Source organism: Pseudaeromonas sharmana (assembly GCF_042649925.1).
GTDB classification, from domain to species: Bacteria; Pseudomonadota; Gammaproteobacteria; order Enterobacterales; family Aeromonadaceae; genus Pseudaeromonas; species Pseudaeromonas sharmana.
Genome location: NZ_JBHSAF010000014.1, coordinates 778,874 through 836,544, shown reverse-complemented (window position 1 = coordinate 836,544; position 57,671 = coordinate 778,874). Strand labels below are relative to the sequence as shown.

Below are 57,671 nucleotides of genomic sequence, written 5' to 3'. Positions count from 1 at the left end.
AGGCGCTGAGGCGACAGGGTATCCGGTCGGACAACGTCAAAAACCTGGTTTTGTGGTGCTGGCAGGCTCTCGCGTCAATGGTGAACAGGCCGGTTCCCTGCGCGAGCCAGTCATTGAATTGCGTGAGCAGTTATTGGGCAAAGGCGTATTACAGGCTGACGCGTCCGGTTATGTGTTCTTGCAGGACCAGTTGTTCAACAGCCCCAGCCTGGCCGCCAGTCTCATTGCTGGCAACAATCGCAGTGGCCTGGATGCCTGGCGCAATCAGGATGGTTTTACGCTCAAAGAGTCCGGGTTCGGAAAGAAGATTTGATTCTGCCAGAGGCTAGGCGAGGAACGGTTGGCATGACATGACGCTGGTGCAGACGATGGCAACCGTGTCGGGTGTCATTCTGACACGTCAGGCGAGCGATCGCCTGCAGGATCCTGCGACAACCAAAGCCAGTCTCGAGCTCTGGTTAGCGACAGCGCAGGGGCCTGTGCGGTTGATATATGATGCTGTTGCGCCTTCATTTTTTTTGCTTAAACAGGATCAAGCCACGGCCGCAGCCCTGTTTAAGCAACATCATCTGCATGGCTGGTGGCGCGCGACCCGCCTTTCTTCCTTTGACAGTGAGCCCTTAGTTGCATGTTGCTTCGAGTCATTGACTCGTCGTCAGCAGGCTTTGGAGTTACTGCAACAGCATCGGCTTGAAGTCTTGGAAGGCGATATCCGGCATGTCGATGCCGTGTTGATGCAACACGGCATTACCTTCGGTGTGGCGGCGAGCGGGCGTTTGGTGCGTCACAGTGGATATTCCGAGTTGCGCGCGGAACAGCTGATGCCCTGTGACGACATACCTGCGTTGCGCTGGGTCTCCCTGGATCTTGAGTGCGCGGCTGATGGCTCTTTGTATTCGATTGCCATCAAGGAAAATTCGGGGGCGCGGGCGTGTGTCCTGATGATCGGCTCCCAGCGTGATGTCATGACGGATGTGCCCATCGAATGGGTGGCTGATGAAAAACAGCTGTTGCTACAGCTGACCACCACGCTGCAACGGTGGGATCCGGACCTCATACTAGGATGGAATGTCGTCAATTTTGATTTTCGTCTGCTATTGCAACGAGCCGAGCGTCATCGGATCAAACCTTATTGGGGGCGAGGGGGCGCGCAGGCCCGCTGGCGCGAGGGCAAGATCGCCGGTAATGGCCAGGTTCTGATCCCCGGCCGCGTGGTGGTGGATGGCATCAGCAGCCTGAAATCGGCGAGTTGGCAGTTTGACAGTTACAGTCTGCAAGCCGTTGCCCAGCAGTTGTTACAACGCGGCAAACTTATCGATGGCGACCTGGATCGCCAGGCTGAAATTACCCGTCTGTATCATCAGGATCCCGTCGCACTGGCTCGCTATAACCTTGAGGATTGCCAGTTGGTGCTGGAGATTTTTGCGCACTGCAATCTGATTGATTTTGTCTGCCTTCGAGCCCAGCTCACCGGGTTGGAGTTAGATCGTTATGGTGGCTCGGTTGCGGCATTTGGCAACCTGTACATACCGCGGCTACACCAACGAGGTTATGTGGCGCCGAAGCTGGGACGTATCCAGGGGGCTCCATCTCCTGGTGGTTACGTCATGGACTCGTGTCCAGGCTTTTACCGACATGTCCTGGTGTTGGACTTTAAAAGCTTGTACCCCTCGATAATTCGCACTTTTTTGATAGATCCATTGGGTTTGGTGCTCGGGTTACAACAGCCTGCCGAGCTGCATGGCAAGAGTACGGTTCCGGGAATGCTGGGGGCTCAATTCTTGCGAGACGATCCGATTTTGCCCAGCTTGATCGCCCGACTATGGCAACAGCGTGATCTGGCCAAACAGCAGCGTGACAGTGCACGCTCCCAGGCCCTGAAGATCCTGATGAACTCGTTTTACGGGGTACTCGGCTCTACGGGATGTCGCTTTTTTGATCCTCGGCTGGCTTCCAGTATCACCTTGCGTGGGCAATGGATTATGCAAGAGTCAGGGCGCTGGATCGAACAACAGGGCAGGCAACTGATTTATGGTGATACCGATTCGCTGTTTGTCTGGCTGGGTGATGACATTGATACCTCTCAGGCCGAGACGATAGGCCAGGGTCTGGCCGCAGGAGTGACGGCCTGGTGGCAACAACGTCTGGCAGAGGAGTTTGCGTTGCAGTCTTGCCTGGAGTTGCAGTTTGAGCGTCATTATCAGCGTTTTTTAATGCCGACCATCCGTGGTACCGAATTGGGTAGCAAAAAACGCTACGCGGGACTAGTGCAGCAAGAGGGGGCTGAACGTATGGTGTTCAAGGGATTGGAGACGGTACGTTCTGATTGGACCGAATTGGCGAAGCAATTTCAGCAGGGGCTGTATTGGCGCATCTTTCATGACGAGGATCCAGCGGAGTTTATTCGCCGTTTTGTTTGCGATACCCGCGAAGGCAAACTGGATCACTGGTTAGTCTATCGTAAACGGTTGCGACGGCGTCTGGATGAATATCAAAAGACGATGCCACCGCATGTCAAAGCGGCACGGCTGGCTGATGAGGCCGAACAGGAGCGTAGCGGCCCCCTGACGGCACGGCGTCATGAGATCCGTTATCTCATCACGACGCAGGGGGCTGAACCACTGGAGTATCGTCAGCACCCTATTGATTATGAACATTACATCGATAAACAGTTACGGCCCGTAGCGGAAGCGATCCTGCCATTTATCGGTCGTCGTTTTGACGAGTGGGCGGATGAACAGCTATCACTGTTTTGATTAAACGCTGTGTTGCGATAAAACCCGTCCGGTATTGAACTAGCCGCCGATTTTTTTCACCTGATAGCCACTGGCCTGTAGTAATGCCATGACTTGTTCGAGTTTCTCGCCCTGTATTTCGATGATCCCCTGCTTGATAGCCCCCCCGCTGCCACATTTTTTCTTCAGCTGGCTGGCTAAGGCTTTTTGCTCAGTTTCGGCGACGCCCTGGATCGTGATGACGGCAGCCCCTTTGCGCCCCTGGGTTTCCCGGCGCACTCTCAGGATGCCGTCTGCGCTGCCTGCGTTGGAGGGCTGAGTCGTGGGCGGTTTGCCATTGGTCCATTCAGTGGAGTAAACCAGCTTGCTGTCTGACATCTTATATTTTGCTCCAAATCAACTATGCCGATTATACCGCGACGCAGGTCAAATAATCTGCTTCCTTTTACGAGGGTTTTTCCTATAATCACCATCAGTGATAACTATTATCAGTTAAGGTTGTGAGGTGCCCATGTATCTGAATGAGCTTAAACCCGGACAAGCCGTGCGGATTGTCAGCATGGGATCGTTGGAAGGTCCAGTGCGTAGACGTCTGATGGCGATGGGGTTGCTGCCCCATAGTGAGGTCCGTTTTTTGCGGCAGGCTCCGTTAGGTGATCCGTTGCAGATCACCACCGGCAACATCACGTTGTCGATTCAGAAACAACTGGCAATGCAGATTGAGGTAGTCGCCGTATGAAATGGAATTTGATGACGGTTGGGAATCCTAACAGTGGCAAAACCTCGCTTTTCAATGCCCTGACTGGTGCCAATCAGCAAGTAGGGAACTGGAGCGGTGTCACCGTTGATAAAAAGAGCGGTTCATTCAGTGTCCAGGACCAGCATTACCAACTGATCGACCTGCCAGGGATCTATGCACTGGAAAGTCGAGACAGTTCGATTGATGAACAGATTGCCTATCGCTATGTACTGACGCACCAACCCGATCTGGTGGTCAATGTCATCGATGCCTCCGCTCTGGAGCGCTCCTTGCTGCTGACATTACAGTTGCGCGAGTTGGGACTGCCGCTGCTGGTGATTCTAAATAAATATGATGTCGTCAAGAAGCGGCGTCAGTCCGTCGATGTTGATGCGCTGGCACGAATTCTCGGTTGCCCGGTTGTGGCATTGTCGGCTTACAACCGCAAGGAAGTGCAGGCGCTGAAGACCAAGTTGCCGGATTACATCGCAGCAGCCCGTCAGCCGGCGTTGAGTCTGGATTATGGTGCCGAATTTGAGGCGTTGATCGCCCAGCTGCAGCCCCTTGTCACGCATGAGCACTTCTCGACACGCGGCAGCGCGGTTCGGCTGCTGGAGCAGGATCAACTGTTGCTGGAGCAGCAGGATGAGCGGGTTAAGAGTCTGCTGCCATCACTGCAGGTGCAGGCTACCGGAATGGATGCCGAACTCACTTTGGCTGATGTGCGTTTTGGTTTCATCCATAATCAGGCCCGCAGTTGTTTGCAGCAACATGGCAAACTCAGCGTCAAAGCCAGTGAGCGCATCGACAATCTGTTACTCAATCGTTGGATTGGCATCCCGGTGTTTTTGCTGGTGATGTATCTGATGTTTCTTTTCTCTATCAATGTCGGCAGTGCGTTTATTGATTTCTTTGATATTTTTGCCGGCGCCTTGTTTGTTGATGGTATTCGGCACTGGCTCTCCGCATGGGGGACGCCCGAGTGGCTGGTTTCCGTGCTTTCTGATGGTGTGGGCAGCGGTATCCAGACGGTTGCGACCTTCATCCCGGTTGTCGGTTTCTTGTATCTGTTTCTTGCTGTGCTTGAAGCATCAGGTTATCTGGCGCGTGCTGCATTCGTCGTCGATCGGGTAATGCGCAAACTCGGGTTACCTGGGAAAGCATTCGTACCCATGTTGATGGGCTTCGGCTGTTCCGTGCCGGCATTCATGGCTGCTCGGACCTTGAATGCCGAACGTGAGCGTCTGATGACGTCAGCCATGGCGCCGTTTATGTCCTGTGGTGCGCGTCTGCCTGTGTATGCATTGTTTGCCGTGGCTTTTTTCCCGGAGTCCGGGCAGAACCTGGTGTTCCTGCTGTATCTGATTGGTATCGCGGTGGCGATTGTAACGGGCCTGGTTTTGCGTAAAACCTTGCTGCCGGGTACCAGTGAATCGATGCTGATGGAGATGCCGGATTACGAAATCCCGCGTCCAACTTATGTACTGATCAAAACATGGCACAAGCTGCGTAGCTTTATCTTCGGGGCGGGCAAGACCATTGTGTTGATGGTCACCGCGCTGAGCATGCTGAATTCGTTGGGCACGGATGGGAGCTTCGGTAACCAGGATAGCGAGAAATCAGTTCTTAGCCATGTGGCCATGGCCGTTACGCCTGTGCTTTCGCCTTTGGGTATTCGCGAAGATAACTGGCAAGCGACGGTGGGCATCGCCACCGGGATCTTTGCCAAAGAGGCCGTGGTCGGGACGTTAAACAGCCTGTATCAGAGCCCTGTTGGTGAAGAAGAGGGTGAGTTCAGCCTGCTGGATAGCTTCTACGAAGCACTGGCATCGATTCATGAGAATCTGCAAGCCATCAATCCGTGGGATCCTGCGGGGTTGGAACTCGGCGATCTGGAAGATAAGAACGCCATGGCCGAGGAGCAGGAGGTCAGCCTGTCGACCTATGCCAATATGCAAACGCACTTTGATGGTCAGGTAGGGGCTTTTGCTTACTTGCTGTTTATTTTGCTGTATATGCCTTGTGCCGCGGCGATGGGCTCCCTCGTTCGTGAGACGGGTCGAAATTGGGCGATTTTTACTGCGCTGTGGTGCAACGTGATGGCGTTCATGATCTCGACCCTCTATTACCAGTTAGCAACGTTTGCCGCGCATCCGCTGCAGAGCCTGGCTTGGGTGGCCTTCTATATGGTCAGTGCCGTCCTGATTTGGTGGGGTATGCATCGTAAGGGCAACATTCTGGCTCGCAAGGTGGTGCTGGTATGATAGTGCGTGAACTCGGAGCCTTATTGGAACAGCGGCAACGCATGTCGTTACAGGAGCTGTCTCGGCATTTTGCTGCCGATGAACAGGCGATTGATGCCATGCTGGGTATCTGGATGCGGAAAGGACGGATCCGCAAGCTGCAATCAGGTGGTTGCAGCGGACGATGCTGTGGGGAACGCGAAACAGTGATGTATGAATGGTTACCCCAGGGGCAGATTGGTTTGATTCAGCATTGAATCTGCTTCATATGTCTGGAGCCCGCGCAAGCGGGCTCTGTTGTTTGCGGCCCATGGCAGGCGGTCGTCGACTTGTTCCGCTCGCGAGTTAGAGGATAATGGCAAGCAGTCAAAAGTTACCAACGAGATGAGAATGCCGACTCTTGCTGTGATTGCGGATATTCATGGATGTGCGCCGGCCTTGGAGCAGTGTTTGCAACAGCTGGAGCGCTATCAGCCTGATTACTATTTATTACTGGGTGACTTGTTGAACCATGGACCGCGCAACCCTGTCCCCGAGGGCTATGCGCCGGCGCGGGTTGCCGAGATGCTCAATGCCCGCAGGCATAGCATTATTGCCGTGCGCGGTAATTGCGATAGTGAAGTAGACCAGATGTTGCTGGCGTTTCCCTGCCTCTCTCCCTGCAACTATCTGCTGCTGGGCACGACGAAAATATGCATGACCCATGGTCATCTTTATCAGCAGGAGCAATTAGCGCTGCAGGAGGGGGATACCTTGCTGACCGGCCACACGCACATTCCGATGTTGCGCAGTGAGCAGGGCGTTACGCTGTTGAATCCGGGATCCATTACCTTCCCGCGACAAGGTTATATGCCCAGTTATGGGCTATGGCATCAAGCGCATTGGCAAGTCATGGGATTACAGGATGGTTTACCGTTATTGACGCTCAGTTGAATCAAGGCTGCTGCTGAGGCCGTACCGCGGCTTTGGCTCCGGGCTGCCACTGGGTGCGCAGCAACCCGCTGATCTCTTCATCGGCCAAGACATCGTTGCGACAGGCCAGATAGAGTGGGCGGCTCATGTTGGGCGCGCCCTCTACCAGATGCAGTTGACCTTGACGGATGTAGCTGGCCACTGCTGGATGCGGCAGGTAGGCCATGCCACCATGGCGCAACAGATGTTTTATCGCCTGTTGCAGTGACGAGGTGAGCAGTACCGTGGTCCGCGACTGTAACTCGCTGGGGAACAGGGCTCCTGGTAGCAGCCCGTCCACCTGAACGTAGGATTTTGCCATCTGGGTGAAATGCTGGCCTGGCTGACGACAAACCAGTGTCAGCGGGTAGTCGCAAAAAGGGCGTACCGTGATTTCGTCAATTTTGCTTGGTTCAACCAGGATCGCCAGATCGAGTGTCCGTTCCAGCAACTGGCGGCACAGTTGCTCCCGCTGCCCGGTTTCGGTACGTAGACAAAGAGTCGATTCTCGGTTGGCAAACCAGGGGTCCAGCCACTCCTGCAGGCCCAGCTCCCAGCAGAAGGCAGGAGCGCCGATCGCCAGTTGTTGCTGCATGACCGCCTGTTGCGCGATCACCTGCTTGGCCTGGCCCAGGGTCTGCAGAATGGTTTCGGCGTAGGGCAGCAGGCGTTCGCCAGCGGCTGTGAGTTGAATGTTGTTGCGATGACGCGTGAACAAAGATACGCCTAGCTGTTGCTCCAGTTGGCGAATACGAAAGCTGACTGCAGACTGGGTGAGATAAAGGGTTTCTGCTGCACGACCAAAATGGCGGCTCTTGCTAACCGCAATAAAGGTGCGCAGCAGATCGGTATCCATCAGTCCAGTGACTCGTCGGCTGTATCGAAGCTGGCTTCATCACTGACATTCCCGCCAGAGGTGCAGAGGCGGTGAACACGGCGTGGGCCAATAACCTTCAGATATTTGAACCATACCTTAGCGTGGGGGTTGCCTGCGGGCTCACCCGCCGCGACGCGGTCGAGGAACGCCTTTTCCACATCGTCACTCGGGACACGTTTGTTCTGGTATAGCTCCAGCATCGCCTGGCCACACAGTTCCAGCATGTCGGCTTCAGCAACGGTAAACTGACCGCTACGGCGCAGACCACGCGGGAAATGTTGAAAATCATTGAAACGCTTGTCGGATGTAAAACTCATAGTGATCGTTTCTATTGTTGTTGTCCTGTCGCGGGGAAGTATGTTCAGCAGCCATCAGATGTAAAACTCGAAATTTTTATTAATACGATTAAAATATTTCATCGTTCGATACATCAGCGCAGCAATGGCGTGAAACTGCTGTCCAATGCTGGAGAAACCCGCGTAAATAGCTGAATAATCGTACAAAGTCCGAATGCTTTTGTCGGTAAGGATTCGTCTTGTCCTCGTGCCGGATCTGCCGAGAAATTCACATTTCCATGATGCGTTGCAACAGGTCTCCCTCCAGCAGCGCGCGTTTAATCAAGGCAACGCCTCCCATGGTGGGCTGGCTTTGAAAGTGCGCTCGCTCTATTGGAAGATGCTGATGGAAACTGGGCAAGGATTGATGTTCCACACATTGCCGTATCGCAGGCAGCAGCAGGTTGAACGCCGCAACAATTTCACCTGCCAGCAAGACCTTCTGCGGATTGAACAGATTGACCATGATGGCGATGGTTTGGCCCAGGTATTCCCCCGTCTGGCGAATGACTTCAACGGCGAGGGCGTCACCTTGTTGTGCAGCAATGCACAGGCTGGTCATCGACAACTGCTCCGCATCCAGGCTCGAAGCGTGTCCACGGGATAACAACTCCCGGCTGCGCTCCAGGATTGCCGGGTTGGAGACAATGGTTTCCAGACAGCCAAAATTACCGCATTGGCAGCGCTTGCCAAAGCGCTCAACCTGGATATGACCAATTTCGCCGACGTTTCGATTCTGCCCCAACAGCACCTTACCTTTGCTGATAATACCGGCCCCGGTGCCATTGTGGACCGAGACCAGTATTGAATCCTGGCAGTCACGGGAGGCACCGAAAAAGTGTTCTGCAAGCGCCAAAGAGCGGGTGTCATTGCCAATGAAGGTGGGTAACCCGAAGTGTTGTTCCATCTCATGGGCCAGCGGAGAGCCCGCCAGCGCGAGGCTGGGCATGTAGAGCACCTCTCCAGATTCAGGATTTACCAGGCCGGGAAGGGTGATTGCCAAACCAATCAGTTTATCGATCTGCTTGCTGCGTTTGGCAATAAACGAGGTCAATTCAGATTTCAATCGGGCTATGACCGGCTCCCGTTCGCGTTCCGTGAACGGCAATTCGACGCGATCCAGCTCCGCTGCAGCCAGGTTATACAGCCCGATATGCAGGCTCTTGCGCCCCAGACGACAGGAGATGAATTGAAACTGCTGCTGTTCGGCGACGAGGGCGATCGCTCGCCGCCCGCCGGTCGACTCCAGCAAGGCCTCCTCGCGGATCAAGCCATGCTCCAGCATCTGCCGTGTGATCTTGGTGATGCTGGCCGGAGCCAGCTGGCAGATCTCGGCAATCTGGATCCGCGAGACGGGGCCTTGCTGATCGATGATGCGATAGACAGCAGCGGCATTAACCTGTTTTACAAGGTCGATATTGGCGATTTGTCCTTCAGTCATTGTCCCTGTTCTGCGTAGTGACCCTGATCCACGGTGGCGAGGACGTTGAAGTCGTCATCAAAGATGGCCAGGTTGGCAATAAAACCGGGCGCTATGCGTCCGAGCCGGTCGGCACAGTTGATCGCCTTCGCCGGATAGAGACTGGCCATGCGTAACGCTTCATCAAGCGTGAGTCCGACCATCTTTACCAGGTTGGCAACCCCTTCGATCATCGTCAGTGCCGAGCCGCCGAGTGTACCATGGCGATCGACGCATTGTCCGTCACGGTAATAGACGGTACTGCCGCAAAAATCGAACTGGGTAAAGCCATCCGGCGCCCCGGCAGGTGCAGTCGCGTCGGTCACCAAACACAACCGTTCTCCCAATACCCTGTGTGCAAGCCGGACATTTGCCGGGTGCACATGGTGTCCATCCACTATGATGCCGGCATAGATGTCGTCCCGATCATAGATGGCGCCGACAATCCCCGGCTCGCGGCCATTCAAGGTGGGGGTCATCGCATTGTAGAGATGGGTGGCAAAGCGAATGCCATTATCAAATCCGGCCATGGCTTCGGCATAGGACGCGGCACTGTGACCAATCGAGAGCAGGATTCCGGCATCGCGCAATTGTCGCAGGTGTTCGGGGCGGTTTTTCTCGGGCGCCAGCGTAATTTTGGCAATGCAATCGGCGTGTTCGCATAAAAACGCGATCATCGCGTCGCTTGGACGGCGTATTTGCTCGACCGGGTGAATCCCCTTGCGCAATTTATTGGTGTAGGGCCCTTCGAGATGAACACCGGGGACACGATGCGCATGGCACTGCATATAGTGACGCACCGTCAGCACTGCACTTTGTATATCCTGATCCGGGCTGGTAATCAGCGTCGGCAGAAAGCTGGTGGTGCCGGATTTGAGGTTGGCGGTGTGCATGGCATCGAGTGTCAGCGAATTTGGGGCATCGTTGAACATGACACCACCACAACCGTTCAACTGCAGATCGATAAAGCCGGCCGTGATATGCCGGCCGTGCAAGTCCATACGCGGACAGTCCGCAGGGAGGTCAGTCTGCGGCAACAGGGCCGTGATAGTGTCGGCCTCGATCACAATCGCATGATCAACGAGCGTGTCTGATCCGGTGTGGATCAGACCGTTGCAGAGTGCAAACATGGTGTTATTACCTCAGATCCGCTTGATGTTCTCGGCTTCCAGTTCCTGGAAATAGCGCACCGTCTTGACCTTGAGCTCCATGGTTGACGGCTCGTCACAGACCATGATGCTGCGGGGGTGCAGCTGTAATGCCGAAATGGTCCACAAATGATTGACGCTGCCTTCCACTGCGGCTTGCAGTGCTTGCGCCTTGGCGTGGCCGGTCACCAGTATCATGATCTCTTCGGCATCAAGCAAGGTACCAACACCCACGGTCAGTGCCAGTTTGGGTACCTGCTGCAGGTCGCCATCGAAGAACCGGGCATTTGCCAGCCGGGTATCTTCCGTCAGCGTCTTGATACGGGTCCGCGAGCTCAACGAAGACGCCGGCTCATTAAAGGCGATATGCCCATCATTGCCAACCCCTCCGAGAAACAGATGGATACGGCCGTAGTGGCGGATCTGTTCTTCGTAGCGGTTGCATTCCGCGATCAGGTCTGCGGCATTGCCGTTGAGGATATGGATGTTCTCACGACGAATGTCGATGTGATTGAAGAAATTATTGTACATGAAGCTGTGGTAGCTCTGCGGATGGGCCTCGGGTAAGCCGACATACTCGTCCATGTTGAAGGTGACGACGTTGGCAAAACTGACTTCTCCCCGCTGATGCAGCGCGATCAGCTGTTGATAGGTGGCCAGCGGTGTGCCACCCGTCGGCAGCCCAAGAATGAAAGGGCGCTCAACGGTAGGCGCAAATTCATTAATGCGATCAACGATATAGCGTGCAGCCCACATGCCGACCTGTTCGGCTTGCTTTAATGGAATGAGTCTCATCTTGTTCTCCAGCACCAAAAAGGGTTGAGGTGACAGCGTGTCTGTCATCTTATTTTACATGCTAAATGAAGTTCGGTTTCAATGCGAGTTTGAAACCAGTCCAATCGCGGAATGAGTGATTTTTATCACGATATCAACCAATGTTATTTTATATCGAAAAATAACTAACCTACACTGGTTTTATCACCAGCCTGAACAGCAGGTGCAGCAGGTTCGACGCATGCCGGGGTGTCATGGCTGTCGGAGTCTGGCGTAAAACGGCTACAACCTTGTGTCGAAGAGGGGAACACATCATCGGATGGGATGCGGTTCTCGACAGAATACTAAAGGAGTACTCAGTGAACATTCTCGGTTACATGCAAAAAGTAGGTCGGGCCTTGATGGTGCCGGTCGCTACGCTGCCTGCCGCAGCAATTCTGATGGGGATTGGCTATTGGATTGATCCGGTTGGCTGGGGCGGGAACAGTGCTGTTGCCGCATTTTTCATCAAGTCCGGCGCAGCCATCATCGATAACATGTCGGTATTGTTTGCCGTCGGTGTGGCCTATGGCATGTCCAAGGACAAGGATGGTGCCGCCGCGCTGGCTGGCTTCGTTGGCTTCTTGGTCCTGACCACGTTGTGCTCGCCAGATGCGGTATCGCAGATCCTCGGACTGGTTCCTGCCGAAGTGCCGGCCGCGTTCGGCAAGGTGAAAAACCAGTTTGTCGGTATCATGGTGGGGATCATCTCGGCTGAACTGTATAACCGCTATAGCAACGTCGAGCTGCACAAGGCGCTGGCGTTCTTCAGCGGCCGCCGCCTGGTGCCGATCCTGACCTCATTCGCCATGATTCCGTTGGCCTTTGTCCTGATGTATGTCTGGCCAATGATCTTTAATGGATTGGTCTCTTTCGGGGAACATATTCAGAGCCTGGGAGCGACCGGTGCGGGGATCTATGCGTTCTTTAACCGCCTGCTGATCCCGGTCGGATTACACCATGCACTGAATTCTGTGTTCTGGTTCGACGTCGCCGGTATCAATGACATTCCTAACTTCCTTGCCGGTGGCAAGGCGCTGGCAGAAGGCAAGGCTGTCGTCGGTGTGACCGGTATGTATCAGGCTGGCTTCTTTCCCATCATGATGTTCGGACTGCCGGGGGCCGCACTGGCCATCTATCATACGGCCAAGCCTCAGAATCGCGAGAAAGTCGCCTCCATCATGATCGCAGCGGCGTTCGCGGCCTTCTTTACCGGTGTGACAGAACCGCTGGAGTTTGCGTTCATGTTCGTCGCGCCCTTGCTGTATGTACTGCATGCCGTGCTGACGGGGATCTCGGTGTTCATCGCTGCATCCATGCAGTGGATTGCCGGGTTCGGTTTTAGTGCCGGTCTGGTGGATATGGTGTTGTCCTCTCGCAACCCGCTGGCCGTGAACTGGTATATGTTGCTGTTGCAAGGGCTGGTGTTCTTCTTTGTCTACTATGGCGTGTTCCGCTTTGTCATCGTTCGTTTCAATCTGAAGACGCCGGGCCGGGAAACGGAAGAGGCGGGCCCGATGCTGGCGACGAACACCAAAAGTTCAGATCGCGCGGTATTGGCCAGACAGTATCTCAAGGCATTGGGGGGGCATGACAATCTGGTCAGCATTGATGCGTGTATTACCCGCCTGCGCCTGACCCTTAAGAATCGCCAATCTGTCGATGAGCGGACACTCAAGGCGCTCGGTGCCTCCGGTGTCGTCAAGCTGGGGGAGAACAATCTGCAAGTGGTGCTGGGCCCATTGGCCGAGATCATCGCCGGCGAGATGCGCAACATTCCTGCATCGGAAGATCTGACTGGCATAGCGTTGCCAGCCTGATGCCGGGAGCAAAGCCCGGCCATTACAAAACTGCATAAAAAACTACATAAAAAAGAGGCGCCACAGTGGTGGCGCCTAAATCCAAAAGTCGCTCAACACCCCACAACACTCAACAAAGGAAGGTCAAGGTTATGAAATGCAAGCACTCCATTATAGCCATGGCGTTACTCGGAACGCTATCTTGGAACGCGTATGCCAACCCGTCACAGCAGCTTGTCGACAATATCGCCAACAATGTGGTGATCAAGTATGAACTGGTGACGAATGACGGTGCTGGCGCCGGAGTCGATTGTCAGGCACTGGGGGCGGACTGGGCCAGTTGTAACCTCAGCAAACTGCATCTGACTAACAACGGTGCGGCAATACCGGCTGGTGGATGGGAGATATACCTGCACTCCATCCGCCGCATCCTGCGCGTGGATAACGATCACTTCCGTATCACGCATCTGACCGGTGATCTGTATCGTCTCGAACCCAGCAACGGCTTCAAGGGCTTGGCGAGCGGAGGCAAGCTGGAAATACCCTTAGTCGTTGAATATTGGCAACTGTTTGAAACCGATGTCATGCCCAATTGGTATGTCGTGGCACCAGGCGCCGCACCGCGGGTCCTGGCCAGCATGAGTGATGTGGATAACCCGCGTACCTACACCTTGCCGTTTGACGGCGACAAATGGAAGCGAACCAAGGATGACGCCAATATCCTGATGACCAGTCAAACGCGGTTTGAGGCCAATGCGGCTACCGCAACCTTGCCCGCAGCTGATTTGGCCGCCCGCATTATTCCGGCGCCGCTGCAGCAAGAAGTGATGCCGGGTTTGGCGGATTTGTCCAGGGTACAACTGCAGGTCACTGGTCTGCCCAAGGAGCAAATTGCGGCAGTGCGTCAAGCGCTGGCGCGTCTGGGTGTAAAAGAGGCCGCGGATGGCTATCCGGTGCGGGTCAGTGTGGGGCACAGCCAGCAGCAACAAGCCGAAGGCTATGAGCTGCATATCGCTGCCGATGGCGCCACGATCAAGGGCCACGATGCGGCCGGTGCCCTGTGGGGCATGCAGTCGCTGCTTTCGCTGTTGGGGGTGAATCAGCATCAGGTACCGTTAATGCAGGTCAGCGATGCCCCGCGTTTTGAATATCGCGGCATGCAGACCGATGTGGCACGCCATTTCCGCAGCAAGCAGACTTTAATGAAACTGATTGATCAGATGTCGGCGATGAAGTTGAACAAACTGCATCTGGGGCTGACCAACGACGAAGGCTGGCGGCTGGAGATCCCGGGATTGCCGGAGCTGACCGATGTGGGCGGCAAGCGTTGTCATGACTTGACGGAAACCCGTTGTCTGCTGCCGCAACTTGGGTCTGGTCCGGATAGTGACAATCAGGGCTCCGGTTTCTACAGCCGGCAGGACTACATCGAACTGGTGCGTTATGCCGCGGCAAGAGGTGTCACCGTGATTCCGGAAATCAACATGCCGGCTCATGCCCGGGCGGCTGTGATGTCGATGGAAGCTCGTTACCAGCGCCTGAAGGGGCAGGGCAAGCTCAAGGCCGCCGAGGAGTACCGGCTGTTTGACTCGCAGGATGCCTCGAACAGCACCTCGGTGCAGTTTTATGATAAGCACTCCTATATCAATCCCTGTTTACCGTCGACTGTCCGGTTTGTCGATAAGGTGATGTCGGAGGTGGCCAAGATGCATCAGCAGGCGGGGCAACCGCTGACAGCCTGGCATTATGGCGGGGATGAAACCAAGAACATCTTCCTGGGGGCAGGCTTCCAGGACACCCATACCGCAGCAAAAGACAAGGTGGCCTGGAAGGGGAACGTTGACCTGAGCAAGCAGGATTACGCTTTCGCCAAGTCACCGGCCTGCCAGCGTTTTGTCGCCGAGGGCAAAGTCAAGGCGGTGCAGGAGCTGCCGTCCTGGTTTGCCCGCGAGGTTAGCCAGCAGGTCAAGCAGCATGGCATGACGGCGCTGCAGGCCTGGCAAGATGGGCTCAAGTACGCCAACAGTGCCGCTGACTTCGCAACGCCACAAACCGTGGTCAACTTCTGGGACACCCTGTACTGGGGCGGTTTCAACGAGGCCAGTGCGTGGGCCGAGAAAGGCTATCAAGTGGTGCTGTCCAATCCGGATTACCTTTACTTCGATTTCCCGTGGGAAGTGAATCCGCAAGAGCGCGGTTACTATTGGGCGACACGCTTTAACGATACGCGCAAGGTGTTTGCGTTTGCGCCGGAGAACCTGCCGCAAAATGCCGAGACCTCGGTCGACCGTGATGGCAAGCCGTTCGTGGCCAAGGGTGAGCACGCAGCCGTCAAGTTCAAGGGGATGTCCGGTCAGCAGTGGAGCGAGACAGTCCAGACCGATGAGCAGTATGAGTACATGGTCTATCCGCGCATCTTCTCGTTGGCGGAGCGGGCCTGGCATCAGGCTGGCTGGGAGCTGCCCTATGTGAAGGGGCGTGAGTTCTCCGACAAGAGCCAGTTTGTCGACAAGGTGGCGCTGGCGAAAGACTGGCAGTTGTTTGCCAATGTGCTGGGCCAGCGCGAGATGGCCAAGCTCGAGGCGGCTGGGGTGCACTATCGCTTATCTGTGCCGGGCGGCAAGATTGTCGGTGGCAAGCTGGAAGCCAATACCGATCTGCCGGGGTTGCGCATCGAGTTCAGTACCGATGGCCAGCAGTGGCAAGCCTATGATGCCAGCAACCAACCGGCCGTGACGGCCGGCAAGGTGTGGCTGCGCTCGGTCAGCTTCGACGGCCAGCGTCATAGCCGGGTCACCACGCTGTAATAAGCAAGGCGGGTCGTGCTGACCCGCCTTGCTGCTGGGGACCAGCGCCATGGTGCCCAGTGTCAAGGCGTGAGCCTTGCGCGGTGACGGCGGCTGCTGCCTGTCACCCGTTCCTGTTGGAAAGTCCTTTTGTCCCCGCTCTGGCGGGGTTTTTTCATCTAAATCCATGCCGCCACTACAGATAAATACCTTGAGTGGCACTCCCGATTCATGGATCATTAGCGGTTATCACGCTGTCGTAGCTAATATCTCTTGAGGTGAGTGAATGACTCAGGCGGAACATCGCCCCACCAATTTTATTCGTCAGATCATTGATGAGGATCTGGCCAGCGGCAAACACACCACTGTGGCTACCCGTTTCCCGCCGGAGCCCAACGGTTATCTGCATATCGGCCATGCCAAATCCATCTGCCTGAATTTCGGTATTGCCCAGGATTATCAGGGCACCTGTAATCTGCGCTTCGATGATACCAACCCGGCTAAAGAAGAAGTTGAGTATGTCGAGTCCATTCAGCGCGATGTGCAATGGCTGGGTTTCCAGTGGCATGGTGCCGTGCGTTACTCTTCGGATTATTTTGACAAGCTGTATGGCTACGCCATTGAGTTGATCAACAAGGGCCTGGCTTATGTTGATGAGCTGTCGGCTGACGAGATCCGCGAATACCGCGGCACCTTGACCTCCCCAGGCAAGCACAGCCCGTATCGCGATCGCAGTGTCGAAGAGAACCTGGCACTGTTCGAGAAGATGCGAGCTGGCGGCTTCAAGGAAGGCGAAGCCTGCCTGCGCGCCAAGATCGACATGGCGTCCTCTTTCATCGTCATGCGTGATCCGGTGATTTACCGTGTGAAGTTCGCCGAGCATCACCAGACCGGTGACAAGTGGTGCATCTACCCGATGTATGATTTTACCCACTGCATCTCGGACGCCCTCGAAGGTATCACCCACTCCATTTGTACTCTGGAGTTTCAGGACAATCGCCGTCTGTATGACTGGGTGCTGGATAACATCAGCATCGACTGCCATCCACGTCAATACGAGTTCAGCCGTCTGAACCTCGAATACAGCATCATGTCCAAGCGCAAACTGAATCAACTGGTCACCGAACAGATCGTCGAAGGGTGGGATGATCCGCGTATGCCGACCGTTTCCGGTCTGCGTCGTCGTGGTTATACACCGGCGGCGATCCGCGAGTTCTGCCGTCGCATCGGTGTGACCAAGCAGGACAACACGGTTGAGATGAGCGCGCTGGAGTCCTGTATTCGTGAGGATCTGAACGAAAATGCTCCGCGTGCCATGGCGGTGCTGCGCCCGTTGCGTATCGTGATCGAGAACTTCGATGCCGCTCAGACCGAGATGCTGACAGTGCCGAATCACCCGAACAAGCCGGAAATGGGGACTCATACCATTCCGTTCGCCCGCGAAATCCTGATTGATGAAACCGACTTCCGTGAAGAGGCCAACAAGCAGTTCAAGCGTCTGGTGCTGGGCAAAGAGGTGCGTCTGCGCCATGCCTATGTCATCAAGGCCGAACGCGTCGAGAAGGATGCCGATGGCCGTGTGACCACCGTCTACTGCAGTTACGATGCCGAGACCCTGGGCAAGGATCCTGCCGATGGCCGCAAGGTAAAAGGCGTCATCCACTGGGTGACGGCGGCGCACTCGCTGCCAGCACAGATCCGCTTGTATGACCGCTTGTTTGCGGTCGCCAATCCCGGCGCTGCCGAGGACTTCCTGGCGACCATCAACCCGAACTCGCTGACCATTCTCGAAGGTGCCCGGGTTGAACCGAGTCTGAAAGACGCGCCAGCCGAGAAGGCGTTCCAGTTTGAGCGCGAAGGCTATTTCTGTGCCGACAGCAAGTTGTCGACGCCGGACCATCTGGTGTTCAACCTGACGGTGGCACTGCGCGATACCTGGCAGGAGTAATCTGCTCAGAAATATAAAAAACCGCCTACGGGCGGTTTTTTATTGACCAAGGTTGGGGATAATAGGCCAATATCCGTTTTAAATATAATTAAGCATGCTTAAGGCATTGAAAAGGAATGTGTTTTTTTGGGTGAACTATTTCTTTAACCGGCAAAAATAAAATGACCGCAGGTGAACGGGCCCGAATAAAAATAGTCACCACGAGCGGTCATTAATAAAATATGGCACCTGTCATCGTTGACAGATGATTACCCTTTCTTGCGTTTGGCCACACACTCCGGATGGTCGCAGTGCCCATACAGATAGAGGCTGTGATGCGTCAGCTCCATGCCATAACGCTGGGCCACTTCATTCTGGCGCTGCTCAATCACATCATCGTGAAACTCGACCACGCGACCACAGTCCAGACAGACCAGATGATCATGGTGTTCCTGATGGGAGAGTTCGAATACCGATTTGCCGCCTTCAAAGTGGTGGCGGGTGACAATCCCAGCATCATCAAACTGGTTAAGGACCCGGTACACAGTTGCCAGACCGATCTCTTCTCCCTGATCGAGCAGCTTCTTGTACAACTCTTCGGCACTGATGTGCTGGCATTCCGGTGTCTTAAGGTACTCAAGGATCTTGATGCGCGGGGAGGTGACCTTCAGGCCGGCGTCTTTAAGCTGCTGATTATTTGAAGTCATGGGCTCTATTCTGGTGACGCGGTCGCGACCGCAAGCTTGGATGTGCGAACCATTATATGTTCCAAAAGTGTAAAAATGAAACCAGGACGCAGCAATCACCCCTGACGCCGCTCACATGATGGGCCGGCGATTGCTACATGCCGCTCAATGCCTGCCATTGTTCTCGTGTCGGGAATCCCTCGGCAGCACCGATGGCCCCAATCTTCCAACCGGCAAACCAGGTGGCCTCATCCAGCGCACGCCGAGGGTCGCGGTGACGAAGCCAGCCATCAATAAAGGCCGAGAACAGGGCGTCACCGGCGCCCACCGTGCTGTGTATGCCGCGAGGGACATGTGCCTGGGCATGATGAAACGTACCGGAGGCGCGTTCGTAGAGTAGGGCACCCCGGCTACCACAGCCCATCACCAGCAGGGCATTGCCGTAGCGCGATGCCAGTTCACGCAACATGTCGGCCGGCTCACGGCCGTTGAGCCCTTCATCGCTACAGAACAGAATGTCTGCCTGCGCCATGAAATCGCGGTTGTAATCATCATCCACATTCCACAACACGTGCACATCACAGGCGACGGGGACACAGTAGCGCTTGGCTTCGCTCAGCAAAGGCCGCGAAAAATTGATATTGCACAGTAATGCCAGTTCCGCGTGACGAAGCGCGGCCGCTGCACGCTCCGGCAGTGACTGCTGTTGACACTCTTTGAGATCGACGTGGATCTGGCGGCGGCCCTCCGGGTCATAGAGGATCACGCTCTGGGCTGTGGCACTAAGGCTGGCGTGTATGCCGTCTACGGATAAGCCCGCGGCTTGTAATGTGGCGATGACGTGTTCGCCCGCCAGATCCGCTCCGGTCAAGGTATGCAACGAAACCTGATGCCCCAGTTGATGAAGGGCCAACGCCAGATTGATGCCGACACCGGAGACTGTGCTGTGGATACCATGGAATGGGTAATGCACCGGTGAGTAGGCCAATGGAAATTGAGGTATGGCCAATGTCGTTTCAATATTGGTCAGACCGGAGATAAACAGACGGGACATGGCAACCTCCTTCAACAGGCCGGAAGCCAGAATAAAACAGGCCCGCATGAGCGGGCCAGTCTGTTATGCCAATTCGGCGAGGCACATCTCTTCGTACAACTGTTTGCACCAGGCTTCCACGCGGCCCGCCGTCATGTCCGGCTGACGGTCTTCATCAATGCCAAGACCGACAAAGTGCTTGTCGTCGACCAGCGCCTTGGAGGCTTCAAACTGATAGCCTTCGGTTGACCAGTGACCGATGATGGTGGCGCCACGAGCTTCAACGATATCGCGCAGCGTGCCCATCGCATCGAGGAAATATTCGGCATAATCTTCCTGATCGCCGCAACCGAAGATCGCCACCAGTTTATTGCTGAAGTCGATCTCTTCAAGTTCTGGATAAAAATCATCCCAGTCGGCTTGCGACTCACCGTAGTACCAGGTCGGGATACCAAGAATCAGCAGATCGAAATTATCGATATCGGCTTTTGAGCTCTTGGCGATGTCAAAGACATCAACCAGGTGAGTTCCCAGCTCTTTCTGAATCATGCCGGCCACGGCTTCCGTATTACCGGTATCACTACCGAAAAACAGCCCTACACTTGCCATAGTGGTTGTTTACCCTTGGTGTTGATGATGGTTGATTATGAATTAATCCTGCTGTTGCTGCATCGTCTGTGCTTCGACGTGTTGACGCAACAGCATCTGAATCAGGTCTGCCCGGCTGACGTTGTTGGCCTCAGCCAGCTCATTCAGACGATCCAGCAAAGCTACGTCGACCTTTAACTCGACCCGGCGCAAGCCATTGGCCTTGTCCCGCTTGAGTTGGTTGCGCTTGTTGATCTTCAGCTGCAACTCCCGCGACAGCGGGTTGGTTTTCGGTCGTCCCGGCCGCTTTTCTTCGGCAAACAGGTCCAGGGTGGTTCTGTCATCTTGCTGCTTGGCCATACTTCTTTCTGCTGCGAACATAAGCTCATATTGACACGACAGGCCAAGCGGCCTGCTGATTGCCCCTAGCGTGTTAACGACGTGGGACAACGACAAGCCGCGCACTATATCACAGCGCCGAGTCGCTTGTTAACCGACTGTCGACAGGAAATCCACAACCAGTTTCTGAAACAGCTGGGGTTTCTCGGCATGCAGCCAATGGCCGGCATCCGCTATGATTTTGGCCCTGGCAGCCGGGAATAGCCGCATGATGCTGGCTTGATGTTCAGCCAGTAAATAGTCGGATTGTCCCCCCTTGATGAACAGCGTGGGTCCGGGAAAACTGCCTGACTCCTCAGGCCATGCCATCAGCGTGTCATAGCCGTGTTGCAGACCGGCCAGATTAAAGCGCCAGCCGGTATGGGGTACAAAGCTCTTGAGCAAGAACTGCCGTACTGCCGGATCTTCCAGATATGGACTCATCAGCTGTTCTGCTTCACCCCGATTGCTTGGGCGCGCAGTCGCCACCGCGGCCAGGGCGCTGAACACGGCCTGATGGCGCTGTTGGCGATAGGTGACGGGCGCGATATCGACGACGGTCAGGCTCTGTACCTGTTGTGGCGAGAGGAGTGCGTACTGCATGGCAAGCTTGCCTCCCAGCGAATGGCCAAGCAGGTGGCATGGTGGCAGCGATAACTGCATCAGCGTGGCTGCAAGCTGTTGCCGCTGACTGGACCAGGAGACATCGTCCTGCCAGGGCGACTGGCCATGATTTGGCAAATCGATAGCGACCACGCGGTACTCCGCTTCGAGGCGACGAGCCAGTTGGCCCAAATTATCCTTGTCACCAAACAGCCCGTGCAGCAGCACTATGGCAGGGGCCGTGCGGACCCCGGACTCACGATAATGAAGCATCTGCCGATTCCTGAATGTGTCGTTTGCGTGGCATTTTAGCGACTTCCATCACGGATCCCAGTCGCTACTTGCAAAATAGCATTCCATTGACTACCGCAATACCGCTCTGTGGTTTGGCTTGACGGCGGCGCAATGTATAATCCGAGGGTCTGATTATTCGGTAAAGGTGCCCTGACAGTTATGAAAACCATTGAGGTGGATGAAGATCTCTATCGTTACATTGCCAGCCAGACTCAGCATATCGGTGAGAGTGCATCCGATATATTGCGCCGCTTGTTGGGTGTGGAGGGTGGCGTAGCTCTGGACGGGACTAGTGTCGATGAGCCCGTTGCGGCGCCGCCGGCGGCTTCCGAACCTGTGGTTGAACCCACCGTGGACGCGCCGATTGCCGCCTCGCTGCAACAGCTGCTGGATGGCGAATTACTGTCTCAACGTGAGAGTGCCATCGAGCGTTTCATGTTGATATTGACGGCCCTCTACCAGTCTGATGCTGAGGCCTTCACCCGCGCCACCGAGATCAAAGGGCGCAAGCGGACCTATTTTTCCCGCTCCGAAGAGGAGCTGCTTGCATCAGGCAATACCACTAAACCTAAACCCGTTCCCGGAACGCCCTACTGGGTCATTTCAAACACCAATACTGGGCGCAAACGCAATATTCTGGCTCAGCTGATGGAATGCATGGGGCATGATGCCGAGACCATAGCGCGGCTGTGTGACAAGATTTAATTCACAAATACAATCAGGAAGTAACCATGGCTCAACATTCTCATGCCGGTAAACCGGCTCGTCTGGAAGACCTGACTAATATTCCCCGCCTGATGTCGGCGTACTATCTTAACAAGCCGGATATGACCAAGGCCGAGCAACGCGTAGCGTTTGGTACCTCGGGTCATCGCGGCAGCTCACTGCACAGTGCCTTTACCGAATCCCATATTCTGGCTGTGAGCCAGGCCATCGCCGAATATCGTGCCGAGCAGGGCATTACCGGCCCGCTGTATATCGGCATGGATACGCATGCGTTGTCCGAAGCGGCACTGGCTTCCGCCGTTGAAGTGCTGGCGGCCAACGGCGTTGAAGTGCGGATTGAAAAAGGCTTGGGTTACACGCCAACGCCGGTCGTCTCGCATGCCATTCTGCGTTACAACGGGGCAGGCCATGCCGATAAGGCAGACGGTATCGTTATTACGCCATCGCACAACCCGCCGGAGGATGGTGGTTTCAAATACAATCCGCCACACGGTGGCCCCGCCGAAGGCGAGATCACCAAATGGGTCGAGAACCGCGCCAACGCGCTGCTGGAACAGGGGCTGGCAGGGGTCAAGCGAGTGCCATTTGCCGAGGCGCGCGCTTTGGCGAATGTGCAGGAGCATGACTTCATGACGCCTTACATTGAGGACCTCAAGGAGGTGATTGATGTCGAGGCGATCAAGCAGGCAGGCGTCAAGATTGGTGTCGACCCGCTGGGTGGTTCTGGCGTGGCCTATTGGGATGTGATTGCCAAGACGTATGGCCTGAACATCGAAGTGGTCAACTATGCGGTCGACCCGACGTTCTCGTTCATGACCCTGGATAAAGACGGCAAGATCCGCATGGATTGCTCCAGCCCGTGGGCGATGGCCAGCCTGATTGGTCTCAAGGACAAGTTTGATGTTGCTGTCGCCAACGATCCGGATAACGACCGTCACGGCATTGTATGCAAAGCCGGCTTGATGAATCCGAACCACTACCTGGCCGTCGCCATTCAATATCTGTTTACCCACCGCCCGGGTTGGCCCGCGCAAGCTGCGGTCGGCAAGACTCTCGTGTCCTCGTCCATCATCGACCGGGTTGCCGGCAATATTGGTCGCGAATTGAAAGAAGTACCGGTTGGCTTCAAGTGGTTCGTCGATGGCTTGTTTGATGGCAGCTTTGGCTTTGGTGGCGAAGAGAGCGCTGGCGCCTCCTTCCTGCGTAAGGATGGCAAGGTATGGACCACCGACAAGGACGGTATCCTGCTGTGTCTGCTGGCTGCTGAAATCCTGGCGGTGACCGGTAAGGATCCGCAAACTCACTACGATGAGCTGACGGCCAAGTTTGGTGCGCCGCTGTACCGCCGTATCGATGCGCCGGCCAACACCGAGCAGAAGAACGTGCTGTCGAAGCTGGATCCGGCCATGGTGGAAGCGGCTGAGCTGGCTGGTGAACCGATTGTCGCCAAACTGACGTCCGCTCCTGGCAATGGCGCTGCCATTGGTGGCTTGAAAGTGGTGACCGAGAACGGCTGGTTCGCGGCGCGTCCAAGCGGGACCGAGTCGATCTATAAGATTTACATGGAGAGTTTCAAGGGGGCTGAACATCTGGATCGTATCCAGAAGGAAGCTCAGGAAATTGTCTCCGCAGCCTTGGCCAAGGCTGGCGTATAAGCCTTACGACGACAAGTAAAGCCGGGCAACTGCCCGGCTTTTTTGATCTTACCAAAGCAGCGCTTTTACCTGTCGGCGTCGTTAAGTTCAGCAACCTGTGTATGGGCTGAAACAAGGTCGAGCAGTTCAGCTATACGGTGAATTGTTAATAATTAGTAAATTATGCTGGGAGGCTGCTAAATGGTGGCGAAGAGAAAATATGAATACCTACAGGAGAGAATTATTTTAGATAGTTAAACCACAGGAAAGGGTTTGAAATCGCTTTCTTGAGCTATCGCTCGGCATGCTATTTTCATGAATTTTCATATATTTTCAAGCAATGAATTGAACAAATATCCATATATCTAACGAATAAATGATAAATCATTGTTATATAAGAATATTTTATGTGTTTGCAATAATGCTATCTTGAAAATAGTTTCATGATTCATGTATCCGTTTACCAAAAAAAATTGTGACCTAGATTAAATTTTGGGGTGAGGCCTTTGGTTAGTATTCGGTTGCCGGATCTACAGCCCTTATAATTCACGCCCGGCAGCCCGAAAGGCTAAAACTCTCGAGTAACGAAGGAAATCGGTTATGGCGAAGAAAAAAGTTGAACAGCTCAGTGCCCTGAATAAGGAGCAGTTGAAGCAGGACATCGTTCATCACCTGCGCTCCACGCTCGGAACCAGCGAGCAGAAGGCGAGCAAGCAGTCCTGGTGGAAGGCGACGTGTGCTGCAGTAAATGAACAGGTCTACGAGCGTCTGACTCAGACCCAGCAAACCCACTTCCGCGAAGACACTCGTGCTGTGCACTACCTGTCTGCCGAATTCCTGATGGGCCGTCTGACTGCCAACAATCTGCATAACCTGGCATTGTATGAAGTCTGTGCCGAAGCGCTGAAGGAGCTGGGTATCGATCTGGCTGACCTGTGCGAAGAAGAGCCGGATATGGCGCTGGGCAACGGCGGCTTGGGTCGTCTGGCCGCGTGCTTTATCGATTCCTTGGCCACGCTGAACATGCCTGCCGTCGGCTACGGTCTGCACTATGAACACGGCCTGTTCCGTCAGGAAATCCGCGATGGCCGCCAAATCGAGCGTCCGGACTCATGGCGTGAATACGGTAACCCATGGGAAATCTGCCGTCCTGAATCTGTTCAGGAGATCCCGCTGTACGGTTACGTCGAGACGGTCTTCACTGCCGAAGGCAAGCTGAAGAAGGTATGGCACGCCGGTCAGAAGATCAAAGGGGTGCCTTGGGATATCCCGGTTGTTGGTTACGAAGGCAAGACGGTCAATATCCTGCGTCTGTGGGAGTCCCGTGCCTCTGAATTTTTCGATTGGGACGTCTTCAACGCCGGCGGTTATGTCGATTCGCAAAGCGAAAAGGCAGCGGCAGAAACCATCTCCAAGGTGCTGTACCCGAACGACGAAACCGAAGCCGGTAAGATCCTGCGTCTGGTACAACAATACTTCTTCTGCGCGTGCTCGCTGAAGGACATCATGCGCCGTTACAAGCGTGTGCATGGCAATGATTTCAGCAAGTTTGCTGCTCAAATCGCCATCCAGCTGAACGATACTCACCCGACTATCGCCATCCCGGAACTGATGCGTATCCTGGTTGACGAAGAAGAGCTGGAGTGGGGCGCTGCATGGGATATCTGCTACAAGGTATTCTCTTACACCAACCACACCCTGCTGCCGGAAGCGCTGGAAAAGTGGGCTGTGTACCTGTTCGAGCGCGTACTGCCGCGTCATCTCGAAATCATTTATGAAATCAACCGTCGCTTCCTGGAAGATATGGTTGAAGCCAAGTGGCCGGGTAACGATGCCATCAAGGCCAAGCTGTCCATCATCGAAGAAGGCAACCAGCGCAAGGTGCGCATGGGTAACCTGTGCGTGATCGGCTCGCACAAGGTTAACGGTGTGGCTGAAATCCACTCCAAGCTGGTGAAGGAAGATCTGTTCCCTGAGTTCGCAGAACTGTGGCCGGAGAAGATGTGCAACGTCACCAACGGTGTGACCCCACGTCGCTGGCTGCTGTCCTGTAACCCTGAGCTGGCCAAGCTGTACACCGAAACCGTTGGTGAAGATTGGCCGCTGCATCTGGACAAGATGCGTGGTGCCGTCAAGTTCGCTGACGACGCGGCCTTCCAGAAGAAGTTCATGGACATCAAGCGCGCCAACAAGGAAAAACTGGTCAAGGTCATCAAGGCTGAAACCGGCATCGACGTTAGCGCCGAAGCGATCTTCGATATCCAGATCAAGCGTCTGCACGAGTACAAGCGCCAACAGCTGAACCTGATCCACATCATGGCACTGTACCGTCGCCTGCTGGCCAACCCGGACTATGACATGCACCCGCGCGTGTTCATCTTCGGCTCCAAGGCGGCACCAGGCTACAAGCTGGCCAAGGACATCATCTATGCCATCAACAAGGTTGCTGAGCGTGTTAACAACGATGAGCGCGTCAAGGGCAAGCTGAAGGTTGTCTTCATGCCGAACTACCGCGTCTCTCTGGCTGAGAAGCTGATTCCGGCTGCCGACGTATCCCAGCAGATCTCTACTGCCGGTTACGAAGCGTCCGGTACTGGTAACATGAAGCTGGCGATGAACGGAGCCATCACCCTGGGTACCCTGGATGGTGCGAACATCGAAATCGCCGAAGAAGCCGGTGCTGAATACAACGCCATCTTCGGTCTGAATGTCGATGAAGTGAAGGCGATCAAGGCCAAGGGTTACAACCCGTGGGATTACTACTACGGTAACCCGGAGCTGAAGGCTGTACTCGACTGGTTCGATACTGACTTCTTCACTCCTGGCCGTCCGGGCGAGCTCTCCTCCATCAAGCGTGCTCTGCTGGATGGTGGCGATACCTACCTCGCGCTGGCTGACTTCGAGTCCTACTCCGATGCGCACAAGCGTGTTGACGCTCTGTATCGCGACAAGAAGGCGTGGGCTAAGGCTGTTATCGTGAATTCTGCCTCCATGGGCAAATTCAACTCAGACCGCTCGATTCAGGACTACTGTGATTACATTTGGTATCTGAAGGCCTGTTCTGTGGCGTAATGAACCAGTGTTTACAAAGGGAGCCGCAAGGCTCCTTTTTTTATGGGGCGAACAAAAGTGTTGCATGGATCACGTTTCGTGGCATTATGAAGTTGTGACTCTAATCACACTTCATGGAGAGATGACTATGTTCAATTACGATCCGCTCTGCTTTGCACTTCTGAGCCAGGCGCTGAATGGCAGCAAGTCTGTCACTAAATCCCGCTAAGCCTGACGCTTAACCAGCAGAGCGTGGTAACCCGCTAGGGACCACGCTTTTTTTCTGCCCGCACTCTGATAAGAGATCGGCTTCCATGTCTATCTGCACCGTGTCTCATTCGGTGTCTGCCCTGCTGTTTTATCTGGATGCTGCGCTGGTTGTGTTGAGCGTCGCTGGTCTAGGCTGTCGCCTTGCCTGGACGTAGGTATCCAGCGGCCTTCCGCATCGCTGGTTTATCCATCAGTCAGTGTCGCACGCTATGGTTGTCGTGCTGACGCTTCAGGATTGGAAAACGCCTTCAACTTGAGTACTGGTTTGGTGGTCGGATCTGAATTGGCGGGGGCTGAAAACAACAGAAGACCGCACGCAGGCGGTCTTCTGTTGTCGTGACGCCAAGTTAGCGCTGCGCCAACTTGGTGTACTGAGCCCGGCTTGGTGAGTAGTGCATGAGATAACGCAGGCTGACATAACCGACGACCAGCGTGGCGACACCCAGTTCCAGTTGCGCCAGCCACTGGATCCAATGGATATCCTCAGCGGCCATGCCCCAGACCTGCAGTTGCTGCGCCAGCTTGAACAGCGCTGTGGCACCAATCACCATCGGGAAGGTAAAGGCGGCGTAGCCTGGATTGAATGGCAAGCGCAGCAGGTGACAGAAGGCGACATAAATCAGCAGCGTCATCAGGACCGCGATACCAGCCAGCAAACCGACGAGCAACATGGAGGGCTGTTCGGCTACGGTCAGGTAACCGGCCAGCGAGAGGCTGGCAGGCGCCGCCAGGATCGCGATGGTAGGCTTGGCCAGCTCGGGGACATCCTTGCTGAAAATCAGGCGATACATCATCGCGGGCAACATCAGGGCATACACAATCAGACCGAAGTAGAGAATGGCCTCCGCCAATGGGCGCAGGGCCCCGCCAGGGAAGGCAACATCGGCAACGATCAAGCCTACCGGCGGTACGAACCAGCTAGGGATCATGTGATGCAACTGGAAATCCTTGGCTCTGTGATAGACAAACGACCCAAGAAACGCCATGTGCAGCACAATTGCCATCAGCCAGAGCAGGGTGCCGGCTAACGCATGGAATTGACCGACGGAATGGGATACCACCATCCAGCCCATGGCCAGGGTTGGGACCACGCTTCCGGCTACCGGATGCCCCAAGTCTTGCCACAGCAGTTTGGGGAAGCGCAGGAACTTCAACGTCAGGCTGGCCAGGATCAACCCGGCGATGATAGCTGCAGACCATTTGACCAGCGAGCCGAGCTGGAAGGCGCTGTCCCAGCACCAGCCCAATGACGCTATGGCTAACGCCAGTCCGGCCAGAGGGGTAGGTATGTTCGGAAGATGACGTTGTACGCGAGTCAGCATGGAAACCTCCACAACTTTGATTTGCCGCTAAGGATAGTCCTCTTCCTAAATCAAGAATATCTTTATATATTGAACAAAAGGTTAAGTAGAGCTTAACAAATGCATCTCACCTTACGCCAACTCGATGTGTTCGTGGCCATCGTCCAACATGGCAGCCTTGCCGCGGCGGCGGCACGGTTATGTATCACCAAGGCGGCCGTCAGCATGGCGTTGCAGGAATTGGAGCGCCAGCTGGATTGCCCGTTGTTCGACCGGGTACGTAACCGACTGCAGCTGAATAATCACGGCGCCCTGTTATTGCCACTGGCCGATGAGGTGCGGCAGCGGGTTCAGCACATCGAAGCACTGTTTGTTGCCGGCGAGCATCATCATGGGCTGGTGCGAATTGGCGCCAGTAACACCATCGGTAACTACCTGCTACCGGCGCTGCTGGCTGGCTTTATCCAGCGCTATCCCGGGATTGAGGTCCAGATTCAGATCAACAACACTCGGGCTTTGGGTCAGGCGCTGAGCGAGTATGGGCTGGATATTGTGTTGGTGGAGGGGCAACTGGATGATCGCGGATTTGCGTCCCACCCCTGGCTTGAGGACTCACTGCAGGTGGTAGCGGCCCCGGACCATCCCCTCGTTGGTCGCCGAGGCGTGACGCTGCGCGATCTGGAGCAGCAACGCTGGTTGCTGCGTGAACCGGGATCCGGCAGTCGCGAACAGTTCCAGCGTTTGCTGGCGAGCCATTTAGCTAACTGGCAACTGGCCTTTGAGTTCAATACGACCGAGTCGATTGTCAACGGCGTCGCCAATGGTCTGGGACTGGGACTGTTGTCACGCATGGCCACCGCGCGTGCCGAGGTCGACGGCCGCCTGCGGGCACTGGATGTGCAGCCGCCGATGTCGCGTCGTTTGAGTTGGGTCACACAGGCCGGGAAATATCACCATCCGGCCCTGGCCAGTTTTATTACCCATTGCCAGCAGTGGCAACCTGATGCACTGCTGGGTGCGCAGCGATAGGCAGCACGGTGAACTCGGTCTAGAATGCGGCATCAGTCGCAAGCCGTATGGATTAAACATGCAGATCGTCATTGATGAGAATATGCCGTTGGTGGAGCAGTTGTTTGCCCCCTTCGGCCAAATCCGGCGCTTGCCGGGCCGGACCATGAGTGCAGAGCAGATCGCCGATGCCGATATTCTGCTGGTGCGATCGGTAACTCGAGTGGATGCCGGCTTGCTGGCGGAGAATCGTCGTCTGCGGTTTGTTGGTACCGCGACAATCGGTACCGACCATATAGATCAGTCGTTGTTGGCCGAGCGTGGCATCGCCTTTGCCAGTGCGCCGGGCTGCAACCGCATCAGTGTGGGGGAATACGTGGTCAGCGCCCTGCTGATCCTGGCTGAGCGTTATCAATTATCCCTCGCGGGTATGACAATCGGCATTATCGGTGCCGGCAACACCGGCAGTGCCGTAGCCGAGCGTGCGGCGGCACTGGGGATGCATGTCTGTCTGTGTGACCCCTTCAAGGCACAACAGGGGGATGGGCGTGATTATGTCGACTATGAGGTGGCATTGGGCTGTGATGTGGTCAGTTTCCATGTGCCACTAACACATGATGGCCTGGCGCCAACCTGGCACCTGCTGGATGCACAGCGGATTGCAGCGCTGCATCCGGAGCAGATACTGATCAACGCCTGTCGCGGTGATGTCTGGGACAATGCCGCGCTGCTCTCCCGGCAACAAGGTGCTGCACCACTGCGACTGGTGATGGATGTCTGGGAGCATGAACCCGAGCTCATGTCCGCCTTGATTCCCCATACCGAACTGGCTACGCCGCACATCGCCGGTTATAGCCTGGAAGGTAAGCTGCGGGGTAGCTATATGCTGTACGAAGCATGGTGCCAGCTCAGCGGCCAGCCAGTCACGGTGCCTTTCTCCGCACTGTTGCCGCCAGCACCGTTGAGCGCGGTGAGTCTGGGGACGTCATGTGCTGATGCCCAGCTCAAGGCGCTGGTCCATCTGGTGTATGATGTGCGCCGTGATGATGCCCGTTTCCGCCGCTTTTATACCGATGCGGCCAGTTTTGACTGGATGCGCAAACACTACCTGGAACGCCGGGAGTGGTCATCTTTGGCTGTAACTGGCCCGGATCTGGCTTTGTTACAGCGTCTGGGATTCAACGTGGTCACACCTTGAGCCATGTTCCATTGTCAATAAGAGGAAAATTATGAACCCGTCGTTTGATATTGCCGTTCTCGGTGTGGATACCCTGGGGGGGGAATTGTTGCTGGAGTTGCTCGAGGAGCGCCAGTTTCCGGTCGGCAAGATCTACGCGCTGGTTGCCAGGGAAGGGGAATTGGAGAGTGTTCGCTTCGCCGGTAGAACTGTGCCGGTCGCCGCTGCCGAGACCTTTGATTGGACGCAGGTCCAGTTAGCGTTTTTCATGGCCGGTAGCGACGCGACTGCCAGCTGGGCGGAAGCGGCGGCGGCCGAAGGCTGCATTGTCATCGACAATAGCCTGCACTATCGGCATGACCATGACGTGCCGCTGGTCATTCCCGAGGTGAATGGTGATGCGTTGGCTGATTATCGTGAGCGCAACATTGTCGCCAGCCCGACCTGCATCGTGACCGAGCTGATGCTGGCGCTGAAGCCGATCCACGATGAGGTCGGGATAGCCCGCATCAATCTCGTCAGTCTGCAATCCGTGGCCGGTTCAGGAAAAGCAGGGGTGCAGGAGTTGGCGGGCCAAACGGCCCAGTTATTGAATGGGCGACCGGTTGAGCCAGCACTCTATCCGGCGCAGATTGCTTTTAATCTCATCCCGCAGATTGATGACCTGACCGAGGACGGCGATACGTTGGAAGAGCGTCGTTTTGAGAGCGAAGTTCGTCGTCTGCTGGGCGACGAGCGTATCGGCATCAATGCCACCTGCGTACGTGTACCGGTTTTCTATGGCCACAGTCAGGTGGTGCATCTGGAGACCCAATACGGCTGTGCGCTGGAGGAGATACGCCAAGCCTTGCTGGCGGCACCGGGTGTGCAATTGGTCGAGGATGAGTTGGTGACACCGATTAGCCACGGTGCTGGCCAAAATGACGTGTTTATCTCGCGCTTGCGTCAGGACAAGACATGCGAGCATGGCTTCAATTTCTGGTTGGTGACAGATAACACCCGCAAGGGCGGTGCGCTCAATTGCCTACAAATTGCGGAACGGCTTATCGAGGAGCAGATGTAAGCTGGCCTCAATCAGCGCTTTGTCTGTGATACGGGCCGCATTCAGCGGCCCGACTTTTCTACAGAAATATCAAACAAATCAAATTTTTCCTACACTTGCCGCTAGATCACACCCGCATGGTAGGGTGCTGGCATGCAAGGGTGGAGTGTTTTATATTGGAGCCGTTTACTCTGCCTGGCTTGCCTCATTGCCCGGTTAATCACGAAGGAACGACTATGGGACTGCACTTTTCCCGTCTGGCTCTGGCGATCGCGCTATCAATTCCGATGAGCGTACCGCTGATGGCGGCGGATCAGCTCGATGAGTTTTATATCGAGATCAAGGGCCCGGATAAGCCCGTCTCGCCACTGATTGCACCGACTGAGTCGGAGGCACCGACCAGCCCGAGCCGACAGGTGACGCCAGCAGCCAAACCGGTCATCAAGCAAACCAAACCGGCACCGCGCCCGACAGTGCGGGCGGGTGAAGTGCGACCATTTGTCTCAGAGACTTCAGCTCAGGCCAATGCCGGCACCTATGGGCCGGTGAAAAGCAGCGATACGCTGTGGTCTATCGCCCAGCAGATCCGCCCCAGCAATCAGGTATCGGTATATCAAACCTTGCTGGCGTTGTATCGCAAGAATCCGAAGGCATTTGCCGGAGGCAGACTAAGCGGTCTGTACCGTGGTAGCTATCTGCAATTGCCTACAGCAGAGCAAATTCGCAGTGAAAGCGAAACTGTGGCTCAGGAGCTGGTTCGAAAAGGTAGCATGACGCTGCCGAAGACGGTTGCACCCAAGGCGACCGTTGCGGCAGCCCCGGCAGCGGAAGAGACCGCTTCGACAACGCAAAAAGTGGTCAAGCTATCACCGCCAGTGGAGGAAAAACCGGTTGTCAAACTGACGCCGGCTAATCCTAAGCTGGTGGACAGTCGTGTCGTGGAGGTGGCAGGAGCGCAGCAAGGCAGTGAAATATCCGCCGCGACGACGACAATGCCAGCCACGTCGGCCGCAGTTATGACCGCGACGGAGCAGGTGGGTAGCGAGGTGACTATCGCAGCCGTTTCGGCCGCAGAATCCACAGCAGCGAGTGCCGCAGTTGTGGTCGCACCGGCAACAGATGTGGTTGCCACCGCTATCGTCGACGAGAAGCTGCAAGCGATGCAGCGCGATTACAAGAACCAGATTGATACCCTGACGCAGGACAACTCTGCTCTCAAAGATCAGCTTGGTCAGATGGAAAAAGAGTTGCAGTCCATCAAGGCGATGCTGGCTAAAAATGAACATTCACAGCTAGAAACGGCGTCTTCTGCGGTGTCTGCGGCCGAGGAGAGTCAGGACGCCAGCGGTACAGAGCCGTCCATGTGGGATGAGTTGACGGCGACACCGCTCAATCTGGCCTTGCTGCTGCTGCTGCCATTCCTGCTGGCGTTGGCATTAATCAGTCTGTGGTTGATGGCTCGCAGCAAGCGCGAGCAAGCTGCGCGTGAATATGATGAGTCAGATAGCGCCGATGGCCTGATGGATGGCAGTGATTCGCACTTTGATCACCTGCTGGCTGCGGACATGGTGACCATGAACAACTTGCCGGACTTGGAACAGCAGGATGAAACGGTTCAACCTCAGCCCGAGATCATTCTGGATGAGGAGAGAGCGCCTCCTACCTTCACCACGGCAAGCAGCTTTACTACCACGGTGGCTGCCTCGACCGCAGATCCTGAATTGTTACCCGAGTTCAGTGCGGCCATGGGCGATGCGGTGGCAGACCACGCAGATGATCTCGATCTATCCATTCCCGCCACCTCTGACAGTTCGTCTAACTGGAATGCAAAACCAGCCGCTGCAGCATTGGATGAGGCTGAGTTTCTCTCCGAGCTGGGTATCGGTGATCTGGATAACCTGCCCGAAGATCGGCCGCTCGTCACCGAGCAGGCCGCACCATTGCAGCCGGAAAAGGTCGTCGAGCAGGATGCATTTGTGCCACGTGAGACGGTTAACCTGTCCAATGATGAGCTGGATGCTTTGTTTGATAGTGTTGATGATTTGACGGCGACGGAGACGGTACAGCTGGATGAGTCGGAACCAGACTCGACGGCTCAGATTGATGACGCGGACACAGTGGTGACGGAAGTTGCCCCGGCGCCGACCATGGTTACCGACAGCGATGATATTGATTCCCTGTTGGCGGCTCATCAGCCGGCGATGGCCGAGGAGGCCGTCGTCAGCCTTGAGGAGCAAGACATCAAAGCTAGCCTGGCACAGTTGGATGAGGCGTTGAACGTCGACTCCGCGGACGAATTGCCACCAGCAGATTGGTACCAGGAAGAGAACGCAACTCCTGCTGCGACGGTCAGTAATGATGATATCGATGCCTTACTCAATGAGCGTTCGGCACAACCGGCATTCCGCGGAATCGATGAGCTGCTGGCTGAAGCCGATGCCTCGGAGAGCAAGGATGAACCCTATGAGGGCTTGTCTCTGGACGTTGGTTTGGATGAGTTCCCGGAAGTATTGCCGGATGCTCAGGGTATCGATGTGGATGTGGAAGGTGAACTGGGTGCCAAACTGGATCTGGCGCGTGCCTACCTGGAAATCGACGACAAGGCCAGCGCCAGCGAATTGTTAAACGAAGTGCTGCATCAGGGGAATAATGAACAGCGCGCCGAGGCTCAGCGCCTGTTGAAACGACTGAGCTGACGTTCGGTACCGATGGACTTCCTGTGCGGTGGCCTTGGCCACCGCTTTTTTTTACAGGGGGATTTCGTATAATCGCCGCCGGTTAAAAGAGGAGTCGCCAGATGCGCATTGCATTGGGAATTGAATATGACGGTAGCCGCTATTATGGTTGGCAACGACAGCGGGAAGTCATCAGTATCCAGGCTAAGCTGGAGGCGGCCTTGTCGACCGTGGCGGCGCATGCGGTGGAGATTCAATGTGCCGGAAGAACGGATGCGGGTGTCCATGCCACAGGGCAGGTTATCCATTTTGATACGTCAGCGTTACGTAAGATGAGCGCCTGGACCCTGGGGGTAAATGCCAATTTACCCGGTGACATAGCAGTACGCTGGGCGTGCGAGGTACCAGAAACCTTCCATGCCCGTTTTTCAGCCACCGCACGTCGCTATCGTTATGTCATTTACAACCATAACTTCAGACCAGCCATCCTGGGGCAGGGGATCAGCCACTATCATGGCGATCTAAACGCCGATGCCATGCACGCTGCTGCACAATGTCTTATTGGCGAGCATGATTTTACCTCATTCCGTGCCGTGCAGTGCCAATCTCATACGCCATGGCGCAATGTGACGCATGTGGCGGTGTTTCGCCAAGGACCCTATATCATCATTGATATTCGGGCGAATGCATTCTTACACCATATGGTACGTAACATTACCGGCACGCTACTCGAGGTCGGTCGAGGGACGCAACCCGAGGCCTGGGTAGAACAGGTGTTGGCAGCCAAGAATCGTGACATGGCGGGGCCAACGGCCAAAGCAGAAGGGCTTTACCTGGTTGACGTGACCTATCCAGAGACGTTTGCCTTGCCCGAGGTACCATTAGGGCCATTATGGTTGCCTTACTCGGAACCGGGTACGACCAGTTTTATGTAAACAACCATGATCATTTGTGATTAAATACCCGGTCATGTGCCTAGGCTGTCCGGTATTGCGGTCTACTCTGCCGGACAGATAGCCCCCCTGAATAGAATGAAATAAAGGTATTTCATGAGCTGGCTTGAGAAAATTCTCCCGAAAAGTGACAACACGCGCCGTCATAACATCCCGGAAGGGGTATGGACCAAGTGCGAAGGTTGTGAGCAGGTTTTGTATCGTGCCGAAGTGGAACGCAACCTCAACGTCTGTCCCAAGTGCAGCCATCATATGCGCATTGGTGCACGGGCTCGTCTGACCCAATTCCTCGACACTGAGCATCGTCTGGAGCTGGCTGGTGAGTTGGAGCCGCAAGACATCCTCAAGTTCAAGGATTCCAAGCGTTACAAGGACCGCCTGAGCGCCGCCCAGAAAGAGACCAACGAAAAAGATGCGCTGATCGTCATCAAGGGCACCGTAAAGGGGGTGCCGGTGGTGGCGTGCGCGTTCGAGTTTTCCTTCATGGGAGGCTCGATGGCCTCTGTTGTCGGTGCGCGTTTTGTGCGCGCAGTCGAGGAGTGCATCAAGGAGCGTCGAGCGCTAATCTGTTTCTCCACCTCAGGTGGCGCGCGGATGCAAGAAGCATTGTTTTCATTGATGCAGATGGCAAAAACCAGTGCGGCGCTGGAACGGCTCAGTAGCGAAGGGCTGCCGTATATCTCTGTACTGACGGATCCGACCATGGGTGGCGTCTCCGCCAGTCTGGCTATGCTCGGGGATGTCAATGTTGGGGAGCCGAAGGCGCTGATTGGCTTTGCCGGGCCGCGTGTTATCGAACAGACGGTGCGCGAAAAGCTGCCCGAAGGGTTCCAGCGCTCCGAGTTCCTGCTGGAGAAAGGGGCTATCGACGTGATCATCGATCGGCGCGACATGCGTGACCGTTTGGCTTCACTCATCGCCAAGATGATGCATCTTGATGTCGTGGAGTCCTGAGAGGCAACATGACAGACGTGAATCCTGTTATGGCAAAAAGCCAGTCATTGTGCGACTGGCTTTCTTATTTAGAGCGGATTCATCCGCAAACCATCGATCTGGGATTGGAGCGTGTCTCAGCCGTTGCCAGACGCTTGGGTGTCGATACCTTGCCGATGCCGGTGATTCTGGTGGCGGGCACCAATGGCAAAGGCACCACCTGCGCTATGCTCGAAAGCATTTACCGGGCAGCCGGTTATCGGGTCGGTGTTTACGCTTCACCGCATCTGGTTCGGTACAACGAGCGGGTCCGTGTTGATGGGGCGGATGCCAGTGATGCGGCACTTTGTGATGCGCTGGCTGCAGTGGAGCAGGCGCGTGATGGGATCTCGTTGACTTTTTTTGAGTTCGGAACCCTGGCTGCGCTGTGGATATTTAGCCGACAGGCCCCGGATGTTGTGATCCTTGAAGTGGGGCTCGGTGGCCGATTGGATGCGACTAACCTCATCTCCGCCGATGTCGCCGTTATTACTTCGATTGCGCTGGATCACTGTGATTGGCTTGGGGATGACCGAGAATCAATTGGTCGAGAAAAGGCGGGTATCTGTCGTGCGGGCAGACCTTTGGTTTGTGGCGAGCCGGATGCGCCGGCGTCGATTGCGGCGGTGGCTGCCAGGGTCGGTGCGACGCTGTTGCAGTGTGATCAAGCCTTCTCTGCCCAGCGTGAAGGTGATGTCTGGCATTTTCACGGTCAGCATCAGCAATGGCACGCGCTGCCTTTTCCTGTGCTGCCATGGCAAAATGCGATCACCGCCCTGGCGGTGATCGAGCAGATGTCGTTGCCGGTCAACGAGACACAGATCCGACAAGGTCTGTCCGAGGCTCGGCTAGCGGGGCGCATGCAACGTTGGGCTGAGCGCCCAAACGTTATTCTGGATGTGGCGCACAACCCCCATTCGGCAGCCTACCTGGCCGGTCAGTTAGCGCAGACGACATGCAAAGGCCGTCGTTTTGCCGTCGTGGGCATGCTCAAGGATAAAGACATCACGCAGACGCTGGCTCAGATGCTTCCAGTTGTCGATCAGTGGTTTCTCGCTTCGCTGGCCGGGCCGCGCGCCGCCTCGGCACAACAATTGTTGACGTGTTTGGGACTGGCCGCGACGACTTATGATACGGTCGTAGACGCCTACACCGACGCGTTGCGACAAGCAAGCGATGACGATGAAATAGTGGTTTTTGGTTCATTTTTTACCGTGGCTGCTGTGATGGAACAGCCGGCTGCGCTTTGATAAAAGGACGAGACATTGGCGACCCAGTTTCAGAATCGATTGATTGGAACCGTCATTTTGGTTTCACTCGGTGTGATTTTTTTGCCCGATTTGCTGACCGGCAAGCACAACAATCCTCATGAGCCTATCGCCAGCGTGCCGCTCAATCCGGATGAGATTGCGGTTAAGCCTTCCGTCTCGGCCGCCGGCGGCGTCACTGGCGGAATCGTGGTGGCAACCAGCGCCTCCGCCGGGGTGTCCAGTGCATCGTCAACGGGTGTCGCTCCCGAAGGAGTGGTGGTCGCCAGTGGCCATACTGAGCAATGGTCTGTCGATGAGGTGGCTGATACCACAACCCTGAATCAGGCACAGGCGAGCCATGTTGTCACAACCTCAACCTCCGCGGCCCAGCCGCCAGCACAACCCAAACCCGTTGTCGACAAGAAGGCTGAAATCAAAGTAGCGGCAGCTCCCAAGAGCAACACTCCTGAGGCCAAGACGCCAGCCTCTGCCCAGCCGGTTGCGCCTGTGACAGAAAAACCCAAGTTGCAGGCTGGTCAGATCAAACCTTTTGTCGAGGTGGATGAGCGGGCTCCCGTCGTTGCCAGCAAACCAACCACTGCACCCAAGGCCGCACCTGTTACCAGCGCATCGGCATCCGGTTCGGCATGGACCATTCAGGCGGGAGTTTTTTCCAGTGGCGAGAATGCCAGGGCCTTGATGAGTCGTCTGCGCGCCAGTGGCCTACCGGCTAATCTGACCCCGGTACGCAGTGGCACAAGCACCATGTACCGTGTGACCGTGGGCCCGGACGCCTCTCGCGCCCGGCTGGAAGCGCTGGTGCCGAAGGTGAGTCAGATCGCCGGAACTTCGGCGAAAATTATCGCGTATTCGCCATTAGGTTAATGTTCAGGAGAGGAGCGCGCATGAATCATTTCGAGCTCGAGGCGCTGATTTCTACCCAACTGGATTGCAGCCGTTTCAAAGACTATGCCCCGAATGGCTTGCAAGTTGAAGGTCGACCGGATGTGTACCAAATCGTGGCCGGCGTGACGGCAAGCCAGGCATTACTGGATGTTGCCGTGGCCAGTCAGGCGGATGCGGTGCTGGTGCATCATGGCTACTTTTGGGGAAATGAAGCGCCGAGTATTCGCGGCATCAAAAAGCGCCGTCTGCAGACGTTGTTGGCGCATGACATCAATCTTTATGCCTATCATCTGCCGCTCGATGCCCATCCGGTGTTGGGAAATAATGCGCAATTGGCACAGGTACTGGGGATTGAGGTAACCGGGCCGCTGGATCCGCAGGATCCAACCTGCCTCATCCTGACGGGTGAATTGAGCTCACCCTTGTCAGGCTCTGCGCTGGCACAGCGGATAGAGTCGCGCTTGGGGCGTGCGGTACTGCATTCTGGCGACAACGGTGTTGAGCAAATACGTCGCCTGGCCTGGTGCACTGGCGGAGGCCAGGGGTATATCAGCCGCGCGGCTGAGGCAGGGGTCGATGCCTTTATCACCGGCGAGGTCTCGGAGCAGACCATACACATCGCCCGGGAGATGGGTATTCATTTTTTTGCCGCTGGCCATCATGCCACAGAACGTTATGGTATCCAGGCTCTGGGCGCCTGGCTTAGCGAGCAGCATGGCTTGGACGTTCGTTTCATTGACATCCCTAATCCGGCCTAACTTGCCTATTCCTGATCATTCACAGCCAGAGGCAGCACTATGATAAAGGTGCTGCCTTTTTCTTCGCTGCGTTGATAATGCAATTGTCCCCGTAGTAGCTCCTCGACCAGCTGCCTGGCCAGATAGAGCCCCATTCCTGCGGCTTGATAGGCCTGATCTGTGCTGTGGAACGGCTGGAACAATCGCGACTGGTTAAGATCATCAATGCCGACTCCAGTGTCACGGAAGGTAATCAGCAACTGCTTCGCTTCCTGTTTTACCGAGATCAGGATCTCTCCCGCCACTCCCGCAGGGAAGGCATGTTGCAATGCATTGTTTAGCAGATGTGAAAGCACCTGGTAGAGCACTTGCGGATAGAGATGCAACACCAGCTGGCTTGAGCAGCGCACATAGATTTTGTGGCCGGCGGCGTTCAGCCGCGGTGTGTAGTCGCAGATAACCTGCTGTAACAATTCAGCGAGCCGAATATCGCTGGGTTCTCCCAGGTCCGGTACCGGACCTGCGTGCGAGGTGGTGAGCTGCTGGTTTAATTGCTGAAGTTGTTCGGATAGATGATGAACCAACTCAGCCAAATACTGTTGGCTCTCCTGCAATTCAGTACGGTTCAGGCCCGGGTGTTGCAGTTGCACGGCCATCGATTGCCGCAGGGAATCAAGTTGTTCCACGCCTTGCTGCAAGGAAGAGAGTGGGGATTGTACTGTGTGACGCAGGAGGCCAATTTCAGCACTCTGCAGCAATACTCTTGCTTTTTCAAAGCGTTCACCCTGCATCAGCTGCACCGTAGCCAATGTCTCTTTGAGCTTGTCATTTGTCTCTTGCAGCATCAGATTTTGCTCTGAGACCTGTTGCTGTTGGCGTTGCATTTCGCCAAGCATGCGGTTGAACAGCTGATTGATGACGATGAACTCATCCTGGTGTTGTTCTGGAAGTCGGAATGAAAAATCGCCTAGCGCGACGAGCGCTGCGGCACGGCTGAAAAAGGCTAGCCGTTGCTGGATCAGCTGTGTCAGCCAGCGGCTGAGCAACAGGCTCAATAGCAGGGACAGTACGAGCCAGCCAACCAACAACCCTCCCATGAGGTAATTGTTGCCAAGGTTATGGACCAGTAGTAGGCGCGTGTCTGCTATCGGTAAAGGATGCCAGAAATAGTGCAACGGGGGCTGCAGTACTGAGCCTTGATCATGACGTTGCAGGGATGGCTTAATCGAACTGGCTAGCAGTGTGATGTCCTGTTTTTCAGATCCTCTACTCGGCTGAAATGCTACGCCTTCAGCCGGGAAAACCCACGCCAGCTTAAAATGCTCAGAGGCAAGTTTCTGTTGCAGCAGTGTATCCAGGTTGAGCTGGTAGATCTGTTTGGTTTCGGCATTTTGCCGGCAGTAATAGACCTGCACCAGATGAGTGCTGACCAGGGTGATAAATCGCCCTTCGGCTTCGGGGCAGGGCATGAGACCGACTTGTGGTACACGACGGTTGCCTTGCCATGCATCGTTCTGTTTCCGCCAATAGCCCTTGATGGAGTGCGGTAAGGGGGCATCAAGACGTGTAGCGTTTAGATCCCGTTGCCATTGTTGCCAGATGTTCTGGGCGTAGTAGGCAAGTAATTGCTCAGCTTCAAGCGGCTGCAGTCGATGTTCTCGGTCAGCATTTAGATGCTTTTCGCCTGACACCAGTAGCAGAGCCGGGAAGAAAAACAGTAAAAAAAGTGTGAGTTGAATGCGATGTCGTAGCCGCAGTTTCATCGATTTTGCCAGTCGTTATGCTTGCTATAAGCATTGTCCCGGCCGGCTAAAAAGCAAAACTCTGTGTCGGGGTTGTGAGCCTTGCCGGCATAGGGCCACTGAGAGTACCCTAGCTGGCTGATCGGGGGAGGTGGAATGGATTTTATTAAGCCAAAAGTATTGATGGTTGAAGACTCGGCGCCGTTGAGCGCTGTGTATCAGGCCTACCTCAAGCATGAGGCGATCGAGCTGATCGCCGTGGCCACTGGGGCTGCGGCGATAGAGCAGCTTCACTCACTGCAACCCGATATTATGTTGCTGGATCTGCATCTGCCTGACATGTCTGGCTTGGACATATTGCGCCAGTTAAAAGAACAGGGTGCGTCTGTCAGCACCATTGTGATGACGGCAAACGGTTCGGTGGATCTGGCGGTTGATGCCATGCGACTGGGAGCACATGATTTCATCGCCAAGCCAATTGATGCCGATCGGTTGCGAGTGACACTCCACAACACGATTGAGTATCGACGGCTTAATACTCTGGTTAACCGCTATCAGCATCAGTACCCACGTGATCGTTTCGAAGGGTTTGTAGGCTCCAGCCTCGTAATGCAGGAGATTTACCACACGATTGAAACGGCGGCGCCCTCACGCGCCACCCTCTTCATAACCGGAGAAAGCGGGACGGGCAAAGAGGTCAGCGCGGAGGCCATACATAGACTCAGTGGCCGGCAAGGAGAGTTTGTGGCGCTTAACTGCGCAGCGATACCCAAAGATCTGATGGAGAGTGAGATTTTTGGCCATGTCAAAGGCGCGTTCACAGGCGCCGTCAGCGATCGGCTCGGTGCGGCGGGGCGTGCCGATGGCGGTACCCTGTTCATGGATGAAGTCTGTGAAATGGATCTTGAACTGCAGAGCAAGCTGCTCCGTTTTTTGCAGACCGGAACCTTTCAAAAAGTGGGGGGGGGGCAGACACAGCGAGTCGATGTGCGGATTGTGTGCGCGACTAACCGCGATCCATTACGCGAAGTCGCGGCCGGACGGTTTCGTGAGGACCTCTATTACCGGCTGCACGTCATACCGTTGCATTTGCCGCCATTACGCGAACGAGGTGATGACGCCTTGCGAATCGCCGAGAAGTTCCTGCGTGACTTTTCGGCTGAAGAGAACAAACGGTTCGTCCGCTTCAACGATTTGGCTCGTCGCCAGATGTTGAGTTACCGTTGGCCAGGCAACATCCGTGAATTGCAGAATGCGATTCGCCAGATTGTCGTCTTGCATGATGGTCATGAAGTGACACCCAATATGTTACCTCTGACGATTCGTGACCCGGTCAGCATTCACCCGGAACCGGCAATCACGCCGCAAACGATTGCCCCCGTCGGCAATGAATCAGCAGTCAGACCCATTCGTCCCTTGGCTGAGGTCGAGAGACAGGCTATTCTAGACGCTATTGAGTATTGCGATGGTAATATCCCCCAGGCGTCAAGGCTGCTTGGCGTGAGTCCGTCGACAATCTATCGCAAGATGCAAAACTGGCAAGCGAGCGGGCTTGCGAACAACAAAGAATAATCATCCTGTCAAAGCGGGAGAGAGCACATGCAATGGATCGATCAGCAGATCATTGACCAATTGGGTCAAGATGCTGGCTATGAAATACTGCCTCAGTTGGTCACTATTTTTGTCGAGGACAGTGAACAAGCGTTGCTTGAAATGGAGAAAGCCCTTTCATCTCAAGACGCCGAAACCTTGTCCCTGCTGGCGCACACCCTGAAATCAGTGTGTGCCACTTATGGTGCCAACCAAAGTCATCTGGAGGCCAAGGCGTTGGAGATGGCTTGTCGTCAACAGCGCTGGGATAGCATCCGTCAATACTTGGCTGCACTGCAATACAGCGTGCCACAGAGCTCACTTTCACTGCAGCGTTTTATTGCCGAGCAAAGCATGCTATCGCATTGAGCCCAGCTTCATCTTCTATATCCCATCTCGTAAGGGTGCGGTAGGTCATGGCTTGCACATAATGTCAGCCGTTGATACTGGGCCACTTTCACATCTGCCGTATAATCATTTCTTGCCGTTCGGCCATTATCGACAGTTGGAGCCGTTGTGAACGTCGTTACTGCTTTTTCGTTGATTCCAGAAAGCCGCGCCGCGGTAGATGAACTAATTGCCCGCCTGCAACAGCGTATTCCTGGCGAGCCTGAACTCATGTTCGTCTATTTTACCGCTCCCCATGATGGCCAGCAGATTTTGCAGCATCTGCAGCAGGCGTATCCTGCTACGGCGTTACTGGGCTGTACCTCCTGCCAGGGGATTATGACCGACAAGGGGTACCATTCCGCGGACGGTTACGCCTTGGCCGCCTGGGCCCTGTGTGATGCGGCCGGTGCCTATGGTACCGCGATGGCGGCTCTCACCGGGGATGTTGCGCAGGTGACGAGCAGTGTGCTGCACCGAGCATTGGCAAACAGTGGACGCCATGGTGAATTGCCGGCGTTGATCTGGATGCACGCCAGTCCCGGAGCAGAAGAGCGCATCATCGCGGCCATTGAGTCTGAACTGGGCGACTCGGTCCCCATTGTCGGTGGTAGCGCAGCGCATAACCTGCAAGGGGAGTCGAGTCAGCTGTTAACTCAGGAGGGGATCCTCTCGGAGGGGCTCGCCCTGGCGGTGTTTTTCCCCAGCTGTGAAGTGATGACACATTTCTTCTCCACCTATATGCCAGCCGGCGTCAAGGGCGTGGTCACGCGAGCCAACGGTCGCGAGCTGATCGAAATCGATCATCAGCCAGCCGCCGAGGTCTATGACCGTTGGACACAGGGGGTGCTGAGCGATGCTCAGCCTGGCGACTACATTCTTCGCCAAACCACGCTCTTCCCACTGGCTCGACAGGTCGGACAGCTTGGCGGTATTCCTTATTACAAATTGTCACACCCCGAGAAAATGGGAACGGACCGTAGTTTGTGGCTGTTTACCGAGATTGACGTGGGTGAAACGGTCATGCTGATGCATGGCAACCGTTCCGGTTTGGTCGAGAAGGTGGTGCGAAGCACAGCGCTGCCTCTTGATCCTGAACCTGAATTGATGGAGCAGATAGCGGCCTTAAATGTGTTTTGTGCCGGTTGCATGTTGACCATCCATCCAGACATGGAGCAAGTCGTGACGTCATTGCAGACCGCTCGCGATGGGGTGCCTTTTATTGGCCCTTATACTTTCGGTGAGCAGGGGCGTTTCTCTGGCGGGGAAAACGCCCACGGCAACCTGATGATTTCACACGTGTTGTTTGTTAAACGGTTGGAGGAGGTCTGATGCAGGACACCTTTGATGAATCGTTGAACATGGCGTTGCATGATGCTCAACTGGAGCTTGCTGCAACACGCGAGCGAGAGCATCGACTGCAGACTGAAAATCGGCTGTTACTCAAAGGCATCGCGACCCTAACGCGTTCCCAAAGCATTCATGGTCTGCTGGAAACCTTGATTCAGATCCTTCGGCCGCTGATTGGCTTTGAACATGCGGCGATCCTGTATGCAGATGATGCAGGATCCAAGCTGGATTGTGTTGTCGCCAGCGACCCTCAGCTGGAACAACAACGCTGGCACGCCGGTGTTCTGTTTCAACGCGTGCTGGGCGGCGAGACAGTGGCATTATTTGATCCGTCACAGAGCCCGGAGTTCGCCGCGTGCCACCCGTCAGTACAGAAAATGGCGGGCAGCGTGTTGTTAACTGCCTTGCAGCTGGTGCAAGGAAAATTGATGCTGATCTGCTGTCATTCGCAGTGCCATCGGCTGAATCTCACCTCGCGTTCCTTGATTCAGCGATACCGTCCCTTAATGGATCAGGCGCTGTTGAACGTTGATTACCGGGCGCGTCTTGAACGGCTGGTGGAGGAGAAGACCCAAGCGTTGCGGCGCTCGCAAACCAGTTTTCGCCAATTTGCCGAGATGGCCAGTGACTGGTTCTGGATCACTGACCGAGATTACCGTTTTGTTCCGTTCCCCGATGACATAGCGCGCGGTGATTTTACCTCTCGCCTAATGGACCAGATCGTCGGCCGCCGCTTTGTTGACTATCGAACGGACAGGGAACAGGCCAAGGTGGAGAAGTGGCGCCGTTATTCTCAAGATCTTGAGGCGCACAAGTCGATTCGGGCATTCCGCTTTGAGGTGCTATTTAATGGTCAGGAGCGCTGGTTATCCATCAATGCCGATCCCTATTTTGATGAGGACGGTCACTTTGCTGGTTACCAGGGAACGGTTAACGATATCACCAGTCAGATAGTGCGCAATCAAGAGCTCAAACGGGCCAAGCAACGTGCCGATGCGGCCAACCGTGCCAAGTCACAGTTTCTGGCCGTCATGTCGCATGAGATTCGAACGCCGATGCAGGCCATTCTCGGCATGCTCGAATTGCTGGAACAAAGTGAACTGACATCGACGCAACGTGAGCTGATCCATCACGTTTCGCATTCGGCATCATTGCTGCAGACGTTACTGCACGATGTGCTTGACCTCTCGCGTATCGAGTCGCGGGCCATGCAGTTGGAGAGCATACCTTTCTCTTCGCGCTTTGTTCTCAATTCAGTCATTACTCAGCTCAGTGAGCAGGCGCGAAACAAAGGCATAGCGTTGCGCCTGGATATGGATCCGCAGTTGCCGTCCCATCTGCAAGGGGATCCGCTTAGGTTGACACAGATTCTGTTCAATCTATTGGGCAATGCCATCAAATTTACGGTGCGTGGCCACGTTGTGCTGTCGGTTCAACGTGACGGCGATACCTTGGTGTTTTCTGTGAGCGACACCGGTGTGGGGATCCCGGAAGCGCGTTGTCATGAACTGTTTCATCTGTTTCGACAACTGGACCCTTCTACTACACGCCGCTTTGGCGGGACGGGACTGGGACTGGCGATCAGTAAACGACTGGTGGAGTTAATGCATGGCGAAATCGGCGTCGAGAGCCAGGTCGGAGTGGGTAGTCGTTTTTGGTTCCGGATCCCCTTGATTGAGGCAGAGGGAGGCATTCGTACTGAGCTCCCCAGGGACGAGCCAGAATATGATTCTATTCCGCCGCAACATGTACTGCTGGTCGAAGATAGCATCGTTAACCAACAGGTGCTGCAGGCAATGCTGCGCAAGCTCGGTCACAAGGTGACGTTGGCAGTCAATGGCCGCTTGGCCATCGAGGCGGTGCGAGAAATGGGGCCAGATGTGGTGCTGATGGACTTGCGTATGCCGGAAATGGATGGTCTGGAGGCGACACGCCATATTCGGCTGACGCACCCGCAATTACCTATCCTGGCGTTGACGGCGAATGTATCGGATGAGGACATGCGTGACTGCCGCGCGGCAGGTATGTGTGACATTATCGGTAAACCGGTCACTTCGGCTCGACTCCAGCAGGCACTTTTGCTGGCTTGCGGGCAAAAAAAATGGTCAACCTGAGGTTGACCAAACTTCAGCTGTCGCTGAAGAGAGCACGGGATAAAACTGGTTTACGTATACATATATGAAAAATGCGTGCCAACTTTTTAAAAATGTCGAAGAAGCCCGCCAGAGCGGGCTTTTTACATGAATTAACGCTATCCCATTTGCCAATGGCCTCATTCAAGGCTGCAAAATGCAAATGGAAAATTGCAAATTGCAAATATTGCTTTGCAATTTGCAATCACGGCATAAGTCTGCTGTGCTGCCGTCTGGCTGGTACCAGCTATTGTTGCCGTCAAGTGAGTGAGGTGTTGCGGAGTTGTCGTCGTCAGAGTGCGCTGAATGCTCGGCGTCCACATGCTTTGGTGCTATGATGCAGATTCTGGATGGTGATGGAGAAGAAGTAATGTCTAGCCTGAGCAACGAAGCCCGTCTGGTTCGTGCTGCCCTTGAAGCCAGGGGTCTGGAAACACCGCAAATAGAGAATGGCCTCGATTCGGCACAGCGCAAGCTGCGAATCGAAGAGCATATGCGCGGTGTGATGGAGGTTCTCGGTTTGGACATGCGAGATGACAGCTTGGCCGAAACGCCGCAGCGCATCGCCAAAATGTATGTTGAAGAGATTTTCTCCGGCCTGGATTATCAGCAATTTCCGAAAATCACCCTGATCGAAAATAAGATGGGGGTCGATGAAATGGTCAAGGTCAGTAACATCAGCGTCACCAGTACCTGTGAGCATCACTTCGTAACCATCGATGGTTTTGCCAAGGTGGCTTACTTTCCGCGAGACAAGGTCATCGGCTTGTCTAAAATCAACCGCATTGTGCAATTCTTCGCCAAGCGACCACAGGTTCAGGAGCGTCTGACGCAACAGATCCTGGTGGCGTTACAGACACTGCTGGAAACCGAGCACGTGGCTATCTCCATCACGGCAACCCACTATTGTGTCAAGTCGCGAGGGGTGATGGATGCGACCAGTGTTACGACAACGACTTCGCTAGGTGGCATGTTCAAGAGCAATCAGGCCACGCGCCAGGAGTTCCTGAGTCGCGATTAAGCCATTCATGGATGACACAAGGGGGACCTGCGGTTCCCCTTGTGCGTTTGTACCCGTCATCTCAGGCCGCATCTGATGCAGGCAGAGGCAGATAAGGGGCAATGTAACGGGCGTGACGTGATGGCTTAAGACGGCTCAAGTCGACTAAGACCAGCCCATCGATGCAGTTGGCGAAGTCGGGATCGGTGCCGAAATCGATAAACGAAACGCCCCCCGGCTCGCACAGCTCAGTGTATTGCTTGTAGAGTGTCGGAATGGCGCAACCGAGATTGTCCAGCATGCTCTTGAGGCGCGTCAGGTCACAGAGGTAATCATCCCCGGTAAATTGGGCAATTACCTCGGGGAGGGAGGGCGGACAAGGTCGCCGTGATTGGGCCAGACCCGGTTCGGCAGTGAAGTAGAGCCGGTAAAAGGCAATCAGCAGTTCGCGCGCCGGCAATGGCAAGCTGGCAGAGAGCGAGACAGGGCCAAACAGGTAGCGATACTGAGGATGGCGGGCCAGAAAGGCGCCAATCCCTTGCCACAAGTAGTCGAGACTGCGCCTTCCCCAATAGATGGGCTGAATAAAGCTGCGCCCCAATTCGATGCCCTGTTCGAGGATCCCCGCCATGGCCGCGTCATACTCGAACAGACTGTGACTGTAAAGACCGCCCAGCCCACGTTGCGCGACCTGTTCTGCAGTCGGGATCAGTCGGTAGGCACCGACGATCTCCAGTGCGTCAGGATCCCATAACAGCAGATGGAAATAGTCATCGTCGTAGCGGTCCAGATCCCGACGTTGCCCGCTGCCTTCACCGACGGCTCGAAAGGCGATCTCTCGCAAGCGGCCTATTTCACGCAGTATCGGCGCATGGCTCTGTTGTTGGCGACGATAGAGGCAAATCCGCTTGCCATCGGCCGTCGTACCCAGATGTTCACACTCGGTGATGGCTTCCTTGAGCTGGATGCGATCCTCTGGCAGTGCGATCGGCGCTTCGCTGCGGAACAGGCCGCTTTTTCCTTTGGCCAGTCGATAGAGGTGTTTGCGAAAACGCTTGGCGATCTGATCGAGTGACAGGTCTTTGTCCGCCCAGGCGCTGTAGGGGATGCGAGCTCCGATGCGTAACTGGATGCGGCCGCGACGGTGAGCAAACATCTCGCGAATCAACAACAGCGTGGCCAGTGGTTTATAGAGCATCGAGATCAAATAGAATAGCGGCGAGTTACGTCCGCGCACGTACAGCGGCACGATAGGGGCTCGGCCCCGCGCGGCGAGCCTGAGGAAACCGCTGTTCCAGCGACCGTCACGTACGCCATTTGGCTTGAGACGTGACACCTCACCGGCAGGAAAGATGATCAGGGCGCGCCCTTGATCCAGATGATCGCGCATGGCCTCGACTTGCTGCCGACTGGTGCGATTGCCCATGTTGTCGACTGGAATCAACAGGCTTTGCATCGGCGCGACCTGGCTCAGCAACTGGTTGGCAACGATGCGTACATCGGGTCGCACGCGGGCAATGACACGCAGCAGCGCCATGCCATCGAGGGTTCCTATCGGGTGGTTGGCAACCAGGATCACGGGCCCGTGGCTGGGGATATGTTCCAGTTCGTTGTCGGCGACATCGCAGGCAAAGTCAAAGTAGCTCAACACCTGTTCGACAAAATCCAGTCCCTGCAGGTGCGGGTAGCGTGCCGCAAATTGCTGGAAGTCATTCTCATAGAACAAACGGCGCAGCATGCTGATGAGCCAGCCCGGTTTCGAGCGACTGGGCATATAGTGGTGAAGCAGATTTTCGACACTGAACATGATGTGGCCTCCGGCAGAACCGGAGACCAGTATGTGCAGCCCAGATGAATGGATTACGTCAGATTGATGACGACGCTGTGACAGTCAGGCGGGCGATGGCGACGAGAGTCTCTACGGCCTTTTCCATGGATTGCAGCGGAATGAATTCATGCTTGCCATGGAAATTGTGACCGCCGGTAAACAGATTCGGGCAGGGTAGCCCCATGAAGGAGAGTCGTGAACCGTCGGTGCCGCCACGGATCGGCTTGATCAGCGGGGTAATGCCGACTTCGCGCATGGCCTGCTCGGCAATATCGATAATGTGCTGGTGCGGCTCCACCATCTCGCGCATGTTGCGGTAGCTCTCCTGGATGGTCAGCGTAAAACGTGGTTGATCCAATTTGCTATTCCACTGTGCCACCCTGTCAGCCAGGAAGTCGTGTCGTTGCGCAAAATTGTCTGCATCGAAGTCGCGAATGATGTAGGTCAGACAGCTCTTTTCCACGGAGCCTTGCAGGTTGATCAGGTGGAAGAAACCTTCGTAGCCTTCGGTACATTCCGGGGTCTGATCGGCGGGCATGGCGGCATGAAATTGGGCCGCCAGCGTCTGACTATTGACCATGATGCCCTTGGCCGTGCCGGGGTGCACATTGTTGCCGCGTACCTCTATCGTGGCGGTGGCGGCATTGAAATTCTCAAATTCCAGTTCGCCCAGCTCGCCCCCATCCACAGTGTAAGCCCAGCGGGCAGGAAAACGGTCCAGTGGGAACAGGTTAGCGCCGCGGCCGATCTCCTCATCCGGGGTAAAGCCGATATAAATGTCGCCGTGCACTATTTCCGGGTGAGCCTGTAAATAGGCAATGGCGGTGAGGATTTCGGCAATACCGGCCTTGTCGTCCGCGCCGAGCAGCGTGGTGCCATCCGTCGTGATCAGATCCTGGCCGATGTAATTACGCAATATTGGAAAATCCCGAGGGCTCAGGTATTCAATCCCTTTGCCCAGGGCTATCTCGCCGCCCTGATACTGCTCCACCAACTGAGGTTTGACGTGCTTGCCGGAATAATCCGGTGCCGTATCCATGTGGGCGATGAAGCCGATAGCCGGTACCGGCTGCGGCGCATTGCTCGGCAGGCGAGCGGTCAGGTAACCGTTGTCGTCCAGCGTCACATCGCTGAGCCCCATGTCGTTGAGCTCTTCGTTCAGCATGACGGCCAGTTTCAATTGGCCCGCGGTGGAGGGGCAGCGGGCATGACGCTCATCGGAGCGGGTATCAACGGCGATATAGCGAAAGAAGCGGGACAACAATTTTTCCATGGCGGTGGACTCTGTGCGTTTCATAGTCAGGGTGTCACAGTATGCCGATGGCATCAGAGACTATTATTGCGCAAACGCATGTTTTCAGTAGCTTATGCTGGTTTTTTCCGTGGTGATCTAGGGTTCATCTGGTTATCCGGGGCTGCAGGCGAGCATGGGGCCTAGGCTGATTTTGGGTAATTATTCATTCAGTTTTCATGAATTCTCATTTGTGCTGTAAACCTTGTTTTTTTTGGAGTTTTTGACGTCAAGATTTCCGTTGGCAATTGGAAAAAACTGTGTGTACACTCCGCGAAAATAACGGTCAGACAAGGCTGTCTGGCGGTTGAATGAATACGCAGCCCTTCGACTTCGGTCGAGGGGCTTTTATCTAGTGTCAGGGTGTGTCTGCATGCTGACCGAAACGTTGAACCAAAGGGGTGAACGCCGGGATGTCCGATGTTGTCGTCGTTGATTACGAAAGCTGCCGTGCGTTGACTCAACTCATTCTTTCCCTGCCATCAACTGTTGCTGTATCCGCCACCCATGGCGGTACGGTTGGCTGCGTGGCAAGGCAAGTGAGCCCGACCGGGCAGCTCTGACCATGACCCCCATATCATGGGAATGAAAAAGGCCCGCAGCATGCAGCAGCGCATTGGAGCCCAAGCTCTGCGGGCAACAGCTACCCCAGCGCCTTCCATGATGGAAGTGTGGCTGGATTGTGATTTGGCCAGTAACGATTTCCCGGAGTGGAAGTCTTATTGCGAGGCATAGCCCATGACTAACTGGTCCTCAGCGGACGCTCTCAAGGTCTATAACCTGCCTTACTGGGGCGGTGGCTTTTTTCATCTGGATGACAACGGCAATGTTGTGGTGGCGCCGGACAAGCGTCGCCCCGAGCATCGCATTTCGCTTGTCGACATTATCGAGGAGCTGCGCAAGCAGGGTTACGCTGCCCCTGTCTTGTTGCGATTCCCGGACATCATCAAGAGTCGGGTGGATGCGCTGTTTGGCGCCTTCCAGCAGGCGATTGAAAGTTATGGTTACCAAGGGCGCTACCAGTGCGTCTATCCGATCAAGGTAAACCAGCAAAATCAGGTTATCGAGTCCATCGCGCGAGCCTATGACGATAAGCCGCGGCTGGGGCTGGAAGCCGGTTCCAAGCCGGAATTGCTGGCCGTGTTGTCGCATCGCCATGAGCACGGCACCGTGATTGTCTGTAACGGCTACAAGGATCGCGAATACGTCCGTCATGCCCTGCTGGGTGGATTGATGGGGCACGATGTCTATATCGTGGTCGAGAAACCCTCCGAGCTGGAACTGGTTCTGGATGAGGCTGAACGGCTGAAGGTGGCACCGCGTATCGGTGTGCGTGCTCGTTTAGCGCATCAAAGCGCTGGCAAGTGGCAGGCCAGTGGTGGTGAAAAATCAAAGTTTGGCTTGTCAGCCGCCCAGATTCTGCGCCTGGTCGACCGTTTGCGCGAGCTGGGCAAACTGGAGTGGCTGCAACTGGTGCATTTCCATCTGGGATCACAGATCGCCAACATTCGCGACATCCAGAGTGGCATTCGCGAGTGCGGTCGTTTCTATGCGGAACTGCGCCGCCTCGGTGCCGCCATCGATGTCGTTGACGTCGGCGGTGGTCTGGGGGTGGATTACGAGGGCTCCCGTTCGCAAAGCCACTGTTCTGCGAACTACAGTTTGCGTGAATACGCCAATAACGTGGTATGGGGCATCGGTGACGTCTGTCGCGAGTTCGATCTGCCGTATCCGACGATCATCAGTGAGTCTGGCCGCGCCATTACCGCTCACCATGCGGTGCTCATCTCCAATGTCATCGGCACCGAGAAGGTCGAGAGCCGCGAGCTGGAAGCACCGGACGAGACGGCGCCGTTGCTGCTGCAAAACATGTGGCGCAGCTGGATGGAGCTCAATGAGGAGGATCCGGGGCTGCTGGAAATTTTCCACGACTCGGTAGCCGACTTGGCCGATGTGCATAGCCAGTACACCATGGGTCTGATGACGCTGACGGAGCGAGCCTGGGCCGAAGAGCTGCACCTGAACCTGTGCCTGCGCGTCAAAGAGCTGTTGAACCCCATCAACCGCCAACATCGCGCCATGCTTGATGATCTCAACGACAAGCTGGCTGACAAGTGCTTCGTCAACTTCTCATTGTTCCAGTCGTTGCCAGATGCCTGGGGGATTGATCAAATCTTCCCGGTCATGCCGCTATCCGGTCTGAACCGCCCTCCGGTGCGTCGGGGTGTGGTGCTGGATATCACCTGTGACTCCGACGGCATGGTGGATCACTATGTGGATGGCGTAGGGGTCGAGAGCACGCTGCCGATGCCGGAGTTTGCCGACGATGAAACCTGCTACATGGGCTTCTTCTTGGTTGGCGCCTATCAGGAGATCCTGGGGGATCTGCATAACCTGTTTGGTGATACTCACAGTGCCGACATCTGCCTGGATGAGAATGGCAAGCCGGTGATCAGTCACATCATCCGTGGCGATACGGTTGATAACCTGCTGCGTTACGTCAACATCAAGCCAGAGCGCATTCGTGAAAATTACGAAGTGCTGGCGGCTCACCCGTCACTGGATGCCGAGACGCGAGCCGCGTTGCTGGCCGATCTGGATGCCGGCTTGCAAGGTTATGCATACCTCGAAGACGACGAGTAATACACCTCGGCGGCAACACGCAAAAACCCCGCCATGGCGGGGTTTTTTTATGCGCGCAAGATCGGGCGTCTCAGCGATTGCGCCCCATGATGCGCAGGATGCGCAGGAACAGGTTGATGATGTCCATGTAAAGTGCCGCCGCAGAGTCGATGGCGTTGTCCAGCGTGCGCGGCAGGCTGTTGGCCTGGCTCCAGTCGTAGGCGATGTAGCCGCAGAAGATCACGGCCACAGCCCAGTCCAGCAGTGGATGGTGAATATTGAAGATGAACACCTCGACCAGCTCGACGATGATGACCAGCAACAGTGCTATGGTCAGCGCAGGGGCCAAGCGCTGGAAGAACGCGGGGAACAGGCTGCCCAGACACATCATGCCGACGGTAACCAGGGTGGTGACCCGCAATGCATCGTAGACCAGTACCGGATCGTACTGGCTGACCACCAGGTTGATCACCAGTCCAAACGGGATGACGACCAGGTTGTAACCGATAAAGCTCACCAGCGGCTTATCCGAGCTTTTGAACAGATAGATCCCCAACATGCAACACGCAAAATAGCCGATAAAAAACACCAGCTGTGGTATCTGGGCGATCGCCTCCGGGGAGATGTTCGCCACCATCAACCAGTTGATGACAAATCCCCACACCAGCGTCAGGCCGATGGTGAAGTTATACATTGCCGGGCTCAGGCTGCCACTGCGCTCGTCGCCGGGGCGAACAATTTCCATATCCATAGTGTGTTTTCCTGTTGCTGAGGTGAAAAGGGCGGCCGGGGTGCAAACCATGTCAGAACGACGTGCAGGCCAGGCGACAGCAGAACATGGTTGTTCCATTTGGAGCAATATATTGATCGTCAATCCGTGACCAGCCAGCGCTAATAGGCTGTTCGGCGCCGGGCTCCTGGTTTCTTGCCTGCAACCTGCTCGGCATGAATCACGACGTCATCTCGTTGCGGGTAAATTAAGTATTTATTCTGCTTATACCTTGGACATCTCAAGATAGCGCTGTACATCGGCTGTGATAACTCATTTTTTGCAACCTGCACGCTATCGAGTGAGCATGGTATTTCGATGATCTGTGTGTGCGTTATGCAGATTGAATGGCGGGTTAATCAACGACATGTGTGATGCCGCAGGACGCGGTTCGCGGCGTTGAGAGCCAGCTGCCAGACATTTGCGTTCACGGATTTGGCCCGCCCCGCAGTGCGGGGCTTTTTTGCGCGGTAGCGGTGGTTTCCGGCGTAAATCGGCAAGCCGGCGTCAGATCTCTGTCTTGTCCTTAAACTCGCACAGATCTTCTATCAGGCAGGAGCCGCAACGGGGCTTGCGTGCCACGCAGGTGTAGCGGCCGTGCAGGATCAGCCAGTGGTGTACGTCGAGTTTGAACTCGGCAGGCACCACCTTCAGCAGCTTTTGCTCCACCGCGTCGACATCCTTGCCAACGGCAAATCCAGTGCGGTTGCTGACGCGAAAGATATGGGTGTCGACGGCAATCGTTGGCCAGCCAAACGCGGTGTTCAGCACCACATTCGCAGTCTTTCTGCCCACACCGGGGAGCGCCTCAAGGGCTGCTCTGTCTGCCGGGACTTCACCATTGTGCCGCGCCAGCAGCTGGGCGCAGGTCTTGATAATGTTCTCGGCCTTAGCGTTATACAGCCCTATGGTCTTGATGTACTCCTTGAGGCCATCGACGCCGAGCGCCAGTATGGCCGCCGGTGTATTGGCCATCGGATAGAGACGTTCTGTCGCCTTGTTGACACTGACATCGGTGGCCTGCGCCGACAAGATAACTGCAATCAGCAATTCGAACGGCGTGCTGTAGTTCAGCTCGGTAGTCGGATGTGGGTTGGCGGCCCGTAACCGCTCGAGGATCTGCAGCCGCTTGACGTTGTTCATGCGCCCTCCGGTGCTTAGAGTGTGGTCATGCGAGCGCGCTCGACCACAACAGGGGCTACCGTTTTGCGCCGTGCAAAACGTGCATCGATGACGTTCTTAAGTGCAATCAGGAAGCCGAGAGCCAGAAAGGCGCCAGGGGGCAGTATTGCCAGCAGGAAGCCGGCATCGGCGGTGAACAGCTGTACCTTGAGCACGCTGGCCCAGGGGCCCAGCAGTTGATCGGCACCGTCAAACAGAGTGCCGGCACCCAGTAGCTCGCGGCTCGCGCCCAGCAACAGCAGTACCAGCGAGAATCCCAGCCCCATCATCAGACCGTCAAACAGCGCAGCCAGCGGTGTATTGCGGCTGGCAAATGCCTCGGCACGGCCAATGATGATGCAGTTGGTCACGATCAGGGCAATAAAGATGCCAAGCGCCTGATACAGGTCGTAGACGTAGGCATTCATCAGCAGTTGTACACAGGTGACCAGCGCCGCAATGATCATCACATACACAGGAATGCGGATTTCGCTGGGGGTCCAGCGTCGGGCGATGGAGATTGCGACGTTGCTGAGCATCAGGACCAAGGTGGTGGCGATGCCAAGACCCAGGGCATTGGTGGCCGAGTTAGTGACGGCCAGGGTCGGGCAAAGCCCCAGCACCTGCACCAGAGCCGGATTGTTTTTCCACAGTCCCTGACGGGCGATGTCACCCCACGCGATTCGATTACTCTGCGTCATGCCTACTGCTCCGTTTGGCAGCGTTGTGCTGCACTCATATCGGGATGGGTGGCCAGCCATTGCAGCAGGCCATGCACACCGTTGACAACGGCACGCGGTGTGATGGTGGCACCACTGAAGGAATCGAAGTCGCCACCGTCTTTCTTGACGGCCCAGCGGCTATTGCCGAGACTCCGTCCCACAAACCCGTCCAGCCAATTTCCCTTGCTGCGCTCTATCTTGTCGCCCAGCCCGGGGGTTTCATGATGCTCCAGCACCTCGAGGCGCAACAGGCGGCCGTCCGCGTCGACGGCAGTCAGCAGCCGGATGGCACCGGCATAACCCTCTGCGGCAACAGATTCGATGATATAGCCACTAGGCTGGTCGTTACGAAGCGCGACATAAACAGGGTGAGGGCGAGCATCGCCTAGCGCCTGCGGCGCTATCATCAGGCGGCAACTGGCGGCCAGATCGTTGTCGTAACTGCCTGCCGGCAACATGACGCTAAGGCGTTGCTGCAACAGCTGCTGCTGTTGGCGGGCTATGGTCGGGCGCGTCAGGTGGTCTGTCAGTGCGACCACAGCAGTGCAGCCCAGCGCGAATAACGCCAGTCGCAGCCCATTGTTGCGCATCGATGCGAGCATGTTTACTTCCCTCCCGCGCGACGCTGGCTGCCATAGACAGCGGGCCGTGTGATGTTATCGATCAGCGGTGTGCAGATATTGGCCAGCAACACGGCAAACGCCACTCCATCGGGATAGCCGCCCAGACTCCGGATGACGAAGATCAGTATGCCGATCAGGGCACCAAATAGCAGCCGGCCGCGTGGAGTTGTGGCCGCTGTCACCGGATCCGTGGCGATGAAGAAGGCACCGAGCATGGTTGCGCCGGAGAGCAGTTGTAGCTGCGGGGCCATGAATTGTTCCGGATGCAGACCGTGGGCAATCGCAGCACAGAGTGTCAATGACAGCAGCATGGCGGTCGGGATCTGCCAGGCGATGGTGCCAATCAGAATCAAAAACAGCCCCCCAGCCAAAAACGCCAGATTCACCCATCCCCAGCCGATTCCGGCCAGGTCGCCGAACGGCGCCTGGGCCTGGATGGTGGCGATATCACGCCCCATTCCGAGCTGGGTCTTCATGCTGTCTAGCGGTGTCGCCGATGTGACACCATCTATGGTATGGCGCCAGTGATCAGCCTCGGAGTGCAGAATGGCCTGCAGCGCCTGCAGCAGATCGGGCTGGGCGATTGCCAGCCCGTGCGCCGGTTGCCAACTGGTCATTTGGCTGGGAAACGAAACCAGCAGCAGGACGTAGGCGACCATCGCCGGATTGAACGGATTCTGTCCCAGCCCGCCATACAGCTGCTTGGCGACGATGATGGCAAACACGGTGCCGATAATGACCAGCCACCAGGGCGCCAGAGGGGGCAAGGCGACGGCCAGCAGGGCCCCAGTTAACAGGGCGCTGCTGTCCTGCAGGTGGCGACCGATCGGCCGGTGGCGCAGAGCCAGAACCAGCGCCTCGCTGGCGGCGGCAGTCAGGAGTCCCAATAACAGTTGCACCAGCACACCATAACCAAAGAAATAGCACTGGGTGGCGATTCCCGGGAGCAGGGCAGCCAAAACCCAGCGCATCATGGTGGCGGTCTTTTGTTGGCTGTGGCCGTGGGGGGCACTGGCTATCGTAAAGGCCATGCGCTGTTACTCCTCACTCTTGGTGGTCAAGCCGGCAGCGGGGCTGGCCGAGGATAAAGGGTCTTGTTGCGCCTTGCGTGCCTTGGCGCGGGCAATGGCGGCGGCGACGGCGGCTTTACGCGGATCCTCGCTGGCCGCTGCCTCCGCTGCAGCCGCGGCTATCGGCTGCGCTGGCGCCGCTGGCGTTACGGTTTCTGTAGCCATGGGTGGCGTGGCCTCGGCGGCCTTGCGTGCCTTGGCGCGGGCAATGGCGGCGGCAACGGCGGCTTTACGCGGATCCTCGCTGGCCGCTGCCTCCGCTGCAGCCGCGGCTATCGGCTGCGCCGG

At 55.8% G+C, this 57,671-nt stretch carries 47 protein-coding genes and 1 pseudogene (1 of these 48 cut by a window edge); 27 read left to right on the top strand and 21 right to left on the bottom strand.

The genetic code is table 11. The features are described from left to right. A protein-coding gene (locus ACFOSS_RS13490) for a DUF4357 domain-containing protein (RefSeq protein WP_377153374.1) crosses the window boundary here: on the top strand, positions 1-313 show its 3' portion. It extends 155 nt beyond the left edge of the window; 313 of the gene's 468 nt are visible here — the last part of the coding sequence; the start codon falls outside the window, past its left edge; the stop codon is at positions 311-313. Between the two features lie 55 nt (positions 314-368). Further along, the gene (locus ACFOSS_RS13485; protein WP_377153372.1) at positions 369-2,756 is read left to right on the top strand and encodes a DNA polymerase II; all 2,388 of its coding nucleotides are present in this window, start codon (positions 369-371) and stop codon (positions 2,754-2,756) included. Between the two features lie 39 nt (positions 2,757-2,795). Here the strand turns inward: ACFOSS_RS13485 and ACFOSS_RS13480 are convergent, their stop codons facing one another. Beyond that, complete coding sequence (locus ACFOSS_RS13480; protein WP_377153370.1) at positions 2,796-3,113, bottom strand: translation initiation factor; 318 nt, start codon at positions 3,111-3,113, stop codon at positions 2,796-2,798. A 133-nt stretch (positions 3,114-3,246) separates the two neighbouring features. On the opposite strand from ACFOSS_RS13480, the gene ACFOSS_RS13475 reads away from it, so the two are divergent. The 4 genes from ACFOSS_RS13475 to yfcE all read left to right on the top strand — a co-directional run bounded on the left by ACFOSS_RS13475 (position 3,247) and on the right by yfcE (position 6,650). After that, positions 3,247-3,474: a FeoA family protein gene (locus ACFOSS_RS13475; protein ID WP_377153368.1), complete on the top strand. Its 228-nt coding sequence runs from the start codon at positions 3,247-3,249 to the stop codon at positions 3,472-3,474. Next, a complete protein-coding gene (feoB, locus tag ACFOSS_RS13470; RefSeq protein ID WP_377153366.1) occupies positions 3,471-5,738 on the top strand; it encodes a Fe(2+) transporter permease subunit FeoB in 2,268 nt (755 codons plus the stop codon). Before ACFOSS_RS13475 ends, feoB begins: the two co-directional genes overlap by 4 nt. Next, entirely contained in the window at positions 5,735-5,974 is a 240-nt protein-coding gene (locus ACFOSS_RS13465) for a FeoC-like transcriptional regulator (RefSeq protein WP_377153364.1), read from the top strand. Before feoB ends, ACFOSS_RS13465 begins: the two co-directional genes overlap by 4 nt. Positions 5,975-6,107: 133 nt before the next feature. After that, complete coding sequence (gene yfcE / locus ACFOSS_RS13460; protein ID WP_377153362.1) at positions 6,108-6,650, top strand: phosphodiesterase; 543 nt, start codon at positions 6,108-6,110, stop codon at positions 6,648-6,650. Between the two features lies 1 nt (position 6,651). Here yfcE and ACFOSS_RS13455 read toward each other — a convergent pair whose 3' ends face one another. The 5 genes from ACFOSS_RS13455 to nagB all read right to left on the bottom strand — a co-directional run bounded on the left by ACFOSS_RS13455 (position 6,652) and on the right by nagB (position 11,282). After that, entirely contained in the window at positions 6,652-7,524 is an 873-nt protein-coding gene (locus tag ACFOSS_RS13455; RefSeq protein WP_377153360.1) for a LysR family transcriptional regulator, read from the bottom strand. Continuing rightward, positions 7,524-7,862 carry a DUF413 domain-containing protein gene (gene maoP / locus ACFOSS_RS13450; RefSeq protein WP_377153358.1) on the bottom strand — a complete coding sequence of 113 codons (339 nt, stop codon included), beginning with the start codon at positions 7,860-7,862 and terminating at the stop codon, positions 7,524-7,526. The genes ACFOSS_RS13455 and maoP overlap by 1 nt, the downstream gene beginning before the upstream one ends. A 247-nt stretch (positions 7,863-8,109) precedes the next feature. Beyond that, complete coding sequence (locus ACFOSS_RS13445) at positions 8,110-9,321, bottom strand: ROK family protein (protein WP_377153356.1); 1,212 nt, start codon at positions 9,319-9,321, stop codon at positions 8,110-8,112. Further along, entirely contained in the window at positions 9,318-10,469 is a 1,152-nt protein-coding gene (gene nagA, locus ACFOSS_RS13440) for an N-acetylglucosamine-6-phosphate deacetylase (protein WP_377153354.1), read from the bottom strand. The genes ACFOSS_RS13445 and nagA overlap by 4 nt, the downstream gene beginning before the upstream one ends. A gap of 12 nt (positions 10,470-10,481) precedes the next feature. Next, entirely contained in the window at positions 10,482-11,282 is an 801-nt protein-coding gene (gene nagB / locus ACFOSS_RS13435) for a glucosamine-6-phosphate deaminase (RefSeq protein WP_377153352.1), read from the bottom strand. A 338-nt stretch (positions 11,283-11,620) separates the two neighbouring features. On the opposite strand from nagB, the gene nagE reads away from it, so the two are divergent. From nagE to glnS, 3 genes are all read left to right on the top strand, one after another. Then, complete coding sequence (gene nagE / locus ACFOSS_RS13430; RefSeq protein ID WP_377153350.1) at positions 11,621-13,120, top strand: N-acetylglucosamine-specific PTS transporter subunit IIBC; 1,500 nt, start codon at positions 11,621-11,623, stop codon at positions 13,118-13,120. A 131-nt stretch (positions 13,121-13,251) separates the two neighbouring features. Further along, positions 13,252-15,906 carry a beta-N-acetylhexosaminidase gene (locus ACFOSS_RS13425; RefSeq protein WP_377153348.1) on the top strand — a complete coding sequence of 885 codons (2,655 nt, stop codon included), beginning with the start codon at positions 13,252-13,254 and terminating at the stop codon, positions 15,904-15,906. 265 nt (positions 15,907-16,171) lie between these two features. Further along, entirely contained in the window at positions 16,172-17,833 is a 1,662-nt protein-coding gene (gene glnS / locus ACFOSS_RS13420; protein ID WP_377153346.1) for a glutamine--tRNA ligase, read from the top strand. 248 nt (positions 17,834-18,081) lie between these two features. On the opposite strand, the gene fur is transcribed toward glnS, so the two are convergent. The 5 genes from fur to ACFOSS_RS13395 all read right to left on the bottom strand — a co-directional run bounded on the left by fur (position 18,082) and on the right by ACFOSS_RS13395 (position 21,373). After that, complete coding sequence (gene fur, locus ACFOSS_RS13415) at positions 18,082-18,519, bottom strand: ferric iron uptake transcriptional regulator (protein WP_377153344.1); 438 nt, start codon at positions 18,517-18,519, stop codon at positions 18,082-18,084. A gap of 133 nt (positions 18,520-18,652) precedes the next feature. After that, positions 18,653-19,552 carry a carbohydrate kinase family protein gene (locus tag ACFOSS_RS13410; RefSeq protein ID WP_377153342.1) on the bottom strand — a complete coding sequence of 300 codons (900 nt, stop codon included), beginning with the start codon at positions 19,550-19,552 and terminating at the stop codon, positions 18,653-18,655. Positions 19,553-19,615: 63 nt separating this feature from the next. Continuing rightward, entirely contained in the window at positions 19,616-20,140 is a 525-nt protein-coding gene (gene fldA / locus ACFOSS_RS13405; protein ID WP_377153340.1) for a flavodoxin FldA, read from the bottom strand. Between the two features lie 42 nt (positions 20,141-20,182). Then, positions 20,183-20,479 (bottom strand): LexA regulated protein, encoded by a 297-nt coding sequence (gene ybfE, locus ACFOSS_RS13400; protein WP_377153338.1) that lies wholly within the window; start codon positions 20,477-20,479, stop codon positions 20,183-20,185. A gap of 129 nt (positions 20,480-20,608) precedes the next feature. Next, a complete protein-coding gene (locus tag ACFOSS_RS13395) occupies positions 20,609-21,373 on the bottom strand; it encodes an alpha/beta fold hydrolase (protein ID WP_377153336.1) in 765 nt (254 codons plus the stop codon). 180 nt (positions 21,374-21,553) lie between these two features. On the opposite strand from ACFOSS_RS13395, the gene seqA reads away from it, so the two are divergent. The 3 genes from seqA to ACFOSS_RS13380 all read left to right on the top strand — a co-directional run bounded on the left by seqA (position 21,554) and on the right by ACFOSS_RS13380 (position 26,826). Further along, positions 21,554-22,099, top strand: coding sequence for a replication initiation negative regulator SeqA (gene seqA / locus ACFOSS_RS13390; RefSeq protein WP_377153334.1), 546 nt, complete (start codon positions 21,554-21,556; stop codon positions 22,097-22,099). A gap of 26 nt (positions 22,100-22,125) precedes the next feature. Then, entirely contained in the window at positions 22,126-23,775 is a 1,650-nt protein-coding gene (gene pgm / locus ACFOSS_RS13385; protein ID WP_377153332.1) for a phosphoglucomutase (alpha-D-glucose-1,6-bisphosphate-dependent), read from the top strand. A 579-nt stretch (positions 23,776-24,354) separates the two neighbouring features. After that, positions 24,355-26,826, top strand: a complete 2,472-nt coding sequence (locus ACFOSS_RS13380; protein ID WP_377153330.1) for a glycogen/starch/alpha-glucan phosphorylase — start codon at positions 24,355-24,357, stop codon at positions 26,824-26,826. 596 nt (positions 26,827-27,422) lie between these two features. Here ACFOSS_RS13380 and ACFOSS_RS13375 read toward each other — a convergent pair. After that, a complete protein-coding gene (locus tag ACFOSS_RS13375; RefSeq protein WP_377153328.1) occupies positions 27,423-28,397 on the bottom strand; it encodes a TDT family transporter in 975 nt (324 codons plus the stop codon). A 99-nt stretch (positions 28,398-28,496) separates the two neighbouring features. On the opposite strand from ACFOSS_RS13375, the gene ACFOSS_RS13370 reads away from it, so the two are divergent. The 9 genes from ACFOSS_RS13370 to ACFOSS_RS13330 all read left to right on the top strand — a co-directional run bounded on the left by ACFOSS_RS13370 (position 28,497) and on the right by ACFOSS_RS13330 (position 39,117). Then, positions 28,497-29,405 carry a LysR substrate-binding domain-containing protein gene (locus ACFOSS_RS13370; RefSeq protein WP_377153326.1) on the top strand — a complete coding sequence of 303 codons (909 nt, stop codon included), beginning with the start codon at positions 28,497-28,499 and terminating at the stop codon, positions 29,403-29,405. Positions 29,406-29,463: 58 nt separating this feature from the next. Continuing rightward, positions 29,464-30,582 carry a 4-phosphoerythronate dehydrogenase gene (locus ACFOSS_RS13365; RefSeq protein ID WP_377153324.1) on the top strand — a complete coding sequence of 373 codons (1,119 nt, stop codon included), beginning with the start codon at positions 29,464-29,466 and terminating at the stop codon, positions 30,580-30,582. Between the two features lie 31 nt (positions 30,583-30,613). Beyond that, positions 30,614-31,624, top strand: a complete 1,011-nt coding sequence (locus ACFOSS_RS13360) for an aspartate-semialdehyde dehydrogenase (protein WP_377153321.1) — start codon at positions 30,614-30,616, stop codon at positions 31,622-31,624. 215 nt (positions 31,625-31,839) lie between these two features. After that, a complete protein-coding gene (locus ACFOSS_RS13355) occupies positions 31,840-34,299 on the top strand; it encodes a FimV/HubP family polar landmark protein (protein WP_377153318.1) in 2,460 nt (819 codons plus the stop codon). A gap of 101 nt (positions 34,300-34,400) precedes the next feature. Then, entirely contained in the window at positions 34,401-35,213 is an 813-nt protein-coding gene (truA, locus tag ACFOSS_RS13350; protein WP_377153316.1) for a tRNA pseudouridine(38-40) synthase TruA, read from the top strand. 114 nt (positions 35,214-35,327) lie between these two features. Further along, the gene (accD, locus tag ACFOSS_RS13345) at positions 35,328-36,185 is read left to right on the top strand and encodes an acetyl-CoA carboxylase, carboxyltransferase subunit beta (RefSeq protein WP_377153314.1); all 858 of its coding nucleotides are present in this window, start codon (positions 35,328-35,330) and stop codon (positions 36,183-36,185) included. Between the two features lie 8 nt (positions 36,186-36,193). Continuing rightward, complete coding sequence (gene folC, locus ACFOSS_RS13340) at positions 36,194-37,453, top strand: bifunctional tetrahydrofolate synthase/dihydrofolate synthase (protein WP_377153312.1); 1,260 nt, start codon at positions 36,194-36,196, stop codon at positions 37,451-37,453. 15 nt (positions 37,454-37,468) lie between these two features. Beyond that, the gene (locus ACFOSS_RS13335) at positions 37,469-38,338 is read left to right on the top strand and encodes an SPOR domain-containing protein (RefSeq protein WP_377153310.1); all 870 of its coding nucleotides are present in this window, start codon (positions 37,469-37,471) and stop codon (positions 38,336-38,338) included. 20 nt (positions 38,339-38,358) lie between these two features. Further along, on the top strand, positions 38,359-39,117 hold the full coding sequence (locus ACFOSS_RS13330) for a Nif3-like dinuclear metal center hexameric protein (protein WP_377153308.1): 759 nt from the start codon (positions 38,359-38,361) through the stop codon (positions 39,115-39,117). A 5-nt stretch (positions 39,118-39,122) separates the two neighbouring features. Here ACFOSS_RS13330 and ACFOSS_RS13325 read toward each other — a convergent pair whose 3' ends face one another. Further along, positions 39,123-40,859 carry a sensor histidine kinase gene (locus tag ACFOSS_RS13325; RefSeq protein WP_377153306.1) on the bottom strand — a complete coding sequence of 579 codons (1,737 nt, stop codon included), beginning with the start codon at positions 40,857-40,859 and terminating at the stop codon, positions 39,123-39,125. 135 nt (positions 40,860-40,994) lie between these two features. On the opposite strand from ACFOSS_RS13325, the gene ACFOSS_RS13320 reads away from it, so the two are divergent. The 5 genes from ACFOSS_RS13320 to folE all read left to right on the top strand — a co-directional run bounded on the left by ACFOSS_RS13320 (position 40,995) and on the right by folE (position 47,318). After that, positions 40,995-42,410, top strand: coding sequence for a sigma-54-dependent transcriptional regulator (locus ACFOSS_RS13320; RefSeq protein ID WP_377153304.1), 1,416 nt, complete (start codon positions 40,995-40,997; stop codon positions 42,408-42,410). A 27-nt stretch (positions 42,411-42,437) separates the two neighbouring features. Next, positions 42,438-42,797 carry an Hpt domain-containing protein gene (locus tag ACFOSS_RS13315; RefSeq protein WP_377153302.1) on the top strand — a complete coding sequence of 120 codons (360 nt, stop codon included), beginning with the start codon at positions 42,438-42,440 and terminating at the stop codon, positions 42,795-42,797. A gap of 147 nt (positions 42,798-42,944) precedes the next feature. Beyond that, the gene (locus ACFOSS_RS13310; RefSeq protein ID WP_377153300.1) at positions 42,945-44,147 is read left to right on the top strand and encodes an FIST signal transduction protein; all 1,203 of its coding nucleotides are present in this window, start codon (positions 42,945-42,947) and stop codon (positions 44,145-44,147) included. After that, positions 44,147-46,279, top strand: coding sequence for a PAS domain-containing hybrid sensor histidine kinase/response regulator (locus tag ACFOSS_RS13305; protein WP_377153298.1), 2,133 nt, complete (start codon positions 44,147-44,149; stop codon positions 46,277-46,279). Before ACFOSS_RS13310 ends, ACFOSS_RS13305 begins: the two co-directional genes overlap by 1 nt. Before the next feature lie 388 nt (positions 46,280-46,667). Further along, a complete protein-coding gene (gene folE, locus ACFOSS_RS13300) occupies positions 46,668-47,318 on the top strand; it encodes a GTP cyclohydrolase I FolE (RefSeq protein WP_377153296.1) in 651 nt (216 codons plus the stop codon). A 61-nt stretch (positions 47,319-47,379) separates the two neighbouring features. Here the strand turns inward: folE and ACFOSS_RS13295 are convergent, their stop codons facing one another. Then, positions 47,380-49,104 carry a lysophospholipid acyltransferase family protein gene (locus tag ACFOSS_RS13295; RefSeq protein ID WP_377153294.1) on the bottom strand — a complete coding sequence of 575 codons (1,725 nt, stop codon included), beginning with the start codon at positions 49,102-49,104 and terminating at the stop codon, positions 47,380-47,382. Positions 49,105-49,162: 58 nt separating this feature from the next. Next, positions 49,163-50,398: a peptidase T gene (gene pepT / locus ACFOSS_RS13290; RefSeq protein ID WP_377153291.1), complete on the bottom strand. Its 1,236-nt coding sequence runs from the start codon at positions 50,396-50,398 to the stop codon at positions 49,163-49,165. Between the two features lie 756 nt (positions 50,399-51,154). On the opposite strand from pepT, the gene speA reads away from it, so the two are divergent. Next, the gene (gene speA / locus ACFOSS_RS13285) at positions 51,155-53,059 is read left to right on the top strand and encodes a biosynthetic arginine decarboxylase (RefSeq protein WP_377153289.1); all 1,905 of its coding nucleotides are present in this window, start codon (positions 51,155-51,157) and stop codon (positions 53,057-53,059) included. A gap of 70 nt (positions 53,060-53,129) precedes the next feature. Here the strand turns inward: speA and ACFOSS_RS13280 are convergent, their stop codons facing one another. The 6 genes and pseudogenes from ACFOSS_RS13280 to ACFOSS_RS13255 all read right to left on the bottom strand — a co-directional run. Further along, the gene (locus ACFOSS_RS13280) at positions 53,130-53,789 is read right to left on the bottom strand and encodes a Bax inhibitor-1 family protein (protein ID WP_377153287.1); all 660 of its coding nucleotides are present in this window, start codon (positions 53,787-53,789) and stop codon (positions 53,130-53,132) included. Between the two features lie 525 nt (positions 53,790-54,314). Further along, the gene (gene nth / locus ACFOSS_RS13275; RefSeq protein ID WP_377153285.1) at positions 54,315-54,950 is read right to left on the bottom strand and encodes an endonuclease III; all 636 of its coding nucleotides are present in this window, start codon (positions 54,948-54,950) and stop codon (positions 54,315-54,317) included. A 14-nt stretch (positions 54,951-54,964) separates the two neighbouring features. Next, positions 54,965-55,669, bottom strand: a complete 705-nt coding sequence (locus ACFOSS_RS13270) for an electron transport complex subunit E (RefSeq protein WP_377153283.1) — start codon at positions 55,667-55,669, stop codon at positions 54,965-54,967. Positions 55,670-55,671: 2 nt separating this feature from the next. Next, the gene (rsxG, locus tag ACFOSS_RS13265; protein ID WP_377153281.1) at positions 55,672-56,292 is read right to left on the bottom strand and encodes an electron transport complex subunit RsxG; all 621 of its coding nucleotides are present in this window, start codon (positions 56,290-56,292) and stop codon (positions 55,672-55,674) included. 2 nt (positions 56,293-56,294) lie between these two features. After that, positions 56,295-57,344 (bottom strand): electron transport complex subunit RsxD, encoded by a 1,050-nt coding sequence (gene rsxD / locus ACFOSS_RS13260; protein ID WP_377153279.1) that lies wholly within the window; start codon positions 57,342-57,344, stop codon positions 56,295-56,297. A gap of 6 nt (positions 57,345-57,350) precedes the next feature. After that, positions 57,351-57,671: pseudogene (locus ACFOSS_RS13255) on the bottom strand (electron transport complex subunit RsxC); the annotation flags it as partial.

Bases quoted from the DNA above. Each gene is read 5' to 3' on its own strand.
- ACFOSS_RS13320 (WP_377153304.1), top strand. From the start codon at position 40,995: ATGGATTTTATTAAGCCAAAAGTATTGATGGTTGAAGACTCGGCGCCG.
- ACFOSS_RS13365 (WP_377153324.1), top strand. From the start codon at position 29,464: ATGCAGATCGTCATTGATGAGAATATGCCGTTGGTGGAGCAGTTGTTT.
- ACFOSS_RS13480 (WP_377153370.1), bottom strand. From the start codon at position 3,113: ATGTCAGACAGCAAGCTGGTTTACTCCACTGAATGGACCAATGGCAAA.
- fldA (WP_377153340.1), bottom strand. From the start codon at position 20,140: ATGGCAAGTGTAGGGCTGTTTTTCGGTAGTGATACCGGTAATACGGAA.
- ACFOSS_RS13445 (WP_377153356.1), bottom strand. From the start codon at position 9,321: ATGACTGAAGGACAAATCGCCAATATCGACCTTGTAAAACAGGTTAAT.
- ACFOSS_RS13270 (WP_377153283.1), bottom strand. From the start codon at position 55,669: ATGACGCAGAGTAATCGAATCGCGTGGGGTGACATCGCCCGTCAGGGA.
- ACFOSS_RS13475 (WP_377153368.1), top strand. From the start codon at position 3,247: ATGTATCTGAATGAGCTTAAACCCGGACAAGCCGTGCGGATTGTCAGC.
- ACFOSS_RS13425 (WP_377153348.1), top strand. From the start codon at position 13,252: ATGAAATGCAAGCACTCCATTATAGCCATGGCGTTACTCGGAACGCTA.
- ACFOSS_RS13455 (WP_377153360.1), bottom strand. From the start codon at position 7,524: ATGGATACCGATCTGCTGCGCACCTTTATTGCGGTTAGCAAGAGCCGC.
- ACFOSS_RS13295 (WP_377153294.1), bottom strand. From the start codon at position 49,104: ATGTTCAGTGTCGAAAATCTGCTTCACCACTATATGCCCAGTCGCTCG.
- ACFOSS_RS13410 (WP_377153342.1), bottom strand. From the start codon at position 19,552: ATGTCCCGTCTGTTTATCTCCGGTCTGACCAATATTGAAACGACATTG.
- ACFOSS_RS13370 (WP_377153326.1), top strand. From the start codon at position 28,497: ATGCATCTCACCTTACGCCAACTCGATGTGTTCGTGGCCATCGTCCAA.
- nagA (WP_377153354.1), bottom strand. From the start codon at position 10,469: ATGTTTGCACTCTGCAACGGTCTGATCCACACCGGATCAGACACGCTC.
- ACFOSS_RS13315 (WP_377153302.1), top strand. From the start codon at position 42,438: ATGCAATGGATCGATCAGCAGATCATTGACCAATTGGGTCAAGATGCT.
- ACFOSS_RS13280 (WP_377153287.1), bottom strand. From the start codon at position 53,789: ATGGATATGGAAATTGTTCGCCCCGGCGACGAGCGCAGTGGCAGCCTG.
- fur (WP_377153344.1), bottom strand. From the start codon at position 18,519: ATGACTTCAAATAATCAGCAGCTTAAAGACGCCGGCCTGAAGGTCACC.
- ACFOSS_RS13325 (WP_377153306.1), bottom strand. From the start codon at position 40,859: ATGAAACTGCGGCTACGACATCGCATTCAACTCACACTTTTTTTACTG.
- ACFOSS_RS13305 (WP_377153298.1), top strand. From the start codon at position 44,147: ATGCAGGACACCTTTGATGAATCGTTGAACATGGCGTTGCATGATGCT.
- ACFOSS_RS13395 (WP_377153336.1), bottom strand. From the start codon at position 21,373: ATGCTTCATTATCGTGAGTCCGGGGTCCGCACGGCCCCTGCCATAGTG.
- ACFOSS_RS13360 (WP_377153321.1), top strand. From the start codon at position 30,614: ATGAACCCGTCGTTTGATATTGCCGTTCTCGGTGTGGATACCCTGGGG.
- yfcE (WP_377153362.1), top strand. From the start codon at position 6,108: ATGCCGACTCTTGCTGTGATTGCGGATATTCATGGATGTGCGCCGGCC.
- seqA (WP_377153334.1), top strand. From the start codon at position 21,554: ATGAAAACCATTGAGGTGGATGAAGATCTCTATCGTTACATTGCCAGC.
- ACFOSS_RS13330 (WP_377153308.1), top strand. From the start codon at position 38,359: ATGAATCATTTCGAGCTCGAGGCGCTGATTTCTACCCAACTGGATTGC.
- ACFOSS_RS13375 (WP_377153328.1), bottom strand. From the start codon at position 28,397: ATGCTGACTCGCGTACAACGTCATCTTCCGAACATACCTACCCCTCTG.
- maoP (WP_377153358.1), bottom strand. From the start codon at position 7,862: ATGAGTTTTACATCCGACAAGCGTTTCAATGATTTTCAACATTTCCCG.
- ACFOSS_RS13380 (WP_377153330.1), top strand. From the start codon at position 24,355: ATGGCGAAGAAAAAAGTTGAACAGCTCAGTGCCCTGAATAAGGAGCAG.
- folE (WP_377153296.1), top strand. From the start codon at position 46,668: ATGTCTAGCCTGAGCAACGAAGCCCGTCTGGTTCGTGCTGCCCTTGAA.
- ACFOSS_RS13465 (WP_377153364.1), top strand. From the start codon at position 5,735: ATGATAGTGCGTGAACTCGGAGCCTTATTGGAACAGCGGCAACGCATG.
- nagB (WP_377153352.1), bottom strand. From the start codon at position 11,282: ATGAGACTCATTCCATTAAAGCAAGCCGAACAGGTCGGCATGTGGGCT.
- feoB (WP_377153366.1), top strand. From the start codon at position 3,471: ATGAAATGGAATTTGATGACGGTTGGGAATCCTAACAGTGGCAAAACC.
- nth (WP_377153285.1), bottom strand. From the start codon at position 54,950: ATGAACAACGTCAAGCGGCTGCAGATCCTCGAGCGGTTACGGGCCGCC.
- glnS (WP_377153346.1), top strand. From the start codon at position 16,172: ATGACTCAGGCGGAACATCGCCCCACCAATTTTATTCGTCAGATCATT.
- truA (WP_377153316.1), top strand. From the start codon at position 34,401: ATGCGCATTGCATTGGGAATTGAATATGACGGTAGCCGCTATTATGGT.
- pepT (WP_377153291.1), bottom strand. From the start codon at position 50,398: ATGGAAAAATTGTTGTCCCGCTTCTTTCGCTATATCGCCGTTGATACC.
- rsxG (WP_377153281.1), bottom strand. From the start codon at position 56,292: ATGCTCGCATCGATGCGCAACAATGGGCTGCGACTGGCGTTATTCGCG.
- folC (WP_377153312.1), top strand. From the start codon at position 36,194: ATGACAGACGTGAATCCTGTTATGGCAAAAAGCCAGTCATTGTGCGAC.
- ybfE (WP_377153338.1), bottom strand. From the start codon at position 20,479: ATGGCCAAGCAGCAAGATGACAGAACCACCCTGGACCTGTTTGCCGAA.
- speA (WP_377153289.1), top strand. From the start codon at position 51,155: ATGACTAACTGGTCCTCAGCGGACGCTCTCAAGGTCTATAACCTGCCT.
- accD (WP_377153314.1), top strand. From the start codon at position 35,328: ATGAGCTGGCTTGAGAAAATTCTCCCGAAAAGTGACAACACGCGCCGT.
- rsxD (WP_377153279.1), bottom strand. From the start codon at position 57,344: ATGGCCTTTACGATAGCCAGTGCCCCCCACGGCCACAGCCAACAAAAG.
- ACFOSS_RS13485 (WP_377153372.1), top strand. From the start codon at position 369: ATGGCAACCGTGTCGGGTGTCATTCTGACACGTCAGGCGAGCGATCGC.
- ACFOSS_RS13355 (WP_377153318.1), top strand. From the start codon at position 31,840: ATGGGACTGCACTTTTCCCGTCTGGCTCTGGCGATCGCGCTATCAATT.
- pgm (WP_377153332.1), top strand. From the start codon at position 22,126: ATGGCTCAACATTCTCATGCCGGTAAACCGGCTCGTCTGGAAGACCTG.